The organism is Gluconobacter frateurii, from assembly GCF_002723955.1.
In the GTDB taxonomy this organism is placed as follows: Bacteria; Pseudomonadota; Alphaproteobacteria; order Acetobacterales; family Acetobacteraceae; genus Gluconobacter; species Gluconobacter frateurii.
This window is the reverse complement of sequence record NZ_BEWN01000002.1, coordinates 55415-112491: the sequence shown is the minus strand read 5'-3', so window position 1 is coordinate 112491 and position 57077 is coordinate 55415. Positions and strand designations below refer to the sequence as shown.

Below are 57077 nucleotides of genomic sequence, written 5' to 3'. Positions count from 1 at the left end.
TGAACATCAGCCGGAAGGCTGGTGCTGATTCCGTTCGGATAGACAAGGTCCCCGCCGGGATTTCCGGGAAGTGCTTCCGGCTCCAGAAAAACCTGATGGGACGACCGCTCTGCGAAACGGACCACCTTGTCTTCAATTGAGGGGCAATAGCGTGGGCCACGCCCTGCGATTGCTCCGCCATACATGGCGGAACGATGCAGGTTCTCGTTGATGATACGATGTGTTTCTGGCGTCGTCTGGCTGATGCGGCAAGAAACCTGATCGTTCGTGATGCGATCCGTCAGCGGGCTGAAAGGCTCCGGAATATCATCACCGCGGTCTTCTGGCAGGTTGTCCCAGTCGATGCTGTCTTTGGCAATGCGGGGTGGTGTACCGGTCTTGAGGCGCCCCATTCGTAGGTTGAGGGCCTCCAGACGTTCGCCCAGTTTCGTTGCTGGGGCTTCGCCGATGCGCCCGGCAAGTTGCTGCTCATGCCCGACATGAATCACGCCGCGCAGGAAGGTACCTGTCGTGAGGACTACGGCACCGCAACGGAAAGAACGACCATCTTCGCAGACGACACCGCAGATTTGTCCGTTTTCTTCAATCAGATCCCCAACCGCTCCAGCCATGATCGTGAGGTTAGGCGTTTCTGCCAGAAGGGTCTGAATAGCCGTTTTGTAAAGAGAGCGGTCAGCCTGTGCTCGGGGACCGTGAACGGCTGGTCCTTTGGAGCGATTGAGCAGCTTGAAATGGATGCCTGCCCGATCGGCAGCCTTGCCCATCAGTCCATCCAGTGCGTCGATCTCTCGCACAAGATGCCCTTTGCCGATTCCACCAATGGCAGGATTGCAGGACATGGCCCCGATGGTTTCGAGCTTGTGTGTCAGCAGGAGCGTTCTGGCTCCAAAGCGCGCAGATGCTGCGGCTGCTTCGCACCCGGCATGACCGCCGCCGATCACGATGACATCGAAATCGCTCAAAACCTACTTCCCGATACAGAACTGCCCGAAGATTGCATCGAGCAGGGATTCAACATCAACACGTCCTGTCAGACGCCCCAGAGCCTGCATGGACAAGCGAAGCTCCTCGCCGCGCAGTTCAGGCCATGTGGCAGTCTGGGCGCGGTCCAGATGAGTGACGGCTTCCTGAATACCTGCACGATGGCGTGCCCGGGTCAGAGGCGGTGCACCGGCACTAGCGGTCAGCGCCGATACACGTTCAGTCAGTACGGACCGAAGTGCCGACAACCCGTCACCTGTCTGGGTGCTGATGCCTAGCATGTTCGGCGGGGCAGATGCGATGTCGATTTTCGTACGAACCGCAATTTCATTGTCAGACAGGGCGTCCGCAGTTTCGTCTGGCCCAATCAGATGCAGGATGACGTCTGCCTGTTTCACGTGAAACAAGGCCCGGCGAATGCCTTCGGCCTCGATTTCATCCTCTGTCTCACGAAGGCCGGCTGTGTCGATCAGGCGAAGGCGGACACCATTCAAAACCCAGTCAACGGCAATGGCGTCTCGCGTTGTTCCTGCGCGATGCGTGACGATTGCTGCATCATAACCAGATAAGGCATTGAGAAGGCTTGATTTTCCGACATTCGGAGATCCCGCGATGACGACTGTCAGACCCTGTCGCATCAGCTCGCCGCGATTGTCCTGCAAGTGAGCGGACATTTCGCGATGCAAGGCAGACATTTCAGCCAGAAGAGTCTCTTCAACTTCGGGCGGAAGGTCTTCATCCGGGAAATCAATCAGCGCTTCCTGGTGGGCAAGCACAAGCCGCAGCCGTTGTGCCCAACCATCATATAGCCGGCTGAGTGCGCCGTCTGCCTGTTGAAGCGCCTGTTTGCGCTGGCTTTCCGTCTCGGAATCGACCAGATCGGCAATGGCTTCAGCTTGTAGAAGATCCAGACGACCTTTCTGCACGGCGCGTTTTGTAAACTCTCCCGGTTCCGCAGGACGTGCGCCCAGATCAGTCAGCGCATCCGCAACGCGCGCAATAACGGCTGGTCCGGCGTGAAGGTGGAGTTCAAACCCGTCTTCCCCCGTATAGGACTTTGGACCGGGCAGCCAGAGAACTACGGCATGATCAAGCACCTCGCCCTGATGGCGAAGATTGCGCAGACTGGCGCGTCGAGGTTCTGGCAGGGAGCCACAGAGGCTTTGGAGAACATTCGCGCTTCCTGGTCCGCTGGCGCGCATAATGGCAATAGCCGCGCGGCCGGCACCTGTAGCCACAGCAAAAATGACCTGGGACGTTGAAGAAGAAAAGGGGCTCATGCCCCTTATGTAATGCAGGATGCTGTGATGTGAAATTGGCCTGTGCATAAAAGAAAACGGGCGACCCGTTACCGAGCCGCCCGTTTCTGTTCAGACTGATACGGTTAAGAGAAGCTTATTGAGCTTCGTCCACACCTGTATGGGTCTGCGGGGAGAAGGTCCAACCTTCGCCATAAGGCTGCGGCATGTACGCCATCCAACCCTTGGAAGAGACGTTCCAGCCTGCTGTGGAAACCGGAGCGCCCGTTGTGCGGAGCTTGCGGATGTCTGCTGCAGACAGTGTGCCCGGAGCCTGGTTGCCCCAGCTCTTACGCATGAAGTTGACGGCATCTGCGATCTGCTGGTCAGACAGGTGATCGCGGAAGCCCGGCATGGCAACAGCAGATGGGGCCGTGTTCGTTGGAGGCAGAATGCCGCCAAAGGTCACGATGTTGGCCATCGAAGTTGCATTGTCGGTAATGACAACAGGGTTGCCAGCCAGAGGCGGGAACATACGGTTGACACCGGTACCATCGTTCATATGGCAGATGGCGCAGTTGTGCAGGTAAACTTCTGCACCCGCGTCGCCCTTGCCGCCAGCCTCGAGCAGGGCTGTGGCCTTGCCGTCATCCTGACCAAAGTTCTTGCCTTCCGGAACGACCGGCATGCTCTTCAGGTACTTGGCTGTTGCGTGCAGGTCGTCGTCGCTCCAATGCTGTGTGCTGTAGGCCACCACGTCAGCCATACCACCGAAGACGGCAGAATGGTCGATACGGCCGCTCTTCAGGAATTCGGCAATGTCATCTTCCGACCAGCGACCCAGACCTGTGTCACTGTTGCTGCGCAGGCTTGGAGCAATCCAGTTGTCGATTGGTGCCCCACCGGAGAGGTAAGCATTGCCGTCCTTGGCCGTATAACCCTTGACCTGCATGGCCATGCCACGAGGCGTATGACATTCGCCACAATGGCCTGGGCCGTTCACGAGGTATTCACCACGGGCCACTTCCGGATCGGAAATGCTCTTGTCGAGACCAGGTGTAACGGTTGGAACAAACATGGCGCGCCAGATGGCCAGCGGCCAGCGCATGTTCATCGGCCAGGAGATGTCCGGCTGCTTGTTCTGAAGGGCGACTGGCTTCACGCCATGCATGAAGAAGGCGTACATGGCCTTGATGTCGTCATCAGACAGACGGGCAAACTCAGGATACGGCATGGCCGGATAAACCGTCGCGCCGTCCTTACGGATACCCTTGCGGATCGCCTTCGTGAAATCTTCAAGCGTGTAGCTGCCAATCCCGTATTTCGGGTCTGGCGTGATGTTGGTGGAGTAGATCGTGCCGATCGGGCTCTTGATCTCCAGACCGCCAGCAAAAGGCTGACCATGTAGCGCTGTATGGCAGGCTACGCAGTCAGACAGACGGGCCACGTAAGCTCCGCGCTTGATCAGAGCGTCGTCAGCGTCCTGGGCATGGGCAGCGCCAAAAGACACTGCCATTAGGCCAATTGCGGCCGCGAGTTTCCATCCCTGTTTCATCTCAGATACCAGTCTGTCCCGAGTTAATGCGTTCAGCATGTCACGTGCTCCTTGATACGTACCGCTGCCTCAGGGGTGATCCGCGGTCGGAATATCGGCCGTGGACTGCGGGACATTGAGGAACTGATCGCCCGGAACGCCTGTTGAATTCTGACGAGCCTTCACTTCATCATCGTAGGACTCGTTGGCACGCTTCACGATGAAGTTGCGGATGTCCTCGATCTGGTCAGGCGTCATGGAAGTGTCGAAACGGTCCATGCCGTAGGCCGTCAAAGCACCGCGACCGACAAGCTTGTAGAAGCTTTCCTTGCCACGTGGGGCACCAGACCAGCGGAGATCAGGCAGCACACCACCCGAGATCGCATTGTCGCCATGGCAGGCTGAGCAGAAGGTCTGATACAGGAAGTATCCGTTCTTCTGACGGGCTTCGTCATAGGTCGGAACCGGTTTGACAGGCGTGAAGCCCAGCTCGTTCTTCGGTGGTAGGCTGTCCTTGCCGTCAAGCGAGAAGGCAATCACGCGGGAATGATTGACTGTCCATCCGGAGGTGCGGGCTACCCCGCCATACAGGAATGGATAGATACCGCCCCAACCCACTTCCACAGCAACATACTGCTTGCCGTGGGCCATGTATGTCACCGGAGGGGCGATGATGGCGCTCTGAGCCGGGAAGGAATAGAGGTCATTCCCGTTCGTGGCATCGTAGGCATGGAATTCGCCGTTTGCGAGGCCCTGGAAGATTACGTTGCCAGCTGTGGCCAGAATACCGCCGTTCCACGGGCCCTTATGGTTGATCGTAAAGACGGGTTCCATCTTTTCCGGATCCCAGGCAACTGTCCAACCTTTGAGAACTTTCAGGAAGTCCTTCTTTGCGGCGACATGCGCGGGATCGTTGTCGTCGAAAAGGCCGATCTTGTTCATGTCGAGACCAAGGTTCCAGGCATCGTGATATGCCTTGAAGCCGCCTTTCTGGCCGTCATACATGAGTGGAATCTGCTGAGCGGGGATGTAAACCAGCTTCGTCTTCGGGCTGTAGGCCATGGCGGCAAAGTTATGCCCACCCAGTTCACCCGGAATACCGACCCATGGCTTACCCGTCAGAGTCCAAAGTGCATCAGGCACATAGTTTGGACGGCCCGTTACCGGATCCAGACCAGTGGCCCAGTTTTCGTAGGTATAGGGCTTGCCGGTGATGAACTTACCGCTCTTGGCATCAATGATGTAGAAGAAGCCGTTCTTTGGTGCATGAACGAGCACATGGCGCATTTCGCCATTGATCGGCATGTCGAGCGCCATGATCTGCTGGACTGAGGTATAATCCCACTGGTCCATTGGCGTTTCCTGGAAATGCCAGACGTATTTGCCGGTATCAGGGTTGATAGCCACGATGCTGCCGAGGAAGAGGTTGTTACCCTTTCCTTCAGAGCGGAACTTGTAGTTCCATGGCGAACCGTTACCGACTGCCAGATAGACGAGGTCCGTTACAGGGTCATAAACGAGAGAATCCCAGACGGTTCCACCGCCGCCCTGCTGTTTCCAGGCACCGTTCTTGCCCCAGGTCGGATAAGCCTTGGACATCAGAATGTCGTCCGAAGCGGCTCCATCGGGCTTGTTGTCGGGGTTCGGCACCGTAAAGAAGCGCCAGTCCAGCTTGCCGGTCTCAGCATCAAAGGCGGACACGAAGCCACGAGCACCGAACTCTGCACCACCGTTGCCGATCAGGACCTTGCCCTTGGCAATACGGGGGGCGCCATCCACGGTATAGGAGCGCTGGTGGCCCAGCTGAGCTTCCTTCGGGATGGTGTAGACGCTCCAGACCAGCTTGCCGGTTTTGGCATCCAGGGCGATCAGACGACCGTCAAACGTGCCGAAATAGACCTTGCCGTTCCAGTAGGCGGCGCCACGGCTGACCGTGTCGCAGCAGCCACGGTCAGCAATGTTGCCCGGAACCTTTGGGTCATAGGACCACAGCAGTTTGCCCGTTGCCGCATCCAGAGCTTTCATCTTGCTCCAGTTGGTGGTGGCGTACATGACGCCATCAACGATCAGCGGTGTGCCTTCCTGCCCACGATTGGTATCCAGATCATAGTGCCATGCCAGCTTCAGATTGCCGGCATTTTCCTTGGTGATCTGGTCCAGCGGGCTGTAGCGCTGCTCTGAATAGGTCCGGCCATAGCTCATCCAGTCACCGGGATGTTGGTCGGCATTTGTAATGGCGGTCCCTGTGTCCTCGGCTAGGGCGACAGGAGAGGCGGCGCAGAATGCCAGAGCGGCAGCGCAGCCCAGAAGGCGCTTCTTCGTAATGTTGATCGGCGTCAGTAGACCAGAAACCATGATCCGACTGTCCTTTTTGCAAAGACTGTTCCTGTTACTGGTATTCAGACTAATCAAGTCCTGATAAGCGCCTCTTGGGTCCAAGGTGCCCTCAGTTTCTCAAGTCGTCTGGAAAACCAGCATCACGAGAACTTACTACTCCTTATTTTATTGTTTGTAGAAAACTGAGCCTCTGACGTTTCCGTGAGCATTATGCTCGTAAAATCGCTGACTTAACTAGATGAGAATTGTTCTTAATAACTAACAATCAAACAGCTTTATTCTCTGTCGCAGTTTTGACACAGAAAATGGCAGTTTCTCAACAAATTGCGTAATATTTCAGGAAATCATACAAAAATGATCCCATATGTTATTTGAGAATACCGGCCTCCCGGCATATGCGTGACACGCATACGCTTTTTTCTGGGGGACTCTTTTAGGGAAGCATGATTGACGCTTTCCGACGGATGGGGCAGCGTCTCTGTATGCCACAGCTTTCCTGTCATTCCCCCCTCGGAGCCCTGACCATCAGTGAAGATGACGGGCATATTGTTGCTCTCGATTGGGGATGGGGGCGCGATCAGGAAGAGACGCCCCTGTTGATAAAAGTCCGAGACCTGCTCGAGAAGTATTTTGACGGGGAAAGGGTCGATTTCAGCGAGCTTCCGTTCTTGCCTTATGGAACGCCTTACCGCCAGAAAATCTGGAAAGCCATTCTGGAAATCCCCTATGGAGAAACCCGGACCTACGCTGAGATCGCTGCTCAGGCCGGTGGCTCGGCACGGTCTATCGGTGGGGCTATGGGGGCCAATCCAATTCCGGTTCTCATCCCTTGTCATCGTGTCGTAGGGGCAACCGGGCTAGGTAGCTATTCCGGGTTGAATGGTGTTGAAGACAAGAAAATCCTTCTTGATCTCGAAAAAGGTGACTGAAAACGGCAATAAAAAAGGGGAGCGGAAGCTCCCCTTTTTTATTGCATGAACCAGAATACGATTAATTATTCATGGCTTCAAAGAAGTCGTGGTTGGATTTGCTGTACTTCAGTTTGTCCAGCAGGAAGTCCATGGCATCCATCGTGCCCATCGGCGCGAGGATACGACGCAGAACCCACATCTTGGACAGCTCGGCGCGGTCAACAAGAAGTTCTTCCTTACGCGTGCCCGACTTGGTGATGTCGATAGCAGGGAAGGTACGCTTGTCAGCCAGCTTGCGATCCAGGATGAGTTCGGCGTTACCGGTGCCCTTGAACTCTTCGAAAATCACTTCGTCCATACGCGAACCGGTATCGATCAGCGCGGTGGCGATGATGGTGAGCGAGCCACCTTCTTCGATGTTACGGGCTGCACCGAAGAAGCGCTTTGGACGCTGCAGGGCGTTAGCGTCCACACCGCCGGTCAGCACCTTGCCGGATGACGGCACAACGGTGTTGTAGGCACGAGCCAGACGGGTGATGGAATCCAGAAGGATCACGACGTCACGCTTGTGTTCGACGAGGCGCTTCGCCTTTTCGAGAACCATTTCCGTCACCTGCACATGGCGTGTTGCCGGTTCATCGAAGGTGGAGGAAACGACTTCACCGCGCACCGAACGGGCCATGTCCGTCACTTCTTCCGGGCGTTCGTCGATCAGAAGAACGATCAGGAAGACTTCCGGATGGTTTGCGGAAATAGAGGCTGCGATGCTCTGGAGCATCACGGTTTTACCCGTACGCGGCGGAGCGACGATCAGGGCGCGCTGGCCCATGCCGATCGGCGTGACAAGATCGATGACGCGCGGCGTATAGTCGCGCTGGTCTTTCTTGCCCTTGCTGCGGGGAGAGGTGTCGGAAACAGCAGGTTCGGACTGTTCAACTTCCATCTTCAGGCGACGCTCAGGGTAGAGCGGCGTCAGGTTATCGAAGTTGATACGCGTCCGGACAACGTCCGGGTCTTCGAAGTTGATGGTGTTGACCTTGAGGAGCGCGAAATAACGCTCGCCATCGCGCGGGGCGCGGATCTGGCCTTCAACCGTATCACCGGGGCGCAGACCGAAACGGCGGACCTGCGTCGGGGAAATGTAGATGTCGTCCGGGCCGGGAAGATAATTGGCTTCCGGGCTACGCAGGAAGCCGAAACCGTCCGGCAGGATTTCCAGCGTTCCCTCGCCATAGATGGCCTGATCGCGCTCGGCGAGGGTTTTGAGGATAGCAAACATGATGTCCTGCTTGCGCATGGACGAGACGTTCTCGATCTCCAGTTCCTCTGCATAAGCCAGCAGATCGGCCGGAGATTTTTTCTTGAGTTCGGCGAGATGCATGAAAAACGCGCCTTATGTGCCCTTGGGGCAAACCTTATGGGGGAAGGATGTGCCTGCCTGATACAGAATGATCAGAACAGAGGCTCCGGACGTCAGGCGCCTTTCAGGGCGTGGCATCGGAAGCAAACGTCATCCGGTTAGGAAAGGAGACCGGGCGGCTGATAACCACCAGGAAGTCACAGCTGAATTACCGGAGCGCGCAAAGGAGTGTCAAGCCTCACGCGCTTGGTGACGTGACTTTGATATAGATCAATGGGTCAGCATGGCATCCGCAGTGCGTAGGGAGAGGGCCATGATTGTGAGAGCCGGATTGGCAGCGGTGGCGCTTGGGAATGTGGAGTGATCGCTGATCCACAGATTGTCGATGTCAAAGCTCTGCCCGTAAGGGGTGACAACAGCGGAGCCGGAATCTTTCCCCATGCGCGCCGTGCCCATCATATGGGCAGCCCGATCCAGAATGCGAAGGTCCCGGGCGCCAATGGCTTGCCACATCCGGGTCAACAGGCGGGAAGCATGCGCATGCATGGCGAGTTCGTTAGGACCGTAGCTGTGGGTAATGAGGGGCTTCGGGATGCCGAAGCTGTCTTTTTCGTCCGACAACACAACGCGGTTCTCGGGGCTGGGCATACAGTCTCCGTGAATTCCCATGCCAATGCTGCGATTATATCCCGCAAGAGTCCGGACCAAATCTGCCCCACGACGTGTGGAACCGCGTGCGATGTTCGAGGCCCAGGTAAGGGGCATCATGCCAAGGGACTGGATCAGATAACCGCCAGCAAAATCCGCATCTTTCGGACGCATCATGTCTTCGGTGATCGTCAGGGAGGGGTAGCCACGGTTGGGACGGACTTCCTGGTCAATCTCGCCCCAGATCTGGGTTGAGATATGGGTCATGTAATTTTCCCCAACCTGCCCTGAGCTGTTGGCGAGCCCATTATGCAAAAGAAGACGGGCAGTTTCGACAGCGCCGGCGGACAGAACCAGTTTCTCACACCGTTGACGGATATCCTGACCGTTCTGCTTGTAGACCACGCCTGTGACGCGACCTGCCTGATCCGTCTCAATGGTATGAACAAAACACCCCGGCCGGATTTCGGCGCCATAGGCAACAGCTAATGGAAGCCACGTGTTATCAGTGCCTGACTTGGCCCCGTTCCGGCATCCCTGATGGCAGGCCCCGCAACTGACACAGCCCTTTCGTTCGCCAAAATGAGGCTGATTGAAGGAGCGTGTAATCAATGCGGTCGGGCCGTCAGCATGGCGAAGGCCGACCGCATCACAGGCTTCCCGCATTTTTATGGCTGCGGGATTGGCTGGCGGCGGCGCATAGGCGTACTGCCGCGAGGAGTCCCATGGATACTGGGCTGGTCCAGAGACTCCGATGAAAGCTTCTACTTCCTCAATGTAGGGAAGCAGTTCTTCATACCGGAAAGGCCAGTCCACGCTGCGACCGGTCTCGGTGTGAAGCTGAAAATCGCGCGCGTCAGGGCGGGGGAGGAAGGCACCGTAGTGCAGGAGTGATCCGCCGACACCGGTTCCGCTATTGTTGCCGCCGAAGGGCTGAGGATTGCGGCCACCAGAGAGACGTTCGTTAAGCCAGTAGATTTCGCGTGCTTCGATTTCGTCAGATGTATAGTGCGCGGGCGTAAATTTCGGACCGGCTTCCAGCACAAGAACGCTTTTGCCGGCCTGGGCGAGACGTGCGGCCAGAGGCGCTCCGCCTGCACCACTTCCAATAACAATGACGTCCAGAATATCCGTCTCGGCATAAGTCTTCATTCTTCAGGTTCGCCTTATGCTGCGGAGGAGATTTTTGTGACGGGCTCGAAGTCTTCACGCTCATTAGCCTGAACGGTTTCAAAGCCCTGAAATCTTTCATCTCCCCCGTTCAGGTTGGCAGACATTCCAAGTCTGTCCTGAACGCGGGGATCAGCTAGAAAACACTCAATAACGTCTGCCCGCAGATCGAGGGCCCATTTCTGCATCTGCGGCGGTGTCAGACGGCGCGGTGCATCCAGACCCACCTTTCCCTCTCCCATGCCGTCCAGAAAAATTTCGACGGCATTGTCCTCAAGTTGAGAAAAAGGACGATCAAATTGTGAAATCGACAGATCACTCAGGGTGAGCAGGGCCTGTTCCCAAGCCTGAATGTCGGGAGGAAGCTCTGCGAAACGCCAGCCGTCACGCGGGCCGCTCAGTGCCATATCGACCCGTAAAGCAAGATTGAGAGTCTGTTGGCCCAGAATGTCCTCCTGAGGCAGAAGAACGGACACGAGGCGTTCCAGAACCGTGAAAGCCGTTGTGGAAAGGGTCCGTGGAACGGCTGAGGCGTCCTCTTCGAGGCGTGCGGTCAGGATATCATGTGTGCGGCGGGAAAGGTGATCTGAGGCTAAAAACGGGGGGGTATCAGACGGGTAGGTCATGTCGGCGTCCTTTGCTTCATTTTTCAAAGTCCCGGCATAGGGATAGTTCCTGTCTCCCGTTCAGGATCAAGATGCACTATCCTGCTTCAGTTACCCTGTCGGGCATCCGGCGGAATGAGAGTTAGAAGAGATCCATCCCCTGATCGGGATGTTTGTGCAAGTGAGGAGAGACGATGGCGGTCGAGATCCGGGTGCCGGCGCTGGGAGAAAGCCTGACGACCGCGACTGTCGCGCGCTGGCTGAAGCAGGCGGGTGATTACGTTCAGCATGACGAGACGATCGTCGAACTTGAGACGGACAAGGTCAGCGTTGAAGTTACGGCACCTTCCGCCGGGCGTCTGGAGAACTGCATCCCACTGGGAACAGAAGTGGAGATTGGTGGTCTTCTGGGTGAGATCGACGAAACGGCTGAAGCTCCGGTTGCGGCTGTAGCACCTGTTGCTCCGCCGGTAGAGGCGGTGCGTCCTGAACCTGTCGCCCCTGTTGTTGAGTCACCACCCGAACCAAAACCTGCTCCCAAGCCGACATTTGCTGAGCCTCAGGTTTCCGCGGCATCGGGGATTGATGATCCGAGAGAGCGTCGGGTTCCAATGTCGCGACTGCGACAGACGATTGCACGGAATCTGAAAGCGGCACAGAACACTGCCGCAATCCTGACGACGTTCAATGAAATCGATATGTCGGCTGCCAAGGCTCTGCGCGCTGAATATCGGGATGAGTTTGAAAAAAAGCATGATGGTGCCCGGTTGGGTTTCATGTCCTTTTTTGCCAGAGCCGTTGTCGGGGCGCTTCGCGATTATCCTGCCCTGAATGCCCAGATCGAAGGGGATGAAATCGTTTATCGGGATTTCGTTAACCTCGGGATCGCTGTCGGTACCGAACGGGGACTGGTTGTTCCTGTCCTTCACGATGCCGATCAGATGAGCTTTGCCGAACTGGAGCGCCGCATTGCGGATTACGGCAAGCGTGCTCGTGTGGGGTCTCTCAAACTGGACGAACTGTCACACGGCAGCTTCTCGATCACGAATGGCGGTATTTTCGGATCACTTCTTTCAACGCCGATCCTGAACACTCCGCAGTCGGGCATTTTGGGTATGCACGCCATCCAGGATCGTCCGGTTGTGCGTGATGGGCAGATTGTTGTTCGCCCCATGATGTATGTGGCATTGTCTTATGATCATCGCATTGTAGATGGGCGGGAAGCTGTAAGCTTCCTTGTTCGCGTAAAACAGTTGGTTGAAGATCCGCGACGACTTCTTCTCGATCTTTGATCTTTTTCGGAAGACGTAACGTTAAGGCGTCGCGTCTTCCGCTGAACGCTGGACGATCTGTCGTTCCCCCGCGTTCATTTCTTCACGTTGAACCGAGGGTCACTTCAGTTATGTCGCCTGCTTTCAGACTGTCTTCTTCTTTCCGGCTTTTGATGATGGTGACGGCTCTGGGAGGAGGCGTTCTTCCTCTCACAGCCTGCGCGCAGACGGATACGGCTTCCAAGGGAAGCCCGCAGGCAGTGGCAGCAACGGGCGTCATTGATGATGCGTCTGTTCCTCCGGCGGCCATTAATCCACCGACTGATACGGTGCCGGAAATCCCGCCGGTAAATATTCCACCGCTTCCCGTTGTCACCAATGCAGAAGCTCATAAGGAAGCAGCGCGCCTGGAAAAAATGATGGTGAAAACCGTAAAGGGTTTTTCAACATACAAACCAGAGCGCCGTGAGGCATTTGTTTCCCTGGCCAAGGACGAGCTGTCAAAGACAGGTTTGCCAATTTCGCGTCCGCAACTCATCATGGTTGTGGACCGTAATGAAAAAGTACAGCATCTGGACTTTGTTCTGGCGCTTCCAGACGAACCATGGGTTTCCATCGGAGGAACACCTGTCTCCACCGGAACCACCGGCCGTAAATACTATTATATTACCCCTGTCGGAGTTTTTCAGAATACAGCCGATCGCCTAGGCTACCGTGCAGAAGGTACCAAAAATAAATATGGAATTCGCGGTATCGGTGCCAAAGGCTCCCGCGTCTGGGATATGGGGTGGCAAACGGCCATGAAAGGTTGGCTGCCCAAGCATGAAACCGGGCAGATCAGACTGGAAATTCATGCAACAGACCCGCAGTTTCTTGAATGGCGCCTCGGACATCCTGCTTCCGAAGGGTGCATTCGCATTCCAGCGACAATGAACCATTTCATGGATCATTATGGGTTGATCGATGCTCTTTACGAGCAGGCTGCAAGTTATGATCCAAGGTTTTCAGCTCTGTTGCCAAAAGATCGGGAACAGACTCCTCTCGCTGGAGACCTTGTCATTGTTGTCGATTCCGGCCCTTTAACCGAGCCGAAAATCGACCCGATTGCGGATAAAAGACCGCTCCCCTGATGTTGGGACCAAGAAATATTACACAATAAGTATGACATTTTTGAGTAACCTGTATGAAGCTTCCATGACGAAGCGGTAATACAGGTTTTCAGTACCGGAAAGCATGAGTAATGAGCGTCTTCTCTTCCACGGGAGCACGCGATTTCCATGAAAAACGTTCGAAAAAGTCTCGCACTGTCTACAGGGCTTGTAACAGGAGCGATTCTTTTTGGGTCAGTGACATACGCTGCGGATGTTGCTCATCCGGACGATAAAAAGAAGACTGTCAAAGAAACACCGAAAGTTGAAAAACTGACTGTTCTCGGTCACGCATCACGTATCGCTCCCGCAACGGTTCCGTTAGACATTGCGCAACCGACATCAAAAATTCAGTCAGGGTTTTTGACGAATAATATTATTCCGCTTGCAAGCGTCGACGATATTATTCAGTTCCAGCCCAGCGTGTATTCCCAGAATCCCAACGGCCCAGGGATGGGCAAAGCTGAGGCCATGAGTCTCCGTGGTTTCCAGGATGGTCAGTATAATATGACGTTTGACGGCATCCCTTTTGGAGATGCCACAGATCTGGGGCACACGACGTCTGCGCTATTTATTTCCCACTTCCTTGGTGAAGCGCAGATTGACCGTGGTCCGGGCACAGCGTCAACGATGGGAAATGCGACATTTGGCGGCACTATGGGATTTACGTCTAAAAATCCTGCTGCCCGAATGGGAACAACGCTCTACGGCACTTATGGTAGTTTTAATACGCGTGCTGGCGGTATTGAATTTGATACAGGCAAAACCAGAATGGGTCGTGCCTTTATTGATATGCAGCATGAAGAAACCAATGGTTATCTGACCAACTCTTCAGAGCGCCGCAGCAACCTGATGTTCAAGGATGTTGTTGATCTTGCCCCGGAAACAACACTGACCATTGAGACGACATATAACAAGGAATGGCAGTACACGACCCAGGGTGCGACGCTGGCAGACTATAAAACATACGGAAAAAATTACGGGCTTTGCAACGATCCATCCAAGCAATGTTATTATGGATATCAGCCAAGCGTTTACACGTCTGACTTTGATTATATCTCGCTTAAAACAAAGCTATTATCCTGGCTGACGCTTGAAAATCAGATTTATACGAGTGGCTTTGAGCACGATTATTCAGAAAGCACAGATGCAAGCCAGAGAAGTGCTGCGGCGAACGGCGTAACATTTTACAATGCCGCTGGGAAAAAGGTTGCGACTTATGCGAATGACATTCCCGGAAAATATGCTGACGCTCGTTACAGGACATATGGCGACACCCTGCGGTTAAAGGGCCATACAACGTATGGTGACGTGTTGCTGGGTGTCTGGGCAGATGTTCAGAAAGACCGTCGTTATACCTATGCTATCGATCTAAGTCAGAATTCTGCTCCCGTTCCTGGGAAAACTGGTTCTGCATTCAGTTATGATATCTCGGATCTGAACACGACAATTCAGCCTTATTTAGAGCTGGATATTCACCCGTGGGCAGGCGCAACAATTAAGCCGGGTGTAAAATATTCCATTTTCAAAAGAGACTATGATGCAGGAATTAACAAGGGGACAAAGCTTCCACTGAAAGATACGCAAAACTATGGCTCATGGCAGCCATCCATTGCGATAAACCAACGTATTATGAAAAACTGGAGTGCGTATGCGCAGGTTGCTCGTGGCTTCCTTGCTCCGCCACTGTCTGTTTTTCAGGTGAGTTCTGTTGGCAACGTGAAGCCTGAAACGACCATGAATTATCAGGTCGGGTCGGTGTATCATGGACGCAACTGGATGCTGTCTCTGGACGGATATTACATTAATTTCTCAAACTATATTGCCGCCGCGCAGATCCAGGTTCCCAATATCGGTACGACATCGACATATGTGAACAGTGGTGGCGCAGTTTATCGAGGGATTGAGCTCGAAGGCCAGTATGTCATCGGCTACGGTTTTTCCCTGTATGGAAATTACAGTGTGAATGACGCGAAATACAAGCACAGCCACGTGCGCGTAGCGCAGACGCCCAATGCACTAGCCTCCTTCGGTCTGCTCTATGAAAGCGATCACGGACCATATTTTTCCCTCATGGGTAAATATACGGGCAATCATTGGGGGCTGGACAGCACGACGGATGATGCGGGCGATACGGTTTTCAAAAATCAGTATAAAATTGGCAGCACGGTCACTGCTGATCTTGCCATGGGCTGGCGCATTCATCATATCGGTTCATTTTTCAGAGACGTGACGCCGAGCATCAAGATTGCAAATCTCTTTAATAATCGCTCGATCAGTGATTATGCTGGCACCCAGTCTTACGGAGATGCGCCGCTGTTCTGGCGCATCGCAGGCCGGAGCGTCTTCTTCAACATGACCGCAACGATGCCATGATCCGCCGGATTTGCTCGCTCGTTGTTCTCTTCGCTCTGGGAGGATGTGCCTCTCAGACGCAGGGAGATGTTCTGGAAAAGGTCGTTTTTCTAGGGCGGCATGGCATCCGCAGTCCTACCGTCTCACCGCAGGAAATGCAGCGCCGTACCGGGCATGCGTGGCCGGTGTGGTCTGTCGCCCCAGGAGAGATGACGGATCATGGTGCTGAAGCTTTGGGAGCAATGGTGCAGGCAGTTCGGGAGAACTACAGCCAGACGGCCCTGTTCCAGTCTTCGCAGTCCTGTCAGACGGTGAAACAGGAAACTGTTGTCTGGGCGGATACGGCCGATCACAGAACGAGACAGACAGGCGAAGTCTGGGCAAAGGAAATTGCGCCCGGATGTTCTTTGCAGGCGGGTTGGGCATCTACAGCCATTGATCTGGTTTTTAATGCACTTGGAAGTCAGGCGGGGTCAGTTGATTCTGCTGCGCTTGAACGTGAATTTGAAACAGCCAAGACCACGTTGCCTGAGCCTGATTCTGATGCAGCCTTGAAGGCTCTTCAGGGACTTCTGGCTCCGAAGGGGTGCATAGAGAAACCTGTGTCGTCTCAATGCTTGACCACTTCTACGACCCTTGAGTGGAAAAAGGGAATGCCTCGTCTCAAGGGCGGATTTGTAACGGGCGGAATGGCGGCAGAAAGTCTGTTGCTGACATATGCTGAGGGAATGTCGCTAACGGATTTCGGGATTGCCGAGAAGGACGTCCCACATGTTCTTGAGACAGTCATGCCAGCGCATGAAGCAGAAAATCACCTTCTGCGCCGTCTTCCAGAATATGCGCGAGCGCGGAATGGCATAATGGCGGAGAGTATTCGCGCATTTCTTTCGGATAAGCTTGTATATGCGATTCCGGGCATCCTGCCTTCAACGAAGGTACTGGTTCTGGCAGGGCACGACACCAATCTGGCTGCCATGATGGCGCTGTTTGGTGTTGGCTGGTCCTTTGCGGATCAACCGGATTCTACGGCACCCAATACCGTGCTGGCATTCGAGCGTTGGCGTCACTCTGACGGCACACGAGAGGTCAGACTCAAGGTTTTTCATCAGTCTTTGGAAGAGCTACGCAAGGCGAGGGCGCCGGATATCGGGAAATCCGTCATTACGCTGTCTCCTGCGCAGACGTTTCTTGCTCCCTAGCGTCAGGAATATCTTGGGAAAACAAAAAAAGCCCGGATGAAAAACATCCGGGCTTTTTCGTAGCTGTACTGAAGAAAGGCTTAGTGAGCCCAGCCTTCAGGAACCTTGCCACCGTTCTTGGCCAGCTCGGCATAGACCTGCTTGATGAGCCAGACGTTCATCGTTGCTGAGTCGTCCGTGCTGCCCGTGTAATGCAGTTCGCCTGCAAGCTGCTTGCGCGCTTCCAGGGAGCTGTCGAGACCGAGCAGCTTCAGAAGATCCACAATCGAGGTCTTGTAGTTCAGCGGCTGGCCAGCCTTGGATGCCAGATCGGAAAGAACGGCATCCACGTCCACTGGTGCGGCTGGGGTGGCAGGTGCCGCAGCAGCCGGAGCGCCAGCGGAAGCCTGTGCATCAGCCGTGCCGGACGTTGGCGTGGCTGCTTCTGCATGCCCGAAAATCTTGGACATGATCGTGCTGAAAAGACCCATAGGAAATACTCCTGACGGTTTGAAAAATGGTGTCGGGGTAGACAACGCCTACCCCGTGTCACCTGTTCCGCTCAGTAACGATATTCTTCGTGCTTGAACGGACCGGCAACCGGAACGCCAATGTAGTCAGCCTGCTTCGTGGACATCTTGGAGAGTTCGGCGCCGACCTTTGCGAGATGCAGGGCAGCGACCTTTTCGTCCAGAGCCTTTGGCAGGGTGTAAACCTTCACCTCGTACTGGCCCGGCTTGGCGGTCCAGAGTTCGATCTGGGCCAGCGTCTGGTTGGTGAAGGAAGCGGACATCACGAAGGACGGGTGACCCGTGGCGTTGCCAAGGTTCACGAGGCGGCCTTCGGAAAGCAGGATGATGCGGCGGCCTTCGGCCAGCTCGACTTCGTCAACCTGCGGCTTGATGTTGTTCCAGCGATAGTTGCGCAGGGCTTCAACCTGGATTTCGCTGTCGAAGTGACCGATGTTGCAGACGATCGCACGGTCTTTCATTTCGCGCATGTGGTCGATCGTGATGATGTCCACATTGCCCGTGCAGGTGACGAAAATGTCGCCGCGCGGAGCTGCGTTTTCCATGGTGACGACTTCATAGCCTTCCATGGCGGCCTGCAGGGCGCAGATCGGGTCGACTTCGGTCACGAGAACGCGGCAGCCTGCGTTGCGCAGGGATGCGGCGGAACCCTTGCCCACGTCGCCATAACCGGCAACCACGGCAACCTTACCGGCCATCATGACGTCTGTGCCACGGCGGATGGCGTCCACCAGGCTCTCACGGCAGCCATACAGGTTGTCGAACTTGGACTTCGTGACGCTGTCGTTCACGTTGATGGCCGGAACCTTCAGCGTGCCAGCCTTGGCCATCTGCCAGAGACGATGGACACCCGTCGTCGTTTCTTCGGACAGGCCGCGGACGTCCTTCAGGAGTTCCGGGAACTGGTCGTGCATCATGACCGTGAGGTCGCCGCCGTCATCAAGGATCATGTTCGGCGTCCAGCCGTCCGGACCCGTGATGGTCTGCTCGATGCACCAGTTGAATTCTTCTTCCGTCAGGCCCTTCCAGGCGAAGACGGGAATACCAGCCGCAGCGATGGCTGCTGCTGCGTGATCCTGCGTGGAGAAGATGTTGCAGGACGACCAGCGGACCGTTGCGCCAAGAGCCGTCAGCGTCTCGATCAGCACGGCGGTCTGGATGGTCATGTGGAGGCAGCCAGCGATACGGGCACCCTTGAGCGGCTGGGTGTCCTTGTATTCTTCGCGGAGTGCCATCAGGCCGGGCATTTCGCCTTCAGCGATGGAGATTTCCTTGCGGCCCCAGTCTGCGAGGGAAATGTCGTGTACCTTGTAGTCCTGCGTGGTCATGATTGGCCCTTACTGCCCGTCTTGGATGGCAGCAGGTATAGAGGCTTGGCGGAGCCACGCAAAGTGTGGCTCCGTCGCATCTGGTCTGTGTCAGTTCGGCTGTGCGGTATCGGTCTTGGTCTTGACCGTCAGGTGAGGCTGTTGCGTCCGCTTCAGATGGCGCTTGTACTCTGTCTTGCCCTGCTTCGTGGTGTCTGACATTGCGTGAGGGGCCTGCGGAGCTGGCTGGTCAGGCTGTTCCGTAATGGTGCGGGGGTTTGTTGGCAGGTGGTTGGCCGGCTGATCAATGGTGGAATTCTGGGCTTTCTGCGTCGCGGTCGTGGATGTTTGAGGCTGATCGTTGCTCGGGCTGCTGATGGCTTGTGCGAAAGCGGCGGACGAGACGACGGGGGAGGCCACCAGAACTGCGGCTGCAAGCAGGGAGGCTTTCAGGCGAAGGGTCATGTCTTAATCTTTCCTCTTCAAAGGGAAGAGCTGGCTCTTCCGGGAATAATCTGATAACTCCCGGCCAGCGTAACAGTTGCCCCGATGCAGCATATTGCGTCTGTTGCCCGGGCATGTCAGAGAACGGCAGATCGCCTTCTGTCGCGTTGTTCGAAACCGGCGCAGGTCCAGAATACCCCCTGAAGAACAGGAGGATGCCGTGTCAGAGAACCCCACATACAACTTTCCTTTCACGGTGCTTGATCCGGCTTTTCAGGAAACGGGAAAACCTGCGTTTGCCAATGGTCTGGTCTGGGCTGTGCAGGCCGTACCGGGTCAGGACCTGCGGTCTCTCGGGGCGGATGAAGTCGAAGAGCTGCTGACTCCGGGTCGCAGACTGTCGGCTGAGGGGTGGTTCTGGCTTCATTTCGATACGGTTCACAGTTCTGCCCGATCCTTTGTCGCCCATCTGCCGGATCTGCCGGAAGACGTGCGGGCCATGCTGGCAGAAACCGAATATGGCATTGCTCTGGAAGCAGTTGATGATCTGATCTGGGGTGCGCTTCCAGCCTTTGATGATGCGCTTGCGGAGGACGACCGGGAAATCTGTGCGTGGCGGTTTGCCATGCGGCCTGATCTTCTGATCACGACGCGGCGGAACCCTATTCCTGTTCTGGGGGCTGCTTATCGGTCTCTTCGGGCGGATCACATTCCGCCGACGCCAGCAGGGATTGTCGATAGGGCACTGCGTGAATTTACCGGAACCGTGCGTCGGCAACTGGGTCAGCTGGATGATGATCTTGATCGGGCGGAGGATGTTCTTCTGCTGATTGAGCATCGGTCTGATCTGGGTCATCTGGGTGGTATCGTTGGTAAGGTGCGTCGTCGGGCGACCGAACTCCGACGTGTTGTTACGCCAATCGACCGCGTTCTGAAGGACGAAGATCTGGATCTTCCCGAATGGGCGGAAGACGAACTGCGCGACCGGGCGGAGCGGCAGGTTCATGCCGCTCTGGACGATCTGATCGCGTTGCAGGATCGGGCGCGCTCCCTGCAGGACGAGTTGGGGTCCAATCAGGCGGAAGAAACCAACCGTCGACTGTATATCGTTTCCGTGGGAACGACGTTGATGCTCCCGGCGACGTTCGTAACGGGATTCTTTGGCATGAACACAGGCGGCATGTTCCTGGCGCAAGGGGCGTGGGGAACAATCGAAGCGGGGTTTGTGTGCTTCGTGTTCATGGCCGTGACGTTTCTGTTCATGAAGCTGGCGCGGCTTCTCTGAGGGATTTTATCGCGGCCGGCGGACGTTCCACGGTTGTCGGGCAAGGTAATCCATGGCCATTTTGACGGAAAATATAGTCCCGAGAGGCTTCCCGGGGCTGTAATCCGTTTCAAGGCCTGAATACTCATGCGTGCATTTCAGACACTTTTCGCTCTTTCTTTTCTGACATTTGCCCTGACGGCCTGCGGGTCTGGAGCTTATACGCCTGAGACAGTCTTTACGGCGCTGAATAACGACCCTTCGGGGGTGGTGGGTAAGTTCAGAATAACCGTAAGGCGTGTGGGGTGGTATAATGACACGTTGTTCCTGATGTCAGATCCGAATTATCGGGCTCCCCACATCCTTATAGTGATGGTTCGCGGCGATACGGTGAGAGACATTTTGCAGGGTAAGAACCAGACGGTTCAGCAATATTTCCTCAATCGCGAAATCCAGGTGAGCGGCCTTGCCAGAAGGGGGCGGGTTGTCTCGAAAGACAGTGCGGGAAATCTGACAGGGCCGTCTTATTATCAGACCCGTATTTTCGTTGGGAACGCAGAGGATTTTGAAGTTTCCCACGAGTAATCCTGTTTTCGTGCATGCAGAAGACTAAGACTACCCGTGCCAGAGGGAAGGATGGCAGAAGCCATCGCATCCGGATGCCAGGGGATCGGGAGACCGATCATGGGTGCGTTTTGGCTGGTCCGCTGGAGGTTGCTGGCGTTTGCCCAAGAGCGGACGATGTTGTGTTGGGATCTGTGGTCGAACGCATGTCTGAGCTTGGAGCCTGCGTTGTGGACACGCCATGGGGCTGTTGGGCGGCGTATTTTTCAAAGGCTTCCGGTGTACCGACAAATGCACAGTCACACAGGTCACGATCTGCGTAAATGTAGCGCAGGCCTTCCGGTGTGGTGCGTGTCAGGAAGACGTGTTGCGGCATGAGTTGCAGCTCTGCCCGGCGGGAGGCGGAGTTGGCGGGGTGTCTGACGAAGCCAGCGGAGACGAGCTGCTTTCCCTGGGGGCTGGTGTTGTCGGCAACACAGCCGGAGAGGCCAACGACTGCGGACAGCAGGGTGGCAGGAAGGGAGAGGGAGCCAAGAATTTTCAACATATCAGTTTCCTAACCGCTGTGAGGCCTTGGGGTTTCATGGGCGGCCATGAGGCCTGTGATCTTGGGGGAGCGTAGGGGAAAACAAATGGCTGTGCAGGAAATGGATCAAACACTTACGGAAACTTGAAAGCAGGTTAAAAGGAAAAACCGAATAGAGATAGAAAATAAATCGGTTTAACCTTTTATATATGCGTCGGCTAACTGGTTCTGCTTGTTAAGACAGGAGATCAGGCTATGGCCGACCGGACCATCATTCGCACCACCGCAGGCGCCCCTTGGGTCAGTAATCAGGATAGCAAGACGGCTGGTCCGCGTGGGCCGTTGCTGCTGGAAAATTATCAGCTGCTTGAAAAGCTGGCGCATCAGAACCGGGAGCGTATTCCTGAGCGGACTGTGCACGCCAAGGGTTCGGGCGCGTTCGGAACGTTCATGGTCACGCACGATATTTCCCGTTTCAGCAGGGCGTCCATTTTTTCTGAGATCGGCAAGACGACGGACATGCTGGCGCGTTTTTCCACTGTCGCGGGTGAGCGCGGTGCGGCGGATGCCGAGCGGGATGTTCGGGGTTTTGCCCTGAAATTCTATACCGATGAGGGAAACTGGGATCTGGTTGGGAACAACACGCCCGTTTTCTTTGTCCGTGATCCGATGAAATTCCCTGACTTCATTCATACCCAGAAGAGGCATCCGCGTACGAACCGCCGGTCAGCGACAGCGATGTGGGATTTCTGGTCTCTGAGTCCGGAAAGTCTGCATCAGGTAGCGATCCTGTTTTCCGATCGTGGGTTGCCGCAGGGCTACAGGTTCATGAATGGGTATGGCAGTCACACGTTTTCGCTCTGGAATGCGCAGGGTGAGCGTTTCTGGGTGAAGTTCCACTTCAAAACCCAGCAGGGGCACCGTTTCTGGACGAATGATGAAGCGAACGCTGTCATCGGGCAGGATCGTGAAAGTGCGCAGGCTGATCTTTACGAGGCCATTGAGGGTGGCGATTTTCCGAAATGGACGGTGTTCATTCAGGTGATGGAAGAGGCTAAGGCGGAGCGTGTTAGCTTCAATCCGTTCGATGTGACGAAGGTTTGGCCTCATGCGGATTATCCTTTGCAGGAGGTGGGCGTTATGGAACTGAACCGGAATGCCGTGAATTATTTTGCAGAGATTGAGCAGGCGTCTTTTTCACCATCCAATATCGTGCCGGGCATTGGCTTCTCCCCTGACAGGCTCTTGCAGGGACGTCTGTTCGCCTATGCGGATGCGCATCGTTACCGGGTGGGCACGCATTATGAATCGCTGCCTGTTAATCGTCCGCAGATTGCCGTGAAAAACTATCACATGGATGGTCCCATGCGATTTGATGCTCCTGACCCGGGGGACGGCGGATATTATGAGCCGAATTCGTTTGGTGGGCCGGTTGAAGATACGGCTGCCATGGAGCCGCCTCTGCGGATCAATGGGGATGCGGGGTACTATGAGCACCGCCATGATGGCGATGATTTTGCACAGCCCCGGGCGTTGTTCCGTATGTTTGATTCCGGTCAGCGGGAGCGGTTCTTCGATAATATCGCGGGGGCCATGACGGGCGTTCCGGCAGAGATCATGGAGCGGCAGTTTGCTCTGTTCCGGCAGGCAGATCCTGAATGGGAAGCTGGTGTGCGGCAGGCTGTTACGCGGATCATGAGGGGGCCGTCTTCTTCTGCGCCGACGACGCAGGAGACGTGAGGCGGGGGTGTCTGGGTCAGCTTACTTAGAACAGGCTGACCAAACAGATCCCTCCGATTGCCATGGCTGCACCGATGAGTCGGGGGACTGAGGCTGCGTGTGGTTCCAGTCCGAGCAGTCCGAAATGATCCAGGATGACAGAGAGGACAACGGCGCAACTGGCGACCGTTACAGTGAACATTGCTGAACCGATTTCCCGTGCGGCCAGAGAGCCGGCGAGGACAAAGGCGAAATTGAAGAGACCACCAGCCCAGGCCCACCATGGAACGTGTGAGATACGCTCCATGAAAGGGTCGGAAGACTGGCCAATCCCGAGGAATGGCAGGGCGCATATCAGGGCCGCCAGCGCCACACCATAGACGGTCAGAACTGTCAGTCCCGGGCCGAGGGACTTGTTCAGTCCGGCATTGGCGGCTGACTGGAGAGGGTTGCCAAGTCCAGCCACGATCGCAAGCAGGAAGAACAGGATTTTCATCACTCTGTCGCCAGGTGGATCATTCTGCCTGTTCTTGCGGAGTCATAGAGGGCTTCCATAAGTTTCTGGTCACGCAGTCCTTCTTCGCCAGGGGTACGGGGGGTCAGATCGTTCAGGATGCAGTGTGCGAAATGGTCGATTTCCAGAGCAAACTGGTTTTCGGCTGGAAGGCGCCATTCGTTGACTGTCTTATGGTTTCCCTGTCGTTGACCGATCCGCAGGCGATGTCCGGTATATGAAAAGGCGTTCTCCAAGGTGATCCAGCCCTTTTCGAGCTGAATGCGGAGGTCCTTGGTTTCATAGGCGCCGTAGCTGGTCGCACAGTTGGCAATTACGCCTGATGGGAAGCGGAGCATGAACGAGAAGGTTTCGTCCAGGTCCTTGTAGCGTGGATCGTTGGGCGGGCTGATCATCTGGGCGAAAAGGCTTTCCGGCTCTTCTCCCAGGACGGCGCGGGTGCCGTTCAGGCAATATAATCCGATGTCCGGCAATGCGCCTCCACCGGCGAGTTCCAGTTTGAGACGCCATTGGTCTGCACTGCCTTGGACCTGTGTGTTTATGGCTTCCACGAGTTTTGGGCGGCCTAGTTCTCCGCTCTGGACAAGGTGGCGGACGGCCTGATTGAAGGGCTCGTAATGGCAGCGATAGGCGATCATGAGTTTTACGCCGGCCTTCTGGCAGGCGGCGATCATGCGCTGGGCCTCTGCGCTGGATTTGGCCATGGGTTTTTCACATAGGATGTGCTTGCCGGCTGCTGCGAGTGTTTCGACCTGTTCTGCGTGCAGGGCGTTGGGCGTGACGACGTACACGGCCTGAATATCTGGTCGGTCGGCGAGGCGCTGGATGTCGTCGTAGGTGAAAAGGGCGTCTTCCCCAATGCCATAGCCTTGGGCTGTCAAGCGCGCTTTTTTCAGGCGGCCTGAGATCAGGGCGACAGGTTTTGCGAGGTGGCAGCTTGAGAAAGCGGGCAGGATTTCCCCGAGTGTTAGTCGGCCGAGGCCCATGACGGCGAAACCTACCCGTTCTGAAGGGGGGAGAGCCTGCGGGGGCTGGTTTTCCGGGACATCGGCGTCCCCACGCCAGTTTCCAAAGCTGATCTGACCGTTTTTGACGGTTCCCGTATCCAGAATGGAGGGGGTGAGATTGGTAACGCCGGGTGGGGTATCGTGAGACATTGCGACTGCTTTCCCTCAGAGATTTCAGGGAAAACAACGCAGTCTCAGGCGATAGGGGTTCGGTTTTTGAATTATCTCACGCAAATCGTGACATCTGCGTCGTATCTTGTCAGCCAGGGCGTTGAATGCGGACAGTCATGGGGGACTTTTCGTTTTCTTCATGGAATGTGAGGTCAGCTGTCTGGCCTGCGGGAATTCGGCCGAGGTGTTCAATAGCTTGCAGGTTTCTTTTGAGGGATAGGCGTTTGCCATTTACTTCTCCCACAAAGCCGGAATTCAACTGAAGCGGCGAGAGTGGTTGGTCGTTTTGAGTGTCAATCAGTGTGGCTTTGTCCGGAACCATCAGGGTTGACAGGCCCCGCATGAAGTCCTGTTGCATGATCAGGAGCTGTTCCCATTCGCCCAAATTGGTTGAATTGGTCAGAATTCCTCCACGACCGGGGGCACTGATCAGGTAGGTGTTGTATTTTTTGGTGACGAGACAGACAAATCCCTGAGGAGTTTCCTGCATTTCGAGTTCGGGCAGCAGGCGTGGCATGGAGACTCTCTTTTCCAGCGTCACCTCGCAAGGAAATGTCAGTGGGAAAGCAACCAGTGCGGACAGGCCTGGATAAATACCGGGCTGGAAGGGGGCGGGTGAGAAATCGTCCCGGATCGGATCATGGCTGAGAACCCGGCCGTGCCAGTCCATGAACCACACGCGGGTCAGGGAAGGGGTTTCGCTCATCGTGTCTCCAAATCAGCAACTGCAAGGGCCAGACATTTCTTCATGACGCCTGGCAGGGCGGCGCGCTCCGTGGATCTGAACGTGCCGAAGGACGGATCGATCCCCGCATTATGACCTGCAGGAAGGGTCGCGGTGTAAATCATGAGCCGAAGTGTGAAATGGGTAAAGACATGCGTGACCTCTCCGCATGCTTTCCAGGGGCCGAGGAATGGAGCGGATGCGATCGCTTCCTTCTCGGTCCATGGAGTGCTTTGCCATGCCGTGCCGGGGAATTCATCCATGCCGCCGAGCAGCCCTTTTTCAGGCCGTTTTCTCATCAGGATGTGACCTGTTTCATCCTGAAGGACGAAATGGGCGCCATAACGGGTGGGTCGGGCCTGTTTAGGGGCTTTGCGAGGAAGGGTAGAGGCAATTCCCTTGGCGTGACCCTGACAGGCCGCTCGCCAGGGGCAGGTGAGGCAGGACGGGTTGCGGGGCGTACAGATCGTTGCACCGAGATCGAACAGGGCCTGGGCGAAGTCTGAGGGGCGTTTCTGTGCTGCTTTCGGATGATTGAGTAGCGCAGCCTGTCGGGCCAGGAGGGGGCGTGATGCAGGCAGGGAGTCTTCGATGGCGAACAGACGGGACGTGACGCGCTCGACATTGCCATCGACCGGCACGACAGGAACACCGAATGCGATCGAGGCGATAGCGCGGGCTGTGTAGGCGCCGATTCCCGGGAGTTTTAGAAGTTCTTCCACGGTATCGGGGAACTGACCGAGGTCTGCGACACGTTTTGCGCAGGCATGCAGATTTCTGGCGCGGGCGTAATAGCCGAGACCAGCCCAAAGGTGCAGGACGTCCTCTTGCGGGGCGGCGGCAAGATCCTGCACGGTGGGGTAATGCGTGAGAAAGCGTTCGTAATACGCTATGACAGCTTTCACGGTTGTCTGTTGCAGCATGATCTCGCTTAGCCAGACGGCGTACGGATCCGGGCGATGGCCGGGGAGGCTGCGCCATGGGAGGGTGCGGCGATGAGTATCGTACCAGCGAAGCAGGTCGGAAGCGTTAGGAGTCACGGAGAGGGATATGAAGAAGGATCAAGGTCCGGACAAGAACCTTCGTGGTCGGGCGGGTGGAATTGACCCTCAGCAGGGGCAGAAACCGGCATGGACCCCCAAGCGAGGGGGTGCCAGGCAGATTGGGGCGCTGGTTCCGGGAATTACCAAGCCGGCTTTCAGGAAGAAGTCGCCGCTTCTGGTGCGGCTTTCCATGGACTGGGAAGATTTTATCGGCCCACGACTGTCAAAGGTGACAGAGCCGCGCCGTATGTCGGCAGGAACACTGACATTGGCCTGTTCAGGACCTGTCGCCATGGAGCTTCAGCATCTGGCGCCTCAGATTATTGAACGAATCAATACGGCCTGTGGCCTGCGAGGAGAATATCTGATTCTCCGTCTGAAAATCGTGCAGGATATGACGGCATTTGAACGGCCTCGCCCAGCTTGGCCCAGACCTGTTCAGATTGATGTTCCGGAAATTGAAGACGATGAACTTCGGGACGCGTTGCAACGTCTGGGGGGGCATATTGGTGCGCGACGCGGTCGCCGTCGGTGACGGAAATGTTTCACGTGAAACGACTTGTTTCATGCCCTGAAACGGCCCTTTTCAGAGAACACGCTGTTACCGATATTAAAAACCGAACACGGCTCTTTCCAAGGAGACAGGCCATGAACATCACGAAGAAGTCCGCCGGAGCGCTGTTGATGGCTGCCTTGGTCGGAGCCTCGCCGCTTACGGCTCTTGCCCAGCATGGTGGCGGACCGGGTGGCGGTGGAGGCCATGGCGGTGGACCTGGCGGCGGTGGCGGTGGCTTCCGTGGTGGGCCTGGTGGTGGATTCGGTGGTGGTGGTTTTCGTGGTGGCCCGGGCGGCGGCGGTGGCGGCTTTCGAGGCGGACCCGGCGGTTACGGTGGGTATCGTGGCGGCTATGGCGGCGGCCCTGGTTGGGGTTTTCGTCCAGGGTATGGCAACTGGGGCGGTGGCTGGGGTGGCCCACGCTTCATTGGTTGGGGTAGCCCCGGCTGGGGTGGCTGGAACGGCTGGGGTGGTCCCGGCTGGTACGGTTATGGCTGGGGTGTGCCCGGTTGGGGCGGCGGCTGGGGCTGGGGCGGTTGGGGCCTTGGCGCAGCAGCACTCGGCGTGGCGGCGGGTATGGCGATCGGAACTGCGAGCAGCGGGTGCTATTATCCTCAGGGATGTGCCCCTGCTGGTGGATATGCTGTGCCGCAGGGATACTACGGTGCCCCGGGTTATAATGGCTATGGTGGCTATAATGGAGGCGTCCCGCCTTATACCTGGGGGTATTAAGGCGGGTGCCTGACGGGCAGCGTTAAAGGTTCAGTCGGTGACGAAATCGGCTGCCTTGTAGCCCTGAGCAAACAGGTGGGCACGCAGATTGGCGAAATTGATCTGCGTGCCGATGATCTTTTTCACGTTTGGCTTGGCGTGGAAGGCGAGGCCTAGGCCCGCATTGGCCAGCATCGGGATGTCGTTTGCACCGTCGCCTGTTGTTAGCGCGGCCTTGAGTTGAACGCCGCGTTCGGCAGTCAGGTCTTCAAGATGGCTCAGTTTGGCGTCTGGGCCCAGAACCGGGGCATCGAGACGCCCGGTCATTTTCCCATCCACGATTTCAAGGCTGTTGCCGTAGTTCTCGTCAAAGCCGCAGAGTTCAGCCACCTTCTGGGTGAACCACGTAAATCCGCCTGAGACGAGTGCCGTGCGTGCATTGTGCTTGCGCATGGTGCAGACGAGTTCTCTGGCGCCTTCCGTCAGGGTGACGGTTTTCCAGACTTCTTCAAGAACAGATGCCGGATGGCCGGCGAGCAGGGCGACGCGCTGTTCGATGGAGGTTTCGAAGTCGATCTCCCCATTCATGGAGGCGCGGGTAATGGCCGCGACCTGTTGCCCGATGCCGAGCAGGGCTGCCATTTCATCCAGCGTTTCCCCTGTGACGATGGTGCTGTCCATGTCTGCAACCAGAACGGCCTTGCGGCGGCCCCGGGTTTTCAGCAGCAGGGCGTCCGTCTGGTAAGGGGCAAGGGTAGCGCGGATTGTTGCGGCGCTTGGCGAGCCCGGGCCGGGTGTGGGGCATGGAATATCGACAGCTTCCCCGTCCGACAGGACGATGGGGGCCTTGCCTTTGACCAGCGACCGGGCGACGTCGATGGCTTCTGGTTTGAGGGAGCCGGCCTTGCGGTCAGCAATGAGGGTCAGAACGGAAGGAAGGGACATAAGCTCTCGTAACGGTCCAGCGCGTGTGGCAGGAACAGGGGGATGAACGCCCCGAAGACAGCACTCATTGTGGCTGGCCCGACGTGCTCCGGCAAGTCGGCTCTGGCTCTGGACCTTGCCCGGACTCTCCGGGGGACGGTGATCAACGCTGATTCCATGCAGGTTTATCGTGATCTGCACATCCTCACGGCCCGGCCGGATGCGGCTGACGAAGCGGCTGCTCCGCACCGGCTTTACGGTGTGCTGGATGCGGCAACGCCGGGCAGTGTGGCCTGGTGGCGGTCTCAGGCTCTTGCGGAAATGGAGGCTGCGTGGGCGGAAGGACGTTTGCCGATCCTTTGTGGCGGTACGGGGATGTATCTTCGGGCGTTGACGGATGGGCTGGTGGAAGTGCCCGATCCCGGCGACGAGGCGCGGCAGGAAGCGCGGGCGCTGGCGGAAGAGATTGGCCCGGCGGCATTGCACGCCCGGCTTGCCGAGGTGGACCCGAAAACCGCTGAGACACTTCGGCCGAATGACACACAGCGGATTTCGAGGGCCTGGGAGGTCTGGCGCGGGACGGGGCGCGGGCTGGTGTGGTGGCGGGCCCAACCGGGATTGCCGCCTGCGCCATGCCGGTTTGTATCTGTTCTTCTGGATCCGCCGCGGGATGTGTTGCGGCAATCGCTGAATATGCGCTTCGAGCAGATGCTTGAGGCTGGCGCTCTGGAAGAAGTGCGTCGTCTTGTGGCGAGGGGATTGGATTCTGTTCTGCCTGCCATGCGTGCGCATGGGGTTCCAGAACTTGCGGCTGTTCTGCAGGGTGAGATGACGCTTGAAGCTGCCCAGCAGGCGGCTGTTTTGGCCATTGGGCGATATACCCGCCGTCAGGCGACCTGGTTTCGGCATCATCCGCTGGGTCTGGAGGTAGATGCGATGATTTCGTTTCGTAGATATGCCCCTTTCGCGCAAGAATCGAAAACTGAATACGAAAAAATAGAGAATTTTATATCTGGACGAGTTGACGACACACCCCAACCTGTCCTAAATCCCGCGCCTCATACCCCTTAGGAGGATACGGTGACGGCTGCTGCTGAAAGAGACGCAACAACAGGCAACGAAGCGCTGAATGGCGCGGAGGTGCTTCTGCGCGTTCTCGATGAACAGGGCGTAGAGGTAGTCTTTGGCTATCCGGGGGGCGCTGTCCTTCCAATCTACGATGCGCTTTTCAAGCAGGACCGTATCCGCCACATTCTTGTCCGTCATGAGCAGGCTGCCGTTCATGCGGCTGAGGCCTATGCGCGTTCGACGGGCAAAGTTGGCGTTGTTCTGGTGACGTCCGGCCCGGGTGCGACCAATGCCGTGACCGGCCTTGTCGATGCGCTGATGGATTCGATCCCGCTGGTCTGTCTGACCGGTCAGGTGCCGACGAAGCTGATCGGCAATGATGCGTTCCAGGAAGCGGACACGACGGGCATTACCCGCCCGGCCACGAAGCACAACTATCTGGTACGGACGCCGGGTGCTCTAGCCCAAACGGTGCGTGAAGCTTTCGAAGTGGCGCGTTCCGGTCGTCCGGGGCCTGTGCTGGTTGATCTGCCCAAGGACATCACGGTTGGCCAGGCTCCGCTGACGGCGCCGGCGCTGTCGCGGCTGAAGCGTTTCCGCCGTCAGGGTGGGCCGGATGCCGAGGCGATTGCCCGCACGGTCGAGGCCATGAAGACAGCCAAGCGTCCGCTGTTCTACACGGGCGGTGGCATCATCAATTCCGGTCCGGAAGCCTCCGAGCTGCTGCGTCGTCTGGCGCGCAAGACAGGTTTCCCGGTTACGTCTACGCTGATGGGACTGGGGGCGTTTCCGTCTCCTGATCCGCAGTTCCTGGGTATGCTGGGCATGCACGGGTCTGTTGAAGCGAACATGGCCACGCATGGCTGTGATCTGCTGATCGCTCTGGGTGCGCGTTTCGATGACCGCGTGACGGGGCGTGTGGATGCGTTTTCGCCGAACTCGTTCAAGGTTCATGCGGATATTGATCCGAGCCAGATTGGCAAGATCATTCGTGTGGATGTGCGTCTGGAAGGGGATGTTCGCGATACGCTGCAGGCGCTGCTGGATGCATGGGACGATACGCCGGCACCTGATCTGAGCACGTGGTGGAACCAGATTGCGTCCTGGCGCAGCGTGGATGGCTTTGGCTTCACGCAGGATATGACGCCGTCTGCCGTTATCCGTCCGCAGCATGCCATTCGTCGTTTGTATGAAATGGCGATGGAGACGGGGCGTGACACGTTTGTGTCCACTGAGGTGGGGCAGCATCAGATGTGGGCGGCCCAGCACTTCCAGTTTGCCAAGCCGAACCGCTGGCTGACGTCGGGTGGTCTGGGCACCATGGGCTATGGTCTGCCGGCTGCTGTGGGCGCGCAGGTTGCGCATCCGGATGCGCTGGTGATTGATATTGCGGGTGAAGCCTCGACCCTGATGAACATTCAGGAACTGGGGACGATCGCGCAGTATCGTCTGCCGGTGAAGATCTTCATCCTGAACAACCAGTATATGGGCATGGTGCGCCAGTGGCAGGAACTGCTGCATGGTTCACGCTATTCCCAGTCTTACAGCGAGGCGTTGCCAGACTTCGTAAAGCTGGCGGAAGCGTTCCAGGCGACCGGGATGCGCGCGACCTGCGTGGGTGAACTGGATGATGTCATCCGCCGCATGCTGGAGCATGACGGCCCTGTCATCGCGGATATCTGCGTGGCGGAAAATGAAAACTGCTACCCGATGATTCCGTCGGGGGCGGCCCATAACCAGATGCTGCTTGGCCCGGATCAGGATTCCGCGGCCGCAGGTCTGACCGAAGAAGGGATGATGTTGGTCTGATGACGGAGACAATCCAGAATTCGGTCATCTCGGTTCTGATTGAGAACGAGAGTGGCGCGCTGGCCCGTGTGGTGGGCCTGTTTTCCGGCCGTGGCTACAATATTGAGAGCCTGACGGTGGCGCTGGTGGATGCCGAGCATAGCCTGTCACGCATTACGGTTCTGACGTCGGGGACGCCGCAGGTTATTGAGCAGATCAAGGCGCAGCTGAAGCGTCTGATTCCTGTTCATGCCGTCTGTGATCTGACGGAAGAAGGCCCGTATGTGGGCCGTGAGCTGGCTCTGGTGAAGGTTGTGTCCCGCGGTGAGAGCCGCACGGAAGGTCTGCGGATTGCGGATTCCTTCCGGGCCCGCCCGGTTGATACGACGGCCACCAGTTTTGTGTTCGAGCTGACGGGGTCTCCCTCCAAGATCGACGCTTTTATCGAGTTGATGCGCCCCCTTGGCCTGGCTGAGGTTTCGCGCACGGGGATTGCGGCCATTGGTCGTGGCCCTTCTGTCTTTCACGTTAACGAGGAACATGTCTGATGCGGGTGTATTACGATCGCGATGCCGATCTGAATCTGATCAAGAGCAAGAAAGTCGCGATCATTGGCTACGGCAGCCAGGGTCACGCTCATGCCAACAACCTGCGTGACAGCGGCCTGACGGACATTGTCATCGGCCTGCGTCCGACGTCCTCTGCCGTCAAGAAGGCAGAAGAGGCTGGTTTCAAGGTCATGTCCCCGGAAGACGCTGCTGCGTGGGCCGATGTGGTCATGGTTCTGACGCCGGATGAAGGCCAGGGCGCCCTGTACAAGGAAAGCCTTGAGAAGAACCTGAAGCAGGGTGCAGCTCTTGCCTTCGCGCACGGCCTGTCCATCCACTTCCGTATCATTGAAGCCCGTCCGGATCTGGACGTGTTCCTGATCGCACCGAAGGGCCCGGGCCATACGGTTCGTTCCGAATACCAGCGTGGCGGTGGCGTTCCGTCTCTCGTTGCTGTGGCTCAGAATGCTTCTGGCAAGGCTCTGGACATCGCTTTGTCCTACGCTTCCGCAAACGGTGGCGGCCGTGCAGGTATCATTGAGACGACTTTCAAGGAAGAAGTCGAAACCGATCTGTTCGGTGAGCAGGCTGTTCTGTGTGGCGGTGTCGTTGACCTGATCCGCGCTGGTTTCGAGACGCTGGTTGAAGGTGGCTATGCCCCGGAAATGGCTTACTTCGAGTGCCTGCACGAAATGAAGCTGATCGTGGATCTGATCTACGAGGGTGGCATTTCCAACATGAACTACTCCATCTCCAACACTGCGGAGTATGGTGAGTACGTGACGGGTCCGCGCATCATCACGCCGGAAACGAAGGCTGAGATGAAGCGCGTTCTGACGGACATTCAGGATGGTACGTTTGTTCGTAACTTCATCCTCGAGAACCAGTCCGGCGGTGTTGGCTTCAAGGCTATCCGCGCTCGCAATGACGCTCACCAGATCGAGAAGACCGGTGAGAAGCTGCGTGCGATGATGCCGTGGATTGCCAAGGGCAAGCTGGTCGACAAGGCCAAGAACTGATCTTTAAGGATCGGGGCTCCTCAGCGGTTTTCTGCTGAGGGCAGGAAAAACACGCGTTTCGGGGCTGGAGTATTTCCGGCTTTGGGACGCGTGTTTTTTTGTGCCTTTTGGGGGCGGCAGAGAGGGTGAAGCCTGAGTATTTTTCGGTGAACATTATGCCGCGGGACAGTACGAATCGTTTTTTCTGGTGGAAAATCGACTGTTCTGTGAACTGTTGGCCTCAAAGGCGCTGATGTGTTGGCGCATCCCAAGACGAAACCTGTTTTCAGGGGTATCTGTCGGGTTTTTTATGCTACTATCCCAGTTGTGAGGTGCGTCAGAGACTTTGTGGGAGCATTGTCTGGAAGCGCGAACGAGAACCTGTTTCTTCCCGGAATATGACATATTAACGAATCAGGGCAGAAAACCCTTGCATCCGCAGGGAGGGGGCTCTAACACCGCGCTTCTTGGCCCAAGGGGGCGATTTCGCCCAACAGGCTGTCTACTGGTTTGGGGGTACGTGATGAACGCACTTGCTCAACTGGGGATGGTATCGGAACTCCCGAGAGATATCCAGAACAGCGATGCTCACTCTGTTGAAGAGGAGCGCAAGGACTACTTTATTGAACGGGATGGCGAACGCTATGCCGGCAATCACCTGCTGATCGATTTCTGGGATGCCCGGAATCTTGATGATCCGGCACGCATTGATGAGACGCTGTGCGAGTCAGCGATTGCCGCTGGTGCGACGATCCTGCACAGCCATTTCCATCACTTCACGCCGAATGGTGGCGTGTCTGGTGTGATCGTGCTTGCTGAGAGCCACATCTCGATCCACACGTGGCCAGAGCGGAATTACGCTGCGGTTGACGTCTTTATGTGTGGCGCATGTGACCCGAATCTGTCGATTCCGGTTATGCAGCGTCTGTTCCAGGCTGGCCGCATCGAAGTTGATGCCGTGCGCCGTGGACGCGTCCAGGACAGGAACGCAAGCGCGTCCTGATCCTCAGGCAGGGACCGGTCCTGTGAGGCCGGTCCTGTTCTGCATTGAAATCCCGACAAGGAAATTGAAGACCATGGCTGAAACATGGATCAATGAGACCCTGTACCCGGACTGGGGACAGCGTTTTCTGGTCACGCGTGAGCTTGCACGCGTTAAATCTGACTTCCAGGATGTGGTGGTCTTTGAGAGCTCCAGCCATGGTCGTGTGCTGGTTCTGGATGGTGTCATCCAGATCACGGAACGCGATGAGTTCGTTTATCAGGAAATGCTGACGCATGTGCCGGTCCTGGCGCATCCATGTGCCAAGCGCGTTCTGATCATTGGTGCTGGGGACGGTGGCGTTCTGCGTCGGGTTCTTGAGCACAAGACTGTTGAAAAAGCCGTCATGGTGGAAATCGACGGTGCGGTGATCGAGCTTTCCAAACAGCATCTGCCGAACATTGCAGGGGATGCCTGGAATGATCCGCGGGCGGAAGTGATTGTTGGCGATGGCATTGATTATGTTGCCAAGGCTGCTGACGGATCTTTTGACGTCATCATCGTTGATAGCACGGACCCGATTGGCGTGGGTGAAGTCCTGTTTACAGATGAATTCTACAGCAACTGTGCACGTATCCTGTCGGATGAAGGTCTGATCGTGAACCAGTGCGGTGTGCCGTTTATGCAGGCTGATGAACTGTATGAGACGAGCCTCCGTCGTGCGAAATTCTTCCCGCATGTCTCGGCTTATGTTGCGGCTGTTCCGACCTATGTTGGCGGCTTCATGACGCTGGGTATGGCGTCCAAGGGCCAGTCACCGAACACGCAGACGCTGGAGCAGATCCGTGCGCGTGCAGAGGCAGCCAATATTCTTGGAACGACGCGTTACTGGACGCCGGAAATCCACGTCGGGTCTTTTAATCTGCCGCCGTATATTGCCGAGCACCTTCCGAAGACGGACAAGTAAGGTGTTCTTCCCCTCACTTTCTTTAAGGTAAGGGGAATTTAAATACAGCGTTCGAGACTGCTGCTCATCCGTTCCAAAAGCGTTATGAGAATGTCTCTCTCAAGTGGGGTGAAGCCTTTAAACGCTTCCTCACTTGCTTCTTCCATAATCGGAATGATTTTCTGGCTTTTGGTCAGTCCGTCTGGTGTCAGGCGGATCAGGCTGATGCGTTTGTCATTGGGGTCGGGTTCACGCTCGATGAGGCCATCACGCTCCATGCGTGCCAGCAGGGTGGCCATGCCAGGCTGTTCGATCCCTGCGAACTCGGCCAGATATTTCTGATTGAGAACTTCTCCTTTTCCTAAAGCGAGAAAGACCGGGATCTGGCCTGCGCGCATTCCAGCGGGTTTCAGCTTCTGTTCCATCAGGCGCGTAAAAAGGCGCCCTGTTGTGGTGGCGAGGAAGCCAATGGAGAGACACGGAGCCTGATTCCGCATGGGAAAACTGCCTTAGGTGGATAGTGTGGATAGAATACATAACATGTTATGTATTTAGTCTGAAGGAATCAATGAAAAGAAGGAAAGCCGTTTTCCCGCCGTCATTGGAGGGAAGGAAAACGGTTGGCAGCGATTATGGTTTCGTGGGCTGCACTGTGCTCTGGCAGCGGTGATCACGGTAGAGCGCCCACTCTTCGCAGGTCTGTCCGGAAGGGAGGTGGCACATTCCGCTTTGACCGGCTGGCCCAGTCACGATTTCAAGCGTTCCGCCCTGTTTGATGCAGCTTACGCTGGCGGGATTGGGCAGGCCAATCCCGGCGTGCGCCGGTTTGGTCGGGCTGGATGATGCGCAGGCTGCAACCAGGAGAAGGGTGCATCCGAGGGCGCTGTTTTTCAGGGTGCGCATGTTACGGGGCCGTTCTTGTGAAGAATCGGACGCTTTTTTCGACTGCGCCCAGGGTTTTTGTTGTTTCAGCGAATTTTGCGAAATGGGGTGTCTTGAGATGCGCGTCGAATGCTGCCTGATCCGTGTAGCGTTCGACCAGTACGATGGTGTTGGGGTCTTCGTTGGATGTAATGACGTCGAAGGCGAGGCAGCCGGGTTCGTCTGCGTTGGAGCGTTCGCTGTCATAGGCGCAGTTTTCCAGAAAAAGAGAGCGGTTCTCCGGCTTGATGGAGAATTCTGCGATGATGGTGAGTTCGCTAGCCATTATGGCTCCTTTCAAAGTCTAAAAATGTCCAGGAATCGTAACGCAGAACAGATCGTAACGATTGCGAAGAATTCGGGAAACTGGCAGGATCGGACCCGACCAATACGGGAGAGACCGGCCTTCAGGGCTGGCGCCGAAGGAGCAACCGCCCCGGAAACTCTCAGGCCAAAGGACCGAGTTGGTCGGTAAATTCTGGAGAGAGGTGCGCCTGACGTACCCGCCGACGGGATAGCGATCTCAGGCGAAAGGACAGAAGGGGCGGCGTTATCCGGAAACTCCGGGCGCGTCTGCACCTTCACGTTCTGACCGGGCCGGACCTACCCCATGACCGACTCTCTCCAGCGTACTCCTCTTCATGCTCTCAATCTGGAACTTGGCGCCAAAATGGTGCCATTCGCGGGTTATGAGATGCCGCTTCAGTATCCGGTCGGGCTGATGGCCGAGCATCTGCACACGCGTAGCAAGGCTGGGCTTTTTGACGTCTCCCATATGGGGCAAATCCGGATTGCTGCCAGAAATGGTGATGTCCGGGACGCTGCGCTCGCACTCGAAAGCCTGATTCCGGCTGACTATGCGGGGCTGGCGAAGGGGCGGCAGCGTTACGGATTTCTGACGAATGACGCTGCAGGCATTCTGGATGATCTGATGGTCGCCAATATGGGTGATGATCTGTTCGTCGTGGTGAATGCGTCCTGCAAGGAGCAGGATGCGGCGTTGATTGAAGCCGCTCTTTCCGACCGTTGTGTTGTGACGCGGCAGTTTGATCTCGCGTTGATGGCGTTGCAGGGGCCGCAGGCTCAGGAGGCTATCGCACCTCTTTGTCCGGCAGCGGCAGAGATGCGGTTCATGGATGTGATTGAGACGGAGCTTGCTGGTGTTTCGGTGACGCTGTCGCGTTCGGGTTACACCGGGGAAGATGGTTACGAAATTGGCTGCGCAGCCGCGGATGCAGAGACTGTTGCGCGGGCGTTGCTGGCTCAGCCACAGGTTCTTCCCATCGGGCTTGGAGCCCGGGATTCGCTTCGTCTGGAAGCGGGGCTTTGCCTGTATGGCAATGACATCGACACGACGACCACGCCGATTGAAGCCTCTTTGGCCTGGGCTATTCAGAAAGCCCGGCGCGAGGGTGGTTCCCGGGAAGGCGGGTATCCGGGTGCAGAGATCGTTCTGCGTCAGGTCCGTGAGGGTGTCAGCCGCAAGCGTGTTGGCCTGATGGCGGAGGGGCGTGCGCCTGTTCGTGCGGGGGCGAAGCTTTTTGCGGATGCGGAAGGCCAGAAAGAGATCGGTCTGGTGACGTCAGGGGCGTTTGGCCCGACGGTCCAGGCGCCTGTGGCGATGGGATATGTCGCAACAGACTATGCAGACAATGACACGGTGCTGTTTGCCGAACTGCGTGGAAAATTCGTTCCGGTTCATGTTCGGGCGATGCCGTTTGTGGCGCCCGGTTTCAAGCGTTAAGCCAAGGAAAAGCAGCGATGACGACTTACTATACCAAATCGCATGAATGGATCCGTCTGGACGGGGAAGAAGCAATTGTGGGCATCACGGCTCATGCTTCTGAAGAGCTGGGCGAACTGGTGTTCGTGGAAGCCAAGGATGAAGGCACGGACGTGGCGGCTGGCGATGCTGCTGCGGTTGTGGAGTCCGTCAAGGCGGCGTCTGACATCTATGCTCCGGTCGCGGGTGTGTTGTCTGGCTTCAACACGAAGCTGTCTGATGAACCGACGCTGGTTGGTAATGACCCGGAAGGTGAGGGCTGGATCTTCAAGATGAAGGTTTCCAACCCGAATGACGTGACGTCTCTTCTGACGGCAGAGCAGTACAAGAGCCTCTGACATTCTGTGATGGGTCTGGCTTTTGCCGGGCCCATTTTTCTTTCCCTGCCCATCAAGACTTCCAGAGAACGATACCGTGACGATCCTGTGGCCTGAACAGACCGAAGACTTCAGCTCCCGCCATATTGGCCCACGCTCCTCTGAAATTGCGGAGATGTTGCAGACGATCGGGGCGTCCAGCCTTGAAGATCTGATTGACCGGACGGTTCCGAAAGCCATTCTTGATCGTGGCGATCACGGGATTGGCGCGGCGCTGACGGAACAGCAGGCTCTGGCGCGTTTGCGGGAGATTGCGTCCCGGAACCGTGTTCTGACGTCCATGATCGGGCAGGGATATTATGACACGGTTCTGCCGCCCGTCATTCAGCGCAATATTCTGGAAAACCCGGCCTGGTACACGGCGTACACGCCGTATCAGCCGGAAATCAGCCAGGGACGCCTTGAGGCGCTGCTGAACTTCCAGACGCTTGTGGCGGATCTGACGGGGCTCGATATCGCCAATGCGTCCCTGCTGGATGAGGGCACGGCTTGTGCGGAGGCGATGGCGTTGGCCAAGCGTGTCTGCAAGTCCAAGTCCGACCGGTTCTTCGTAGATGCTGATACGCATCCGCAGACGCTGGCTGTTCTGAAGACGCGGGCCGAGCCGCTGGGCTGGGAGATTGTGGTGGGTGATCCGGCGACGGATCTGGATGCGGCGTCCGTGTTTGGTGCGCTGCTGTCCTATCCGGGGTCGTCCGGGGCTGTGCGTGACCCGCGTGGTGTGATTGAGGCTGTTCATGCGCAGGGCGGTATTGTTGCTGTGACCTGTGATCCGCTGGCTCTTGTGATGCTGGAAAGTCCGGGGGCTCTGGGCGCGGACATCGCCATCGGGTCCATGCAGCGTTATGGCGTGCCGATGGGCGGTGGTGGCCCGCATGCCGGGTTCATAGCGACGAAGGATGCTTACAAGCGGCATATGCCGGGTCGTCTGGTCGGTGTTTCGCGTGATAGTGCCGGGCGCCCGGCGTATCGACTGGCGTTGCAGACCCGTGAGCAGCATATCCGCCGTGAGAAGGCGACGTCCAACATCTGCACGGCGCAGGTTCTGCTGGCCATCATTGCGTCCATGTATGCGGTGTATCATGGGCCGGAGGGGCTTAAGGCGATTGCGGGTCGCACGCATCGTCTGGCGGCTATTCTGGCTGCAGGGCTGAAGGCTCTGGGTGTGACGGTAGAGACGGAAACGTTCTTCGACACGTTGACAGTTCAGGCTGGTTCCGACGCGCAAGGCATCCTTGCTAAGGCTCTGGATGCCGGGATCAATCTGCGTGATGCGGGCGAAGGACGGATTGGTCTGTCCTGTGATGAGACGACGACGCCAGAGACCATCCGGGCGCTGTGGCAGTGTTTTGGGGCAGATGAGGCGCGTGTTGCAGTTCTGGAGCGCGAGCTTTCTGTTGAAGAAGGTCTGCCTCAGGTGCTGTCCCGTCAGGCGGCTTTGCTGACGCATCCGGTGTTCCATGTTCATCGTTCGGAGACGGATCTGCTGCGGTATATGCGGTCTCTGTCTGACAAGGATCTGGCGCTGGATCGGACGATGATTCCGCTGGGCTCCTGCACGATGAAGCTCAATGCGACGGCGGAAATGATTCCCATTACCTGGCCGGAGTTCGGGCGGATTCATCCGTTTGCGCCGAAGGATCAGCAGGCTGGGTATGCGGAACTGTTTGCGTATCTGGAGCGGACGCTGTGTGCGATTTCTGGCTACGATGCTGTGTCGCTTCAGCCAAATTCTGGCGCGCAGGGTGAGTTTGCGGGCCTTCTGGCGATCCGTGGGTATCATCAGGCGCGTGGAGATATGGATCGGGATGTTTGCCTGATCCCGGCTTCCGCGCATGGGACAAACCCGGCGTCTGCCCACATGGTGGGGATGCGTGTTGTTGTTGTGGCCTGTGACAGCAATGGCAACGTTGATGTTGAGGATCTGAAGGCGAAGATCGCGCAGCATGACGGGCGTGTGGCGGCCATCATGATTACCTATCCGTCCACGCATGGTGTGTTTGAGGAACGGATTGTCGAGATCTGTGATCTTGTTCATGCGGCTGGTGGGCAGGTTTATCTGGACGGTGCGAACCTGAATGCGCAGGTTGGTCTGGCACGACCGGGCCTGTACGGGGCTGATGTTTCGCATTTCAATCTGCACAAGACGTTCTGCATTCCGCATGGCGGTGGTGGGCCGGGTATGGGGCCGATTGGTGTGGGCAGCCATCTGGCGCCGTATCTGCCGGGTGAGAACGGGATTGCTGTCTCTGCTGCGCCATATGGTTCAGCGTCCATTCTGCCGATTTCTGCAGCGTACATCATGATGATGGGCGATGAGGGACTGCGCCGTGCAACGGAAGTGGCCATTCTGAATGCGAACTACATCGCGACGCGTCTGGAAGCGCATTACCCGGTGCTGTATCGGGGCAGCAATGGCTTTACGGCGCATGAGTGCATTGTTGATCTGCGGCCGATCAAGGATGCGGTTGGTGTGACGGTGGACGATATTGCCAAGCGTCTGATTGACCATGGGTTCCATGCGCCGACGGTCAGTTTCCCCGTAGGGGGGACGTTCATGATCGAGCCAACAGAGTCTGAGGGGAAGGTTGAACTGGATCGGTTCTGCGATGCGATGATCGCCATTCGGAAGGAGATTTCCGAAGTGGAGGCGGGTGCGGTTGCCATCGAAAGCAGCCCGCTGCGTTTTGCGCCGCATACGACGGCGGATCTGGCAGGTGCGTGGGATCGGTCTTACAGCCGTGAGACCGGATGTTTCCCTGGGGGTGTTTCCACGTCCAAGTACTGGTCTCCGGTAGGGCGTCTGGATAATGCCTGGGGCGATCGGAATCTGGTCTGCTCTTGCCCGGATATTTCCACCTATGCAGACGCGTAAGCTGGTCTGGTTTTGATGCAAAAGGCGCCCTAGAGGGGCGCCTTTTTTGTTGGATGAAGGCTAGAATCAGATACTGACTCTGACCCATGTGGCGGACGTCAGTTCTGCCAGGCGTTGCGGCGTGAGGACCACGGAAGCATTGGTAGCTCCGCCAGCGGGGATGATCTGTTCGAAAGCGCGCAGGGAGTCATCGCAGTACACAGGGAGAGGCTCGGGGAGCCCGAACGGGCAGACGCCGCCCGGTGGGTGGCTTGTCAGGGCCAGAACCTCTTCACCGTTGAGGAAGCGGGGACGACCGCCGAGCGCTTCTTTCGTCAGGCGGTTGTCCAGGCGTTTTGTGCCTGCCATCACGACGAGAACGGTTCTGGCGTTCGGGCCTGATCCGACCTTGACGCCGAGGGTTTTGGCGATCTGGTCCGGTTCGACGCCATGTGTGGCGGCGGCCTCTTCGACGGTCGCTGTGGAGCTGCTTGTCACGATGACGGAGAGATCTGGGGCGCGAGTGGCGAGATCTGCTTTGACGCTTTCAAGGCTCATGAGTGCTGGTTCCGGCGACTGGGAAAGGATGTTTCATGTGAAACATGGGCGAGACTTCTGAAAACCGATCTTTTAGAAACGGGTTTTGGTAGGGTCATGGATCGAATGTTTCATGGCGGTGCCGCTTTCCGTTTCCTGAAGGATTTTATGATGAGCCATTCTGCCTGTGTTGTCGCTATCCTGACTGTTTCTGCTGACAGGGCGCGCGACCTGGAGCTGGAACTGGTGCGCTGTACGGTGGCGTCCCGCAAGGAAGCAGGCTGCCAGCGTTATGTGATCAGTCGGGACATGGAGACGGCAGGGCGGTTTACGGCGGAGGAACGCTGGGCATCTACGGAGGCTTTCGAGCAGCATCTTGAAACGCCGCATTTCCGGGCTCTGGCGGGGCTTCTGGATCGACTGGATGCTACGGTGCAGCTGATGCGCGTGGAGCCTCTGGATGAAATCAGCGATGGGGTCTGAAAGCAGTTTCAATTCCGCAGTTTCAATTCCAATGGGAATGTGTCTCTTCTGGGGTGCCGCTGTTGGAGCGACGGAACAGGGATAAAGGAGAGACACCCATGACTGCATCTGTGACGTTCAAGGTTGAGGGCATGTCCTGCACGGGGTGCTCAGGCAAGCTTCAGAAGGCGCTTGAGGCTGTGCCGGGTGTGTCGGCAGCGGAAGTCACGCTGGAGCCGGCTCAGGCTGTCATTCAGTATGACGAGGCAAAGGTTTCGCCTTCCGCACTGAAGGACACCGTTGAAGATGTTGGTTTTGACGTTGTTGGCTGATTGAAGCTGCCTGGCCATCAGAGCCTGAGGTGCAGGCTCTGACGTGCCATGATGAAATGGACGCCCGTCGTGTTTGTGGCGTTCAATTCTCCGAAAATATGGCCCACTGGGTCATCCTGATGTTTAAGCGTTGGTTTGACGTGCGTGATGATGACGGGAAGGCCTTGCAGGCTGGTTCCCGCGATCGTTTGCAAATCCTCCAGTTCTTCCTGGACCCAGTGTGGTGTCAGATGGCCGTAGAGGCGGCTGGTGGGCTGGCTGTTGTCATAGGAGCATTCCATCAGGATGGCATGCAGGCGTTTCTGCTGAACCAGTGGTGCGATTGCCTGCCAGAGGTGATGAAGATTGTCCGAGTGCTGGGGGGTATCTGGGCCTGTATCGCCTAGATAGAGCAGCGCGTCTGATCCGCTGGTCAGCAGGAAAGCGGTTGATTCCACGCCGCCATGGTTGAGGGGATAAGCCTGAACCTGAAGCGGGGTCTGCGGCAGGGAAACGGCTTTTCCGGGTTCAAGGTCCTGGTAATGATACAGGCCGAGGCGGGGTGTGGGGCCGCGATCGCCCATATTGGGCCAGATCTGCCAGTTGAAGACGTGCTCGGCCAGAACTGCGTTGACGGAAGGAAGCGCCAGAATGGGTTTGGGGGCGTCATCTGGCGAGACAGCCACGAGGCCAGCGATATGATCCAGATGGGCATGACTGACGAGGTAGGCGGTGATCCTGTCGTGAAGGATTTCGCCTTCCGGGGACAAGGTCTTTGATGTCAGGGCGCGTTTATCAAAAGCGCCGGCTTTGGTGGCTTTCTTCAGGCCGTGCAGTATGGTTCCTGCATCGCAGAGGACACCTTTGTCTGACGTGGTTGGGCGGATGAAATAGGCGCTCAGGTTTCCGTCTTCCAGGCCACCCTCTGCGCCAAGAACTACGATGTCAAAGTCCACTGCCCTGCTACATGCCGGAGCGAGAAAGAACGGAAGCGCTATCAGGAGCTTTTGCAGGCAGGTTACGAAGCGCATGGTGATCGTCTTTCCCGTCTGGGGTGAAGGTTATTTCCGGTAGTGAGGAAGTCCAAGCCCTTTGATGAGGGCGAGGGCGCGCAAGGCAAAACCGGCAGTAATGGCGATTGCGGCTGCGAGTGTTGTGCTGAGGCCTGCTGCGGTCAGAAGCACATAGCTGCAGGATGAGAGTGCCACGGCTGTCACGTAGAGTTCAGGGCGGATAATAATGGATGGAACGCCTGCCAGAACGTCCCGGAAGATGCCACCCATGCAGGCGCTGACAATGCCCATAAGGGCTGCCGGAACGAGGGGGATGCCGTAAGCGATGGCTTTGGCGGAACCGTACACGCCGTAAGCAGCAATTCCCATTCCATCGAACCAGTCCACGGCGCGTTCTGACCAGAGGCGTCCAGGGGTGAACCAGACGAGCAGGGCACAGACCATGCAGACGGTGATGCCCGTGGAGTTGTGCATCCATGCGACCGGGGCGCCGATCAGCAGATCACGCACGGTTCCGCCTCCGACGCCTGTTATGGCGGCGAAGAACATGAATGTGAGGATCGTCAGGCGTTCACGCGCGGCCGCCAGTGCTCCTGAGACGGCGAACACAGCGGTGCCGGCGATATCCAGAACCGGCAGGATGGAGGTTGAGAAAGCCTCGAAGGCGGGGTGCATCATATGGGATGCCGTAGCAGGGAAACTGCGCACAAAAAAGCCCGGCGCGATGGCCGGGCTTTCTGTTTGACAGATGTCTGTTCGGATCAGACCGAATAGTACATCTCGAACTCTGCCGGGTGCGGCGTGTGTTCGAACTTGTAGACTTCTGCCCACTTGATGTCGATGTAGCTCTCGATCTGGTCCTTGGTGAAGACGCCGCCTTCGAGAAGGAACGCGTGATCTTCCTTGAGGGCTTCGAGGGCTTCACGAAGCGAACCGCAGACCGTCGGGATCTGAGCCAGTTCTTCCTTCGGCAGTTCGTACAGATCCTTGTCCATGGCGTCGCCAGGGTGGATCTTGTTGCGGATGCCGTCCAGGCCAGCCATCAGCATGGCAGCGAAGGCAAGGTACGGGTTTGCCGTCGGGTCCGGGAAGCGGACTTCAACGCGCTTTGCCTTCGGGTTCGTCGCATGCGGGATACGGCACGAAGCGGAGCGGTTGGCTGCGGAATATGCGAGCAGCACAGGCGCTTCGAAGCCCGGGATCAGACGCTTGTAGGAGTTAGTGGATGGGTTCGTGAAGGCGTTCAGGGCCTTCGCGTGCTTGATGATGCCACCGATGTAGTACAGCGCGTCGTCAGACAGGTCCGCGTACTTGTCACCAGCGAAGGTCGGCTTGCCGTCCTTCCAGATAGACTGGTGAACATGCATGCCCGAACCATTGTCGCCAGCGATTGGCTTCGGCATGAAGGTGGCCGTCTTGCCGTAGGAGTGGGCGACGTTGTGCACGCAGTACTTGTAGATCTGCATAAAGTCAGCGGACTTCACGAGCGTTGCGAACTTCGTGCCGAGCTCATGCTGGGACTGTGCAACTTCGTGATGGTGCTTCTCGATCGGCAGGCCCATTTCGCCCATCGTGGAGAGCATTTCAGCGCGCAGGTCGTTCTCGCTGTCCACCGGCGGGACAGGGAAGTAGCCACCCTTGACGACAGGGCGATGGCCCATGTTGCCTTCCGGGTAAGCCTTCAGCGAAGAGCCTGGGCCTTCGATGCTGTCGAGCTGGTACGTGCCGAAATTCGGACCCGTGCCGAACTGCACGTTGTCGAAGATGAAGAACTCTGCTTCCGGACCGAAGAATGCCGTGTCGCCGAAACCAGCTTCCTTCAGGTAGGCTTCTGCGAGCTTTGCTGTCGAGCGCGGGTCACGGTTGTAGAAACCACCGGTCTTTGGGTCGACGATGTCACAGAACAGGATGAGCTGTGGCTTTGCGGAGAACGGGTCCATGACGGCCGTTTCCGGGTCCGGCAGCAGGACCATGTCGGACTCGTTAATGGCCTTCCAACCCTGGATGGACGAACCGTCGAACATGAAACCTTCAACGAAGGTATCATCTTCAATGGTGGAGACCGTCTGGGTCGTGTGGTGCCATTTGCCCTTGGGATCGGTGAAGCGCAGATCGACGAATTCAGCCGCGTGCTCCTGGATCATTTCGAACACGCGGGCTACGGCCGCGGGATTTGGTGCCGGTGGCTTGCCAGCTACGGCTTTGGTCTTTGGTGTTGCTGCCTTGGCGGAAGCGCGGCGCGGAGCTGCAGCTTTCGGTTTGGCGGTGGAGGAAGTAGGGGCTTTTCTGGCCATCGATCTGTCGCCTTGCATCGTGTGAACGGCTTCAAAACGATTACGGGACAATTTCCCATCTGTCGAGTACGACACAGCGCTTCATTTTATCATCTTTTGAGGAAAGGAAATGTCCGGAAACGGGGTTTCAACTACTCAGGTATGGCTTTCTCTCATATAAGGTATGGAGAGAATGTTCCTTGGCGTGTGTTGTCCGATCGGGAAAATTCAGGATTTCTCAGGTGAAGACGCGTCTGCCTGTGTGATTACGGGAGAGCCCTCAAGGCAACGTACTGAGGGAGGGGTGGCTTTTCAGGCGTCGCTCCTCCTGCAATGGTAAAAATTCCTTTCTGCTTCTGCCAAAGTGCTGGTTCATGAAAACGCCCAATCGTTATCTTTCGTCGCTTCCCACAACTGTGTTCACGGTCATGTCCCAGCTCGCGGTCAAGCATGATGCGATTAATCTGGGGCAGGGGTTTCCGGATACTGAGGGACCTGCGGATATCATTGCGGTGGCAGCCGAGGCTTTGAAGGATAACCGGAACCAGTATGCCCCGCTGACCGGACTGCCAGAACTGCGTGACGCGGTTGCGGCTTCCAACCAGCGTTTCTATGGGCTGGAGATCGATCCTGCGACGGAAGTCGTCGTGACGTCTGGTGCAACTGAAGCGCTTGCGGCCTGTCTGATGGCGGTTGTGGAAGCTGGTGATGAAGTGGTTCTGATTGAGCCGCTTTATGACACCTATCTTCCCATGCTGAAGCTGATCGGGGCTGTTCCAAAATGCGTGCGTTTGCAGCCACCGCACTGGAAGCTCCCGGAAGAAGAACTCAGAGCTGCTTTTGGTCCGAAGACCAAAGCGATGATTCTGAATTCACCGATGAATCCGGCAGGGAAGGTATTTTCGCGGGCAGAGCTGGACCTGATTGCAGACTTGGTGCGGGAACATGATGCTTATGTGGTCTGCGATGAGGTCTATGAGCATCTGACGTTCCACGTGAAACATATTCCGTTGATGACGCTGCCGGGCATGCGGGAGCGGTGCATGAGGATTGGCAGTGCGGGAAAGAGCTTCTCTCTGACAGGGTGGAAGGTCGGCTATGTGACTGCGCCGGCTGCGCTGGCATCTGTGATTGCCAAGGCGCATCAGGTGATGGTTTTTGCCACGGCGCCCAATCTTCAGCGGGCGGTGGCTCATGGCCTGAATAAGGATGACAGTTACTATCAGGGCCTTTCAGACGACCTGGAACTGCGCCGGGACCTTTTGCGGGATGGTTTGCATCGTTTAGGGTTTGAGACCCTTCCGGCTGATGGAAGTTACTTCATCGTGGCGGACATTACGCGACATGCGCAGGGGCGGACGGATGTGGAGTTTGCAAAGTGGCTGGTTGAGCATGCTGGTGTTGCGACTATTCCAGTTTCTGCGTTCTACGATCCTGATGGTTCTGCGGCCCCGCAAAATTTGATCCGCTTTGCGTTCTGCAAGAAGCCTGAAATTCTTGAGGAAGCGCTTCGCCGACTGGAAAAGGCTCTGTCCTGAGCCTGTCCCCTTCTATTCAGCGTCTCACGCACCATCTCTGAACCTCGTTTCGCCCTCTCAGCCAGGAGATCAAGATCATGTCCATTGCCGCGGAAGCGCTGGGGGCTCTTGCCACGACCGATGCCCTGTTTTTCGACCGCCCGGGATCTCGACTGACCCGGGATGGCGCGGAGGCTCTGGTGGCGCAGGGTCTGGAGGGCGTGGATGACGGAGAGCTTTTCCTAGAATACCGGGAGAATGAAGGGATCTCCCTCGATGATGGAACGATCCGGTCCGCCAGCTTCACGACGTCTTCCGGGTTTGGGCTGCGCGCTGTTCTGGGAACTGAGACGGCTTTCGCCCATTCGGACGAAATGAGTGAGGAGGCTCTTGCGCGGGCGGTGAGCACGGTTGGGGCGGTCCGGCAAGGGCGTAGTGGCATTATGGCGCCGGGGCCGCGCTCCACAAACCAGCGGCTCTATGCTGATTCCAGACCTTTGGAAGGTACGGATTTTGCAGCACGGGCGGCGGTTCTGGGCGAGATTGATACGTATGCGCGTGCGCTGGATTCGCGCGTTGTGCAGGTGAGCGCCAGTCTGAGTTCAGAATGGCAGGCGGTGCAGATCATGCGCCGGGCGGATGCTGGTGGCCGGGTTGCTGATCTGCGACCATTGGTGCGTCTGAACGTCTCTGTCGTTGTTGAAAAGGACGGCCGTCGCGAAAGTGGTGGACATGGGCAGGGCGGCCGATACGAGCTGTCGCGGCTTCTGGATGCCGGAACATGGAAAGCGGCCGTGGATGAGGCCCTGAGGCAGGCGCTTCTGAATCTGGATGCAGCACCTGCGCCAGCTGGTGAAATGGACGTGGTTCTTGGTCCGGGCTGGCCGGGCATTCTGCTTCATGAAGCTGTAGGTCATGGGTTGGAAGGGGATTTCAACCGCAAGGGGACATCGTCGTTTACAGGAATGGTTGGCAAGCGGGTGGCTTCGCCGGGCGTGACGGTTATTGATGATGGCACGTTGCCAGAGCGCCGTGGTTCGCTGAGTATTGATGATGAGGGCACCCCGACGGGTCGCACGGTTCTGATTGAGGACGGTATTCTGACCGGGTATCTGCAGGATCGGTTGAACGCTCGTCTGATGGGGGTTTCTCCGACCGGGAATGGTCGGCGGGAATCTTACGCCCATGCGCCGATGCCCCGGATGACGAATACCGTCATGCTGGAAGGGAGCGCGACCACGGAAGAGATGATCCGCTCAACGAAGCGCGGTTTGTATGCGGTCAATTTTGGTGGCGGACAGGTTGATATCACGTCGGGCAAGTTCGTTTTTGCGGCGTCGGAAGCTTATCTGATTGAGGACGGAAAGGTGACGCGGCCCGTGAAGGGAGCCACTTTGATTGGCAACGGTGCGGATGCGATGAACCAGATTTCCATGATTGGATCTGATGTGGCGCTTGATCCGGGAATCGGGACCTGTGGAAAGGCCGGACAGGGTGTTCCGGTCGGGGTTGGTCAGCCGACTTTGAAGCTGTCTGGTTTGACGGTTGGCGGCACAGCCTGACGTTTCGGAATTTCCGGATTTCGCAAATATGTAGGCACGAATGACTGGGTGAGAGTTGAGGCGCTGCAAAAGTTGCGTATGGTGGCGATGTTTGTTTCATCGACCAACATAATGGTGCTTCAAAATCAACATTCGTGCGTACTTATTCTTCCTGTGGGTTCCATGTTGTCTAAATGGCGTTCAGGTTTCCAAGGCTTTTGCTGCGTCTCAGACTGTTCCTGAGCAATGGTATACGGGGTCTTTGTTTTCGCCTTCTCCCGCGGAAACAAAAGCGGGCGTACTCGCTGTTGAACCTTATTTTCAGGGGGCTGTTCCCTCAGGCCGGTTTGATGCATTGGGGGAAGTCCGGCCTGTCACAGCTCAAAAGTCTGTGTCCCAGTACACACTGATCAAATACGGTCTGACAGATCGACTTTCGATCTATTCGTTGCCGACATTTTCCTATGGATGGGGAAACGGTCAGAGCAGCACTGGTGTGAAATTCAACGATTTTCCGATCGAACTTCACTACAATATTCTGACGGCGCGTCCTGCGCAGTATCGGCCATCAGTGACGGCTTATCTGGGGTTTATTGCGCCCACAGGTGATTATACAGGCCTGTCACAGTCTCAGGATGGTGTTGGGCAGGGGGCCTGGTTTTTGCGCTTCGGTTTTCAAAGCCAGTCCGTTTACAGGGTGATGGGACATGCTGCGCGGTTACGTGTCTGGGCTGTAGGGCGACAGGCTGTGACAACGGCGCATTTGCGCGATACCACCAGTTATGGAACATCGACCGGCTTTTCAGGAACTGCCCATCCCGGAGCGTTTGGTAACGAAGGTGCGTCTTTTGAGTATGGGCTGACAAAACGCTGGGTGATGTCTCTGGATCTTTATGGCACCTGGGCCGGGTCGACTGAACTGGTGGGAAAATATCGCAAAGCCATGCAGGCGGTGCATACTCAGTCATCCTGGTCAGGTTCTTATAATCTTGGGCCCGCGATGGAATATAACTGGAGCCCGGACATGGGTTTCATTGGTGGGGTCATCGTCCCATTTACTGGGCATAATGCGTCTAGAGCCATTATGCCGGAAGTTGCCGTCAATATGGTCTTCTAGTTGCGGAATGTCTGATTGAAGGAGGGCTACTGTTATGGGGCATAATTATGCCAAGCCACTGACCAGCCAAGTGCGTCTTGAGCGTGTTCTCAGCCGCTTGCCGGAGGACTGGTCGCTTCGGATTGAGCGGGAAGCCGGTCAGGGATGGCGGGTCTGGATGCAGCCACCTGCCCACGATGGGCAGTGGAGCGAGCCGCACGACGTTCTGGCGGATGCGATGGAAGAAGTATGGCGTGCGGTGAGGTAGGCTTCAGAAGGCTGGGTGGTAGATCAGCGTTGCGAAGACGCGGTTCACAAGCGGGTAGACGAGGAACTGGATCAGGAGCAGCAGGATCATGGGGGCGAAATCCATGCCGCCCGTACTGGGCAGGATGTTCCTGATGGGGGTCAGCAGAGGTTCGACCACCCGGGCCAGTGTGTTGAACAGTGAGTAGAAAAACCGGTTACGGATATCCAGAACGCCAAAGCCCAGAAGCATGGACAGGATACAGTAAGCCAGAAGGGCCCAGACGAATGCCTGAATGATCATCAGGATAATGGCGTGCAGGGCAAGCATGCTGAAAACCTCGTCGGAAATCGCGAAAGACCCGACAGAAGCCGGGCAGAAGAGGGTTTTGTATCTGTCTCTCAGGGAGACGACAACTCTCTCCCGCAATGCTTGACAGAAAGGCTCCCTGCAAGAACTATCAGAAGTGCCATGGGGCTGTAGCTCAGTTGGGAGAGCGCCTCGTTCGCAATGAGGAGGTCAGGGGTTCGATTCCCCTCAGCTCCACCATGGTATTCTGGGAATGTTAGGCTTTTCGCTGTTCCCACGTGGTAAACAAAGAAAGAAAATTTTGTTTTGTATTTCCTGTGTGATGGGGATGTCATTAAGAGTCGTTTTTTGGGTTGGTAGTAATTTTATCTTCTGAATTAACTAATTCATATCAAATATTTTCGATAATTTCTTTCGTAAGATCGTTAACTGTATTTGAAACGATTTCTCTTGAATTTTTTCTCCAGAAAATCCCGACATCAAGAATTATTTTCTGACTTCCATCAGATACTTCTTTTGCACCGGATCCATATTTGATTTTTTTCAAAAAGGATAAAGGAGACATTCCAATAGTGTCATCGTTATCTATAAAAGTTGTTGCTCCTATAGTTGAATTTATCTCGATGAGGTTTTTGGGAGATTTTAATCCATTATATTCTAAGATTGATTCAAATTTATCCCTCATTGCTGTGCCTCTCACAGGTAAAATCCATATTTTAGACTGCAAAGTTTTCCAATTTTTTATTATATAATCTACGGTATATATATTTGTTCTATCAAAAATTACGCACTCGTCTTTCACTATGTATTTATAATCTAATCTGTCATCTATTATTTCACTGTAAGTGCTGGCGAATATTATGTCTGTTTTTCCTTTTAGTAAATTGGAAAAAATCTGGTCTCTTGACCCATAATTAATAGAGAAATTAATTCCTTTTTTTCTTTTCAAATTTAGAACGCAATTCATCATAGCGGATATAATAGAGTTCGATTGAAATGATATGCTTATGTATTTTTGGTCATTGTAGATATTGTCAATATCTACAATCATACGATCGATTTCTTTTTCAATGAGAATGCTCGATTCAACTACTCTTTTTGCGATATCATTGGGAATGAAGCCCTTCCGAGTTCTTGAAAAGAGCGTTTTCCCAATAATTTTTTCAAATTCGATACAGCTTTTTGATATTGCTGCAGGTGTTATAGACATAACATCAGAGGCATTTTTTAAATTTTGTATTTTATATAAATTTTTTACGACATCTAAGTGTCGCATCTTTATATTTGATTTTCTTTTCATATAGCAATCAATACCTGTTTAATAAAAATATTGCGGGGATCATCGACGGAATTTTGCGTGATCATATGGATGGTAAGCGAGACAGCTGTCTTAAAGACAAAAAAATCTCAAAAAACCCCCATGATACAATTTGTTTAACATGCAAATATCAATTATTGATTGATATTTGCATTTGTTAATGAAAGAAAAAATACCATAACTTATTGATTTTAATGTATTTATAAAATTTTTTTGCTGCATATGGGTTAAGTGAGAGAAAAGTTTGTCAACTTTTTTTCTATCGTTAAAAAATTCATCCCTTCTCGTATCCATCGGAAATGTGCCTCTATCTACGTGACGAGATTCTTCAAACTAGCTTGGATGGAGACGTTTTTTATTTAGAGATTGGGTGTTTTTCCATTTGGAAGAATATCGAATTTTGCAAAAACGAAAAAAGTCCATGAAAATTGGAATCCCAAGTGAATACGAAGAATTTTTAAATAGTTTACCTGATAATTTTTATTTTTACCTCAGGTAATACTTTTAATAAACGTGGAGAATTAGTTATGAGTCATGTATCAAATGGCGTTTTGTATGTAGATGGTTACATTCAGAGTGGAACTGACCCTGGAAGTTTCTATGGGTCCAGTTTTTCGTCCGTTAATGTTTCTTCCGGGGGCACGTATGCGAGTGCAACGGTTATTAACGGAGGAACGCTAATTGTACAGAGTGGTGGAATTGCTTTTGCTGACACTATTTCATCCGGCGGAACGCTTACGGTTCTAGCAGGTGGTTCTGGTAGCTATATTACGTTAGCTGCGGGTGCGACTTTCAATGTCGGAACGACTTATGACAATCAGCATCAAGGCTCTCTGACAGCTCTTTCGGGAACTACAATCAACGTTCTTTCCGGCGGAGCGCTCTCCAACCCAGATGCTGCGAACCACGGCACCATTAATGTCAGCAAGGGAGGAGTGGTCAGTAACGCTATCATTTCCAGTGGAGGCGGCCTGACTGTTTCTTCTGGCGGAACGGTGTCGACTGCAACGGTTAATGCTGGGGGATCTGCGACTTTCTCGGCGGGAGCTACTACTTCAGCTCTGACGCTTAATGGTGGCACAATTGATACCTATGTCACTCCGAACTTTGTTGCGGGCGGTGTTGTTAGCGGCACTCTGATTTTCGAGAGTGGTGTTAGCGATGGCGGCTATCAGAAACTCGGCACGGGCGTAACAATTGAGCTTAAATCTGGTGCATCTCTTTCTAACAGCACCATTGGTTCGGGAAATACCGTGGCAGTGTGGTCTGGTGCCACCGCAAGCGGTTTGGTGATGAGCAGTGGTGGCGGGCTTGGGGTCGCCGGAGTAGCGTCTAACACGACTGTTCTCAATGGTGGCGTTGTAGATGTCGGATCGGGTGGTTTGGCCACTGGTACCACTGTTAGCAGTGGCGGAACTGTCTACGCTGCGTCTGGTGGAACAATTGGCACCACGACGGTTTCAAGTGGCGCAACTCTGAGTGCTGCTGCTGGAGCTACTCTTTCAGGCACTGTCACGACGACCAACGGTGCAAAGATTATCATTCCGACCACGGCTGGCGGCACTGTTAATCTGCAGGGCGACAGCAATGTCGGTCTGACTATTACGGGTTCGGGCAGCCCGACCACAGTGATCTCGGGCTTTTCCGCGAATACAACTGCCGGGACGTCAGATGGTATCACGCTTGAGAGCGTCAAGGCTGCGGACGTGGTTGCCGTAAGTTATCCGGATACGGATCATGTTACGTTCACCCTGAAGGACGGTTCAGCCGTTTCCCTGAATATTATCGGCGTTAAAAATGTTGGTTATACCCTGTCGTCAGACAGTAGTGGTGACCTTGTTTATGAGGTCTGCTTCCTGGCTGATACGCTGGTAGCCGGGCCGAACGGCGACACAGTTGTTCAGGATCTCGTTCCAGGAGATATCATCACGTCTTATCGTGATGGCGTAACGAGCAGCAGCAAAGTTTCCTGGGCCGGGAAGGCTCACTGCGTGATCCGCCCTGAAAAAGCGGATGATGAAGCAGGCTATCCTGTGCGGATTGTCAAAGATGCAATTGCACTGGGCGTGCCTTTCAAGGATCTGCTTGTCACCTCAGAGCATTGCCTGTTCCTGGATGGAAAATTCATCCCCGCTCGCATGCTTGTAAACGGCCGTTCGATCTTTTTCGACAAATCCTTCACATCTTATGACTATTTCCATATCGAGACCGAAGATCATTCAGTCATCGTGGCCAACGGTGCCTTGACGGAAAGTTATCTGGATACTGGAAATCGCCGTGCGTTCCGTCAGGAAGGGAATGTCTTTGTCTTTGGTCAGCAGGCCAAGTCCTGGGAAACGGACGCAGCGGCTCCTCTGGCAGTGTCTCGGGAACTCGTCGAACCCGCATATCGTCTGATTGAGCAACGTGCGCAGGTACTTCAGTTTGAAATTCAGACGCCTGCTATTACCACGGTTGTCGAGAGTGATCTGCACCTGGTGTCCAATAATGGTCACCGGATTGAGGCACTGCGGACAGTTGATGGACGCACCATGTTCATGATTCCGGACGGAGTGAATTCTGTTCAGGTTGTTTCGAACAGTAGTCGCCCTTCCGATGCGATTGGCCCGTTTGTTGATGATCGGCGCATGCTTGGTGTGTTGGTCAGTGACATTTCGTTCTTCGACAGTGGGGTGACGAAAAATATTTCAACTCATCTCTCTGACGACACTCTGAGTGGTTGGCACGACAGGGAGCATGCTCCAATGCGCTGGACGAATGGAAATGCGTTTCTTCCTCTTGGTGAACGCATGCCGGGCAGCATTGGTCTTCTTGCTCTCAAAATTGAGGCGGCAGGTCCTTATGTTGTCCGCAGTTCAGAGTCTGTGGATAGTGTCTTGAAAATTGCCTGATATATCAGGTGCCTACCCGCATTATGCGGGTAGGTTTTTATGATTCTTTACTGATTACGTTTTCTGAGATGACTGGCGTTAAATCGCCTTTATTCGCTGACCACAATTTCTATAAAGACGTGGATTGTACAAACTCTTCTCGGGTATCTGAAATTCCAAGAAGAGCATGTTCCACGTGGTTCAGTGAAGGATCTTAATCCGGGGCGAAAAGGCCCAGATCGAGATGATGACCGTTTGAATAGTTTAGGCCTTTGATCCGCCCGTATTCGACGACGCTCATCCCACTTTTTGCTAGCGCATTCTGGAAAACTTTTTCGTCTTTACGGTCCACGAGCGCGAGTGTGCATCGGGGGCTCTTTTGCAGATACAGCGCAGCCGCTTCGGGACCAAGCAACTGGGTCTGTTCACCTGCCAGAAAAACCAGACTTGGTTCAGAATAAGACGTGGAGACCAGCACGCTCTGATCGCAGGGTTTGACCTCTTCGAAAAGAGCGGCAACGCGAGGTGCCAGACGGATTGTTTGAAGGTTGGGTATGACAGCCAGGAAAAGACCTGCCTGTGCGATGACTGCCGCACCCATTGCGCAGAAGGCCGCCTGTTGCCGATGCTGACGCAGCAGCAGAAAAATTGCTGCTCCCATTAAGGGGAGTGTACCGCAGAGAGCCAAGCCTTCGCGTAAGGAAAATACGTGTTCCATCTTGTACAGCAGGACCGTACCAGCGAAGCAGAACGCTACTCCGATGATAGCCCAGAGTACCCCATAGAACCCGAGAGCGGCTTTGCTCCACCGGGATAGGGTGGGAGTGGTCCAGACAGTGAGGGAGGCTGCTGTCAGGATGGCTATGGCTGGATAGGTGGGGAGGACGTAGTGCGGCAGCTTAGTTGCGATGAGCTCGAACACGATCCAGTGGGGAAGGATCCAGCTTAGTAGGAAGCGGACCTGTGGAAGTTTTCTGTTCTTCCAGATGGCAGGGAGTGCCAGAGCTGCAAACAGGGATCCTGGCCAGAAGGCCAGTGCGAAAACCAACAGGTGGAACCCAGGAGGAAGACCATGTGCTTCCTGGCCGTGTGCGACTTTGCCTAAGAAATTCCGGCCGATGGCGCGTGAGAAAAAGTCGCCGTGGCTAACGACTTCAATTGCGATGCACCAGGGCACAACCACGGCAACCATGAGAAGCCAGCCCCAGCTGGGACGGAGACGGGACCACCATGCCTTGTCTCGTTCCACGGCCCAGAGCGCGAGTGGCGTGCCGAAGCCGGGAATGAGGACGACAGGCCCTTTGAGCATGAGACCTGCTCCAAGGGCTAACCAGTAACCGCATGCGACCAGAACCGGGGTAGGGATATTTTTCTGGCGATCAAGGAAGGCACGCAGAAGCATCGCTTCAAAGCACAGGACATCCAGCAGCAGGACCGTGTCGATCGTTGCCATATGGCTTTCGGCGACGAAGAGCGTTGAGACCATCAGCAGGCCGGCAGCCAGCAGGCCGGTTGTTGCTCCAAAGAGGACTGTTCCCATCCAGGCTGTCAGCGGAACAATGAGGGTGGCTGCCAGAAGACTGGGAATACGGTAGGGCCAGGTCTTTCTGAGAACGCTCGGTCCGAAAAACTCCTTGGCGACTTGTGCGGAAGAGGCTTCCAGCCAGTAGATGCCTGCGGGCTGTAGGTAGCGGGGTTTGTCCTGAAAACGAACATCTACGAAATTGCCGGACGTCAGCATCTGCTCGGATGCTTCCATATATCTCGGCTCATCCCGATCGAGCGGAGGTAGGGTCATGCGTCCTGACAGGGCGAGCAGAAATGTTACCAGCCCGAGAAGGGCATAGTGCCGGAATGTCAGTTTCATGGTGAGGCTCCGTTCCGGTCCATCACGGAATGGTGGACGGAGACAGACCTAAAGACCATCCCCGATCTTGGATGGATCAGTGTTCGGTCAGATGATCAGGCAGGTGAGTACGGTTCTGTAGCCACATGACACCCAGCAGATCGCGGATGCCAACAAGAGCCCGATTGAAGTTGGTGTATTTGGAAGAACCGTGCAGGCGCGCACGATGTTGGACTTCATGGCAGATCAGCGGTGCGCCGTAATGTCCCAGCAGTGCTGGCAGGAAGCGATGGACACCCTCGAACTGCGGAATACGCAGGAACATCTCGCGGGAGAAAAGCTTGAGGGGGGCCCCGGTATCCGGACAGCCATCGTTCAGAAGTCTGCGGCGCAGGCCGTTAGCAAGCTTTGTGGCGATACGACGTGACAGCCTGTCATTTCGCTTGCGCCGAACGCCCACGACCAGCGGAGGATGGGAGTTGGCTGTACGGGCCAGTTCCAGCATCCGGATGATGGAAGACGGATCGTCTTGCCCATCACCGTCGATGGTTGCCATCCATTCTCCATGGGCCGCGGTTGCACCTGTTCTCAGGGCTGCGGATTTTCCAAGGCGACGCGGGTGGCTGATGATTCTGAGATTGGGAAGATACTGCTGCCGTGCTTCGAGAAGCTTCTGGACGGTGGCGTCTGCGCTACCATCGTCAACGACGACAACTTCAGTATTTTCTGGAAG

At 55.9% G+C, this 57077-nt stretch carries 53 protein-coding genes, 1 tRNA gene and 2 riboswitches (2 of these 56 running past the window's edge); of the genes, 27 read left to right on the top strand and 27 right to left on the bottom strand.

All coding sequences use genetic code 11. From position 1 onward, the window contains the following. The 4 genes from mnmG to GFR01_RS05935 all read right to left on the bottom strand — a co-directional run. Positions 1–962: the 5' portion of a tRNA uridine-5-carboxymethylaminomethyl(34) synthesis enzyme MnmG gene (gene mnmG, locus GFR01_RS05950; protein ID WP_099181704.1), read on the bottom strand. It extends 895 nt beyond the left edge of the window; 962 of the gene's 1857 nt are visible here — the first part of the coding sequence; the start codon lies at positions 960–962; its stop codon lies beyond the left edge, outside the window. A 3-nt stretch (positions 963–965) separates the two neighbouring features. After that, positions 966–2261, bottom strand: a complete 1296-nt coding sequence (gene mnmE, locus GFR01_RS05945; protein WP_099181703.1) for a tRNA uridine-5-carboxymethylaminomethyl(34) synthesis GTPase MnmE — start codon at positions 2259–2261, stop codon at positions 966–968. 115 nt (positions 2262–2376) lie between these two features. Further along, the gene (locus tag GFR01_RS05940; protein ID WP_099181702.1) at positions 2377–3813 is read right to left on the bottom strand and encodes a cytochrome c; all 1437 of its coding nucleotides are present in this window, start codon (positions 3811–3813) and stop codon (positions 2377–2379) included. 30 nt (positions 3814–3843) lie between these two features. Next, positions 3844–6108, bottom strand: a complete 2265-nt coding sequence (locus GFR01_RS05935) for a PQQ-dependent dehydrogenase, methanol/ethanol family (protein ID WP_099181701.1) — start codon at positions 6106–6108, stop codon at positions 3844–3846. A gap of 425 nt (positions 6109–6533) precedes the next feature. Between GFR01_RS05935 and GFR01_RS05930 the strand changes: the two genes are divergently transcribed. After that, a complete protein-coding gene (locus GFR01_RS05930; RefSeq protein ID WP_099181700.1) occupies positions 6534–7019 on the top strand; it encodes a methylated-DNA--[protein]-cysteine S-methyltransferase in 486 nt (161 codons plus the stop codon). Between the two features lie 61 nt (positions 7020–7080). Here the strand turns inward: GFR01_RS05930 and rho are convergent, their stop codons facing one another. The 3 genes from rho to GFR01_RS05915 all read right to left on the bottom strand — a co-directional run bounded on the left by rho (position 7081) and on the right by GFR01_RS05915 (position 10805). Then, complete coding sequence (rho, locus tag GFR01_RS05925; protein ID WP_099181699.1) at positions 7081–8382, bottom strand: transcription termination factor Rho; 1302 nt, start codon at positions 8380–8382, stop codon at positions 7081–7083. Between the two features lie 249 nt (positions 8383–8631). Then, a complete protein-coding gene (locus tag GFR01_RS05920) occupies positions 8632–10161 on the bottom strand; it encodes a GMC family oxidoreductase (RefSeq protein ID WP_099181698.1) in 1530 nt (509 codons plus the stop codon). Positions 10162–10175: 14 nt separating this feature from the next. Continuing rightward, the gene (locus tag GFR01_RS05915) at positions 10176–10805 is read right to left on the bottom strand and encodes a gluconate 2-dehydrogenase subunit 3 family protein (RefSeq protein WP_244902186.1); all 630 of its coding nucleotides are present in this window, start codon (positions 10803–10805) and stop codon (positions 10176–10178) included. A 173-nt stretch (positions 10806–10978) separates the two neighbouring features. On the opposite strand from GFR01_RS05915, the gene sucB reads away from it, so the two are divergent. The 4 genes from sucB to GFR01_RS05895 all read left to right on the top strand — a co-directional run bounded on the left by sucB (position 10979) and on the right by GFR01_RS05895 (position 16757). Then, positions 10979–12076, top strand: coding sequence for a dihydrolipoyllysine-residue succinyltransferase (sucB, locus tag GFR01_RS05910; protein WP_099181696.1), 1098 nt, complete (start codon positions 10979–10981; stop codon positions 12074–12076). Positions 12077–12186: 110 nt separating this feature from the next. Further along, complete coding sequence (locus GFR01_RS05905) at positions 12187–13185, top strand: L,D-transpeptidase (protein WP_099181695.1); 999 nt, start codon at positions 12187–12189, stop codon at positions 13183–13185. A 147-nt stretch (positions 13186–13332) separates the two neighbouring features. Further along, positions 13333–15579: a TonB-dependent receptor gene (locus GFR01_RS05900; RefSeq protein ID WP_099181694.1), complete on the top strand. Its 2247-nt coding sequence runs from the start codon at positions 13333–13335 to the stop codon at positions 15577–15579. Continuing rightward, positions 15576–16757, top strand: coding sequence for a histidine-type phosphatase (locus GFR01_RS05895; protein WP_099181693.1), 1182 nt, complete (start codon positions 15576–15578; stop codon positions 16755–16757). Before GFR01_RS05900 ends, GFR01_RS05895 begins: the two co-directional genes overlap by 4 nt. 80 nt (positions 16758–16837) lie before the next feature. Here the strand turns inward: GFR01_RS05895 and GFR01_RS05890 are convergent, their stop codons facing one another. The 3 genes from GFR01_RS05890 to GFR01_RS05880 form a co-directional block, all read right to left on the bottom strand. Next, positions 16838–17227 (bottom strand): DUF3597 domain-containing protein, encoded by a 390-nt coding sequence (locus GFR01_RS05890; protein ID WP_007282989.1) that lies wholly within the window; start codon positions 17225–17227, stop codon positions 16838–16840. A 71-nt stretch (positions 17228–17298) separates the two neighbouring features. Then, positions 17299–18594: an adenosylhomocysteinase gene (gene ahcY / locus GFR01_RS05885; protein WP_010504430.1), complete on the bottom strand. Its 1296-nt coding sequence runs from the start codon at positions 18592–18594 to the stop codon at positions 17299–17301. Positions 18595–18684: 90 nt separating this feature from the next. Further along, complete coding sequence (locus GFR01_RS05880) at positions 18685–19038, bottom strand: hypothetical protein (protein ID WP_099181692.1); 354 nt, start codon at positions 19036–19038, stop codon at positions 18685–18687. 199 nt (positions 19039–19237) lie between these two features. On the opposite strand from GFR01_RS05880, the gene GFR01_RS05875 reads away from it, so the two are divergent. Together GFR01_RS05875 and GFR01_RS15925 are read left to right on the top strand one after the other, a co-directional pair. Next, complete coding sequence (locus tag GFR01_RS05875) at positions 19238–20302, top strand: transporter (RefSeq protein WP_099181691.1); 1065 nt, start codon at positions 19238–19240, stop codon at positions 20300–20302. 126 nt (positions 20303–20428) lie between these two features. Next, positions 20429–20866 (top strand): hypothetical protein, encoded by a 438-nt coding sequence (locus GFR01_RS15925; protein ID WP_244902185.1) that lies wholly within the window; start codon positions 20429–20431, stop codon positions 20864–20866. Between the two features lie 97 nt (positions 20867–20963). On the opposite strand, the gene GFR01_RS05865 is transcribed toward GFR01_RS15925, so the two are convergent. Further along, positions 20964–21392 carry a hypothetical protein gene (locus GFR01_RS05865; RefSeq protein WP_099181690.1) on the bottom strand — a complete coding sequence of 143 codons (429 nt, stop codon included), beginning with the start codon at positions 21390–21392 and terminating at the stop codon, positions 20964–20966. Positions 21393–21626: 234 nt separating this feature from the next. Here GFR01_RS05865 and GFR01_RS05860 point away from each other — a divergent pair, with 234 nt between their 5' ends. Beyond that, complete coding sequence (locus GFR01_RS05860) at positions 21627–23111, top strand: catalase (RefSeq protein ID WP_099181689.1); 1485 nt, start codon at positions 21627–21629, stop codon at positions 23109–23111. Positions 23112–23136: 25 nt separating this feature from the next. On the opposite strand, the gene GFR01_RS05855 is transcribed toward GFR01_RS05860, so the two are convergent. The 4 genes from GFR01_RS05855 to mutY all read right to left on the bottom strand — a co-directional run bounded on the left by GFR01_RS05855 (position 23137) and on the right by mutY (position 26546). Then, on the bottom strand, positions 23137–23586 hold the full coding sequence (locus GFR01_RS05855) for a DMT family transporter (RefSeq protein WP_099181688.1): 450 nt from the start codon (positions 23584–23586) through the stop codon (positions 23137–23139). After that, positions 23586–24761 (bottom strand): Gfo/Idh/MocA family protein, encoded by a 1176-nt coding sequence (locus GFR01_RS05850; protein ID WP_099181687.1) that lies wholly within the window; start codon positions 24759–24761, stop codon positions 23586–23588. The genes GFR01_RS05855 and GFR01_RS05850 overlap by 1 nt, the downstream gene beginning before the upstream one ends. Before the next feature lie 109 nt (positions 24762–24870). Then, positions 24871–25488, bottom strand: a complete 618-nt coding sequence (locus GFR01_RS05845) for a hypothetical protein (protein WP_099181686.1) — start codon at positions 25486–25488, stop codon at positions 24871–24873. Beyond that, a complete protein-coding gene (gene mutY / locus GFR01_RS05840) occupies positions 25485–26546 on the bottom strand; it encodes an A/G-specific adenine glycosylase (RefSeq protein ID WP_099181685.1) in 1062 nt (353 codons plus the stop codon). Before mutY ends, GFR01_RS05845 begins: the two co-directional genes overlap by 4 nt. Before the next feature lie 10 nt (positions 26547–26556). Here mutY and GFR01_RS05835 point away from each other — a divergent pair, with 10 nt between their 5' ends. Further along, on the top strand, positions 26557–27084 hold the full coding sequence (locus GFR01_RS05835) for a DUF721 domain-containing protein (protein ID WP_099181684.1): 528 nt from the start codon (positions 26557–26559) through the stop codon (positions 27082–27084). Positions 27085–27197: 113 nt separating this feature from the next. Next, positions 27198–27836: a hypothetical protein gene (locus GFR01_RS15700; RefSeq protein ID WP_167384220.1), complete on the top strand. Its 639-nt coding sequence runs from the start codon at positions 27198–27200 to the stop codon at positions 27834–27836. A 30-nt stretch (positions 27837–27866) separates the two neighbouring features. Here GFR01_RS15700 and serB read toward each other — a convergent pair whose 3' ends face one another. Continuing rightward, a complete protein-coding gene (gene serB / locus GFR01_RS05825; RefSeq protein WP_099181683.1) occupies positions 27867–28760 on the bottom strand; it encodes a phosphoserine phosphatase SerB in 894 nt (297 codons plus the stop codon). Between the two features lie 42 nt (positions 28761–28802). On the opposite strand from serB, the gene miaA reads away from it, so the two are divergent. The 6 genes from miaA to speE all read left to right on the top strand — a co-directional run bounded on the left by miaA (position 28803) and on the right by speE (position 35090). Further along, positions 28803–29810 (top strand): tRNA (adenosine(37)-N6)-dimethylallyltransferase MiaA, encoded by a 1008-nt coding sequence (gene miaA / locus GFR01_RS05820; RefSeq protein ID WP_099181682.1) that lies wholly within the window; start codon positions 28803–28805, stop codon positions 29808–29810. Between the two features lie 9 nt (positions 29811–29819). Continuing rightward, positions 29820–31616 carry a biosynthetic-type acetolactate synthase large subunit gene (ilvB, locus tag GFR01_RS05815; RefSeq protein WP_099181681.1) on the top strand — a complete coding sequence of 599 codons (1797 nt, stop codon included), beginning with the start codon at positions 29820–29822 and terminating at the stop codon, positions 31614–31616. Further along, positions 31616–32143 (top strand): acetolactate synthase small subunit, encoded by a 528-nt coding sequence (gene ilvN / locus GFR01_RS05810; protein ID WP_099181680.1) that lies wholly within the window; start codon positions 31616–31618, stop codon positions 32141–32143. Before ilvB ends, ilvN begins: the two co-directional genes overlap by 1 nt. Next, entirely contained in the window at positions 32143–33162 is a 1020-nt protein-coding gene (gene ilvC / locus GFR01_RS05805) for a ketol-acid reductoisomerase (RefSeq protein WP_007283006.1), read from the top strand. Before ilvN ends, ilvC begins: the two co-directional genes overlap by 1 nt. 502 nt (positions 33163–33664) lie before the next feature. Next, the gene (gene speD, locus GFR01_RS05800; RefSeq protein ID WP_010504462.1) at positions 33665–34144 is read left to right on the top strand and encodes an adenosylmethionine decarboxylase; all 480 of its coding nucleotides are present in this window, start codon (positions 33665–33667) and stop codon (positions 34142–34144) included. A 73-nt stretch (positions 34145–34217) separates the two neighbouring features. Further along, on the top strand, positions 34218–35090 hold the full coding sequence (gene speE / locus GFR01_RS05795) for a polyamine aminopropyltransferase (RefSeq protein WP_023944404.1): 873 nt from the start codon (positions 34218–34220) through the stop codon (positions 35088–35090). Positions 35091–35128: 38 nt separating this feature from the next. Here speE and GFR01_RS05790 read toward each other — a convergent pair whose 3' ends face one another. The 3 genes from GFR01_RS05790 to GFR01_RS05780 form a co-directional block, all read right to left on the bottom strand. Then, positions 35129–35566 carry a MarR family winged helix-turn-helix transcriptional regulator gene (locus GFR01_RS05790; RefSeq protein ID WP_063904837.1) on the bottom strand — a complete coding sequence of 146 codons (438 nt, stop codon included), beginning with the start codon at positions 35564–35566 and terminating at the stop codon, positions 35129–35131. 133 nt (positions 35567–35699) lie between these two features. Then, positions 35700–35972, bottom strand: coding sequence for a putative hemolysin (locus GFR01_RS05785; RefSeq protein ID WP_099181679.1), 273 nt, complete (start codon positions 35970–35972; stop codon positions 35700–35702). A gap of 1 nt (position 35973) precedes the next feature. Beyond that, positions 35974–36276 (bottom strand): putative quinol monooxygenase, encoded by a 303-nt coding sequence (locus GFR01_RS05780; RefSeq protein WP_099181678.1) that lies wholly within the window; start codon positions 36274–36276, stop codon positions 35974–35976. A 95-nt stretch (positions 36277–36371) separates the two neighbouring features. Continuing rightward, positions 36372–36462: riboswitch (glycine riboswitch) on the top strand. Continuing rightward, a riboswitch (glycine riboswitch) is annotated at positions 36463–36539 on the top strand. A 61-nt stretch (positions 36540–36600) separates the two neighbouring features. Here GFR01_RS05780 and gcvT point away from each other — a divergent pair. From gcvT to gcvP, 3 genes are all read left to right on the top strand, one after another. After that, a complete protein-coding gene (gene gcvT / locus GFR01_RS05775; RefSeq protein ID WP_099181677.1) occupies positions 36601–37734 on the top strand; it encodes a glycine cleavage system aminomethyltransferase GcvT in 1134 nt (377 codons plus the stop codon). 17 nt (positions 37735–37751) lie between these two features. Continuing rightward, positions 37752–38111 (top strand): glycine cleavage system protein GcvH, encoded by a 360-nt coding sequence (gene gcvH, locus GFR01_RS05770; RefSeq protein ID WP_099181676.1) that lies wholly within the window; start codon positions 37752–37754, stop codon positions 38109–38111. Between the two features lie 76 nt (positions 38112–38187). After that, positions 38188–41025, top strand: a complete 2838-nt coding sequence (gene gcvP / locus GFR01_RS05765) for an aminomethyl-transferring glycine dehydrogenase (protein ID WP_167384219.1) — start codon at positions 38188–38190, stop codon at positions 41023–41025. Positions 41026–41091: 66 nt separating this feature from the next. On the opposite strand, the gene GFR01_RS05760 is transcribed toward gcvP, so the two are convergent. Then, complete coding sequence (locus tag GFR01_RS05760; RefSeq protein WP_099181674.1) at positions 41092–41562, bottom strand: YbaK/EbsC family protein; 471 nt, start codon at positions 41560–41562, stop codon at positions 41092–41094. A 147-nt stretch (positions 41563–41709) separates the two neighbouring features. On the opposite strand from GFR01_RS05760, the gene GFR01_RS05755 reads away from it, so the two are divergent. Continuing rightward, positions 41710–42024, top strand: a complete 315-nt coding sequence (locus tag GFR01_RS05755; RefSeq protein ID WP_240284985.1) for a putative quinol monooxygenase — start codon at positions 41710–41712, stop codon at positions 42022–42024. Between the two features lie 98 nt (positions 42025–42122). Continuing rightward, on the top strand, positions 42123–42335 hold the full coding sequence (locus GFR01_RS05750) for a heavy-metal-associated domain-containing protein (RefSeq protein ID WP_099181673.1): 213 nt from the start codon (positions 42123–42125) through the stop codon (positions 42333–42335). Between the two features lie 17 nt (positions 42336–42352). Here the strand turns inward: GFR01_RS05750 and GFR01_RS05745 are convergent, their stop codons facing one another. The 3 genes from GFR01_RS05745 to glnA form a co-directional block, all read right to left on the bottom strand. Next, positions 42353–43345: an MBL fold metallo-hydrolase gene (locus tag GFR01_RS05745; protein WP_099181672.1), complete on the bottom strand. Its 993-nt coding sequence runs from the start codon at positions 43343–43345 to the stop codon at positions 42353–42355. A gap of 30 nt (positions 43346–43375) precedes the next feature. After that, on the bottom strand, positions 43376–44005 hold the full coding sequence (locus GFR01_RS05740) for a trimeric intracellular cation channel family protein (RefSeq protein ID WP_099181671.1): 630 nt from the start codon (positions 44003–44005) through the stop codon (positions 43376–43378). 83 nt (positions 44006–44088) lie between these two features. Beyond that, positions 44089–45471 (bottom strand): type I glutamate--ammonia ligase, encoded by a 1383-nt coding sequence (glnA, locus tag GFR01_RS05735; RefSeq protein ID WP_063904928.1) that lies wholly within the window; start codon positions 45469–45471, stop codon positions 44089–44091. Between the two features lie 503 nt (positions 45472–45974). On the opposite strand from glnA, the gene GFR01_RS05730 reads away from it, so the two are divergent. The 4 genes from GFR01_RS05730 to GFR01_RS05715 all read left to right on the top strand — a co-directional run bounded on the left by GFR01_RS05730 (position 45975) and on the right by GFR01_RS05715 (position 50022). Beyond that, complete coding sequence (locus GFR01_RS05730; protein WP_099181670.1) at positions 45975–47138, top strand: aminotransferase; 1164 nt, start codon at positions 45975–45977, stop codon at positions 47136–47138. Positions 47139–47215: 77 nt separating this feature from the next. Then, positions 47216–48679: a metalloprotease TldD gene (tldD, locus tag GFR01_RS05725; RefSeq protein ID WP_099181669.1), complete on the top strand. Its 1464-nt coding sequence runs from the start codon at positions 47216–47218 to the stop codon at positions 48677–48679. Between the two features lie 241 nt (positions 48680–48920). Next, entirely contained in the window at positions 48921–49775 is an 855-nt protein-coding gene (locus GFR01_RS05720; protein WP_099181668.1) for a hypothetical protein, read from the top strand. Between the two features lie 34 nt (positions 49776–49809). After that, positions 49810–50022 carry a hypothetical protein gene (locus GFR01_RS05715; RefSeq protein WP_063904855.1) on the top strand — a complete coding sequence of 71 codons (213 nt, stop codon included), beginning with the start codon at positions 49810–49812 and terminating at the stop codon, positions 50020–50022. Positions 50023–50025: 3 nt separating this feature from the next. Here the strand turns inward: GFR01_RS05715 and GFR01_RS05710 are convergent, their stop codons facing one another. Then, positions 50026–50331 (bottom strand): YggT family protein, encoded by a 306-nt coding sequence (locus GFR01_RS05710; RefSeq protein ID WP_063904930.1) that lies wholly within the window; start codon positions 50329–50331, stop codon positions 50026–50028. A gap of 143 nt (positions 50332–50474) precedes the next feature. Here GFR01_RS05710 and GFR01_RS05705 point away from each other — a divergent pair. Continuing rightward, positions 50475–50550: transfer RNA gene (locus GFR01_RS05705), tRNA-Ala, on the top strand. A 151-nt stretch (positions 50551–50701) separates the two neighbouring features. Here GFR01_RS05705 and GFR01_RS05700 read toward each other — a convergent pair. Further along, positions 50702–51610, bottom strand: a complete 909-nt coding sequence (locus GFR01_RS05700) for a hypothetical protein (RefSeq protein ID WP_145994558.1) — start codon at positions 51608–51610, stop codon at positions 50702–50704. Between the two features lie 545 nt (positions 51611–52155). Here GFR01_RS05700 and GFR01_RS05695 point away from each other — a divergent pair. After that, positions 52156–54519 carry a Hint domain-containing protein gene (locus tag GFR01_RS05695; protein ID WP_099181666.1) on the top strand — a complete coding sequence of 788 codons (2364 nt, stop codon included), beginning with the start codon at positions 52156–52158 and terminating at the stop codon, positions 54517–54519. A 193-nt stretch (positions 54520–54712) separates the two neighbouring features. Here GFR01_RS05695 and GFR01_RS05690 read toward each other — a convergent pair whose 3' ends face one another. Both GFR01_RS05690 and GFR01_RS05685 read right to left on the bottom strand, forming a co-directional pair. Continuing rightward, positions 54713–56365 (bottom strand): ArnT family glycosyltransferase, encoded by a 1653-nt coding sequence (locus tag GFR01_RS05690; protein ID WP_099181665.1) that lies wholly within the window; start codon positions 56363–56365, stop codon positions 54713–54715. Between the two features lie 76 nt (positions 56366–56441). Next, on the bottom strand, positions 56442–57077 hold the 3' portion of the coding sequence (locus GFR01_RS05685) for a glycosyltransferase family 2 protein (RefSeq protein WP_099181664.1). 117 nt of this gene lie beyond the right edge of the window; only the last 636 of its 753 coding nucleotides appear in the window; the start codon falls outside the window, past its right edge — the gene reads right to left on this strand; it ends in the stop codon at positions 56442–56444.

Coding starts and splice junctions, on each gene's coding strand:
- mnmE (WP_099181703.1), bottom strand. CDS start 2,261: ATGAGCCCCTTTTCTTCTTCAACGTCCCAGGTCATTTTTGCTGTGGCT.
- GFR01_RS05940 (WP_099181702.1), bottom strand. CDS start 3,813: ATGCTGAACGCATTAACTCGGGACAGACTGGTATCTGAGATGAAACAG.
- GFR01_RS05935 (WP_099181701.1), bottom strand. CDS start 6,108: ATGGTTTCTGGTCTACTGACGCCGATCAACATTACGAAGAAGCGCCTT.
- GFR01_RS05930 (WP_099181700.1), top strand. CDS start 6,534: ATGATTGACGCTTTCCGACGGATGGGGCAGCGTCTCTGTATGCCACAG.
- rho (WP_099181699.1), bottom strand. CDS start 8,382: ATGCATCTCGCCGAACTCAAGAAAAAATCTCCGGCCGATCTGCTGGCT.
- GFR01_RS05920 (WP_099181698.1), bottom strand. CDS start 10,161: ATGAAGACTTATGCCGAGACGGATATTCTGGACGTCATTGTTATTGGA.
- GFR01_RS05915 (WP_244902186.1), bottom strand. CDS start 10,805: ATGACCTACCCGTCTGATACCCCCCCGTTTTTAGCCTCAGATCACCTT.
- sucB (WP_099181696.1), top strand. CDS start 10,979: ATGGCGGTCGAGATCCGGGTGCCGGCGCTGGGAGAAAGCCTGACGACC.
- GFR01_RS05905 (WP_099181695.1), top strand. CDS start 12,187: ATGTCGCCTGCTTTCAGACTGTCTTCTTCTTTCCGGCTTTTGATGATG.
- GFR01_RS05900 (WP_099181694.1), top strand. CDS start 13,333: ATGAAAAACGTTCGAAAAAGTCTCGCACTGTCTACAGGGCTTGTAACA.
- GFR01_RS05895 (WP_099181693.1), top strand. CDS start 15,576: ATGATCCGCCGGATTTGCTCGCTCGTTGTTCTCTTCGCTCTGGGAGGA.
- GFR01_RS05890 (WP_007282989.1), bottom strand. CDS start 17,227: ATGGGTCTTTTCAGCACGATCATGTCCAAGATTTTCGGGCATGCAGAA.
- ahcY (WP_010504430.1), bottom strand. CDS start 18,594: ATGACCACGCAGGACTACAAGGTACACGACATTTCCCTCGCAGACTGG.
- GFR01_RS05880 (WP_099181692.1), bottom strand. CDS start 19,038: ATGACCCTTCGCCTGAAAGCCTCCCTGCTTGCAGCCGCAGTTCTGGTG.
- GFR01_RS15925 (WP_244902185.1), top strand. CDS start 20,429: ATGCGTGCATTTCAGACACTTTTCGCTCTTTCTTTTCTGACATTTGCC.
- GFR01_RS05865 (WP_099181690.1), bottom strand. CDS start 21,392: ATGTTGAAAATTCTTGGCTCCCTCTCCCTTCCTGCCACCCTGCTGTCC.
- GFR01_RS05860 (WP_099181689.1), top strand. CDS start 21,627: ATGGCCGACCGGACCATCATTCGCACCACCGCAGGCGCCCCTTGGGTC.
- GFR01_RS05855 (WP_099181688.1), bottom strand. CDS start 23,586: ATGAAAATCCTGTTCTTCCTGCTTGCGATCGTGGCTGGACTTGGCAAC.
- GFR01_RS05850 (WP_099181687.1), bottom strand. CDS start 24,761: ATGTCTCACGATACCCCACCCGGCGTTACCAATCTCACCCCCTCCATT.
- GFR01_RS05845 (WP_099181686.1), bottom strand. CDS start 25,488: ATGAGCGAAACCCCTTCCCTGACCCGCGTGTGGTTCATGGACTGGCAC.
- GFR01_RS05835 (WP_099181684.1), top strand. CDS start 26,557: ATGAAGAAGGATCAAGGTCCGGACAAGAACCTTCGTGGTCGGGCGGGT.
- GFR01_RS15700 (WP_167384220.1), top strand. CDS start 27,198: ATGAACATCACGAAGAAGTCCGCCGGAGCGCTGTTGATGGCTGCCTTG.
- serB (WP_099181683.1), bottom strand. CDS start 28,760: ATGTCCCTTCCTTCCGTTCTGACCCTCATTGCTGACCGCAAGGCCGGC.
- miaA (WP_099181682.1), top strand. CDS start 28,803: ATGAACGCCCCGAAGACAGCACTCATTGTGGCTGGCCCGACGTGCTCC.
- ilvN (WP_099181680.1), top strand. CDS start 31,616: ATGACGGAGACAATCCAGAATTCGGTCATCTCGGTTCTGATTGAGAAC.
- ilvC (WP_007283006.1), top strand. CDS start 32,143: ATGCGGGTGTATTACGATCGCGATGCCGATCTGAATCTGATCAAGAGC.
- speD (WP_010504462.1), top strand. CDS start 33,665: ATGAACGCACTTGCTCAACTGGGGATGGTATCGGAACTCCCGAGAGAT.
- speE (WP_023944404.1), top strand. CDS start 34,218: ATGGCTGAAACATGGATCAATGAGACCCTGTACCCGGACTGGGGACAG.
- GFR01_RS05790 (WP_063904837.1), bottom strand. CDS start 35,566: ATGCGGAATCAGGCTCCGTGTCTCTCCATTGGCTTCCTCGCCACCACA.
- GFR01_RS05785 (WP_099181679.1), bottom strand. CDS start 35,972: ATGCGCACCCTGAAAAACAGCGCCCTCGGATGCACCCTTCTCCTGGTT.
- GFR01_RS05780 (WP_099181678.1), bottom strand. CDS start 36,276: ATGGCTAGCGAACTCACCATCATCGCAGAATTCTCCATCAAGCCGGAG.
- gcvT (WP_099181677.1), top strand. CDS start 36,601: ATGACCGACTCTCTCCAGCGTACTCCTCTTCATGCTCTCAATCTGGAA.
- gcvH (WP_099181676.1), top strand. CDS start 37,752: ATGACGACTTACTATACCAAATCGCATGAATGGATCCGTCTGGACGGG.
- GFR01_RS05760 (WP_099181674.1), bottom strand. CDS start 41,562: ATGAGCCTTGAAAGCGTCAAAGCAGATCTCGCCACTCGCGCCCCAGAT.
- GFR01_RS05755 (WP_240284985.1), top strand. CDS start 41,710: ATGATGAGCCATTCTGCCTGTGTTGTCGCTATCCTGACTGTTTCTGCT.
- GFR01_RS05750 (WP_099181673.1), top strand. CDS start 42,123: ATGACTGCATCTGTGACGTTCAAGGTTGAGGGCATGTCCTGCACGGGG.
- GFR01_RS05745 (WP_099181672.1), bottom strand. CDS start 43,345: ATGCGCTTCGTAACCTGCCTGCAAAAGCTCCTGATAGCGCTTCCGTTC.
- GFR01_RS05740 (WP_099181671.1), bottom strand. CDS start 44,005: ATGATGCACCCCGCCTTCGAGGCTTTCTCAACCTCCATCCTGCCGGTT.
- glnA (WP_063904928.1), bottom strand. CDS start 45,471: ATGATCCAGGAGCACGCGGCTGAATTCGTCGATCTGCGCTTCACCGAT.
- GFR01_RS05730 (WP_099181670.1), top strand. CDS start 45,975: ATGAAAACGCCCAATCGTTATCTTTCGTCGCTTCCCACAACTGTGTTC.
- tldD (WP_099181669.1), top strand. CDS start 47,216: ATGTCCATTGCCGCGGAAGCGCTGGGGGCTCTTGCCACGACCGATGCC.
- GFR01_RS05715 (WP_063904855.1), top strand. CDS start 49,810: ATGGGGCATAATTATGCCAAGCCACTGACCAGCCAAGTGCGTCTTGAG.
- GFR01_RS05710 (WP_063904930.1), bottom strand. CDS start 50,331: ATGCTTGCCCTGCACGCCATTATCCTGATGATCATTCAGGCATTCGTC.
- GFR01_RS05700 (WP_145994558.1), bottom strand. CDS start 51,610: ATGAAAAGAAAATCAAATATAAAGATGCGACACTTAGATGTCGTAAAA.
- GFR01_RS05695 (WP_099181666.1), top strand. CDS start 52,156: ATGAGTCATGTATCAAATGGCGTTTTGTATGTAGATGGTTACATTCAG.
- GFR01_RS05690 (WP_099181665.1), bottom strand. CDS start 56,365: ATGAAACTGACATTCCGGCACTATGCCCTTCTCGGGCTGGTAACATTT.